Consider the following 53,989-nt stretch of genomic DNA (forward strand, 5'->3'; position numbering starts at 1 on the left):
TGGCCAGCGTCAACCGGCCGTCACGCCAGCGGAACGCCGAGCGGGTGTACTCCGCCGACGCCCGGGACTTCTTCCGGGACTTGAACGTGGGGTACTTGGCGCGCTTGGCGAAGAAGTTCGCGAACGCGGCCTGAAGATGCCGGAGCGCCTGCTGAAGAGGGACCGACGACACCTCGGACAGGAAGTCGTGGTCGCCGCTGCGCTTCCATTCCGTCAGGCGCGCGGAGGACTCCACGTAGGAGACGCGGCGGCCTTCCATGGTGTAGGCGCGGGTGCGCTCTTCGAGTGCCTTGTTGTAGACGAGGCGGACGCAGCCGAACGTCCGGTCAAGCTCGGAGGCTTGCTCGGGGGTCGGGTAGAAGCGGTACTTGTAGGCCCGCTTCACGATCTGCGCCACGCCTCACATGCTACCCCACGATCAGCTAAGGGACGCGCGTGTGTTCGATACGCCGGTTCGCCTGACGGCGAATCGGCTGCCCCTGTCCTGCTCCGCAGGGGTCCGATTCCTCCCCCGCCTGAAGGCGGGGGTTTCCACGGAGGTATCTGATGAACGGTTTCGTCCACACCCTCACGGCGATGCCGACGGCGCGTCAGGCCGGCTGCCTGACGCGCGCTGCGCCTCGCCGTACCCACCGAGGCGTCGCGCGGGTGTGTCCAGGTTGTTTTCGGTGCATGAACGTCATGGGGTGAAGCGGTAGCCCATGCCGGGTTCGGTGATCAGGTGAACCGGGTGGGCGGGGTCGCGTTCGAGCTTCTTGCGAAGCTGGGCCATGTACTGGCGCAGGTAATGGGTTTCCTTGACGTGTTTGCTGCCCCATACTTCGGCCAGCAGGTAGCGCTGGGGGATGAGCTTTCCGGGGTTGCGGAGCAGGATTTCCAGGATGTGCCATTCCGTGGGGGTGAGCCGTATGCCCGGCGAGACGGTCTTGCGGGTCAGGTCCACGGTGTGGTCGCCTATTTCGATGCTGGCCAGTTCGGCCTCGTGGACGGTGGCTCGGCGGGCGACGGCTCGGATGCGGGCGAGGAATTCGTCGATGCCGAACGGCTTGGTGACGTAGTCGTCGGCTCCCGCGTCCAGGGCTTCGATCTTGTCGGCGCTGCCGGCCCGGCCCGACAGGACGACGATAGGGATCTTGGTCCAGCCGCGCAGGCCGTGGATGACGTCGATGCCGTCCATGTCGGGCAACCCGAGGTCGAGGACGACGAGATCGGGATGCCACTCGGCGGCTTCACGCAGGCCGGAGCCGCCGTCGGCGGCGACCGCCACCTCATAGTGGCGGGCGGCCAGGTTGATGCGCAGTGCGCGCAGGATCTGCGGCTCGTCGTCGACGACGAGGATCTTGGTCATGGAGTCACCGCCCGGAGTCGATCGGCATTCTGATGATCATCGTGAGTCCGCCTCCTGGCGTCTCTTCGGGGATGAGGGCACCGCCCATGGCCTCGGTGAGGCCGCGTGACAGCGCGAGGCCGAGGCCGACGCCGGTGCCGTTGTCGCGGTCGCCGAGCCGCTGAAACGGCAGGAAGACCCGCTCGTACGCCTCGGGCGGGATGCCGGGGCCGCGGTCGATGACGCGGATCTCCACCTGGTCGTCGTGCCAGCTGGCGGTGACCAGGACCAGCTGCGCGGGCGGGCTGTAGCGGACGGCGTTGCTCATCAGGTTGACCAGCACTCGTTCGAGCAGGGCCGGGTCGGCGACGATCTCGGGCAGGTCGACGGGGATGTCGCCCTCGACCCGGTCGCGCAGCGGCCCGAGGTCGTCGATGGCGTGGGGGACGACCTCTTCCGGGGCGAGTGGCTGGAGGGAGATCCCGAGTGCGCCCGCCTGCAGGCGGCTCATGTCGAGCAGGTTCTCCACCAGCCGGTCCAGCCTGGCCAGGGACTCGTCGGCGGTGGCCAGCAGCTCGTCGCGGTCCTCCGGAGTCCAGTCGACCTCGTGGCTGCGCAGGCTCTCGACGGCGGCTTTGGCCGCCGACAGCGGGGTGCGCAGGTCATGGCTGACGGCCGCCAGCAGCGCGGTGCGCATCCGGTCGGCCTCGGCCAGCGGCTTGGCCTGTTCCGCCTCCCGTTGCAGGCGTTCCTGGCGCAGCGCGACGGCCGCCTCGGCGGCGAACGCCTCCAGCACCCGCCGGTCGCTGGCATCCAGCAGCCGTCCCCGCGCGGCGAGCACCAGTTGGTCACTGATGGTCACGTCGGTGTCGGCCGCGGCGGGGGTGGTGCAGGGCGCGGAGCCGGAGGTGGCGATGATGCGCCAGGCGCCGGCTTCGAACTGATCGTCCGGCGTGGGCTCGCCGACGCGTTCGAGCAGAGTGACCGAGTCCAGGGCGAACGTCTCGCGCAGTCGCCCGAGCAAGGAGGACAGTGCCGCCTCGCCGCGCAGTACGTGCCCGGCGAGGGTGGACAGCGTCGCGGCGTCGGCGCGGGCGCGGGCCATCTCCCGGGAACGCCGGGCGGCCAGGTCGACGATCGCGCTGACGGCGGTCGCCATCAGAACGAACACCACCAGGGCGAGAAGGTTCTCCGGGTCCTCAATGGTCCAGGTGTACAGGGGAGGGGTGAAGAACCGGTTGAGCAGGAGGAAGCCTCCGATCGCCGCAGTGATCGCCGGCCAGGTTCCACCGATCAGCGCGATCCCGATGACCAGGCTCAGGAACAGCAGGATCTCGGTGGGCAGCGAGAGCACACCGCGAAGCGGGGCGAGCGCGGCGGTCAGCAGCGGCAGGCCCGCCACCGCGACCGCCCAGCCGGCCAGCCTGCGCTTCCTGGTGAGCGCGGCCCGGGAGCGCTCGGGGTGGCGGCGGCCCTTCTTGGCCTCCTCGTGGGTGACCAGGTGGACATCGATGGAGCCGGACAGGGCCGTGGTCTCGACCCCGACGCCACGGGAGAAGATCTGGGCGAAGCGCCCCCTTCTCGACGCTCCCAGTACGAGCTGGGTGGCGTTGACGCCGCCGGCGAAGTCGAGCAGGGCGCGCGGGATGTCGTCGCCGACGACCTGGTGGTAGGTGCCGCCCATGCTTTCGACCAGGGCGCGCTGGCGGGCCAGGTTAGCCGGGTCGCCGCCGTCCAGCCCGTCGGCGCTGGTGACGTGGACGGCCAGCAGGTCGGCGCCCTTCGTGCGGGCGGCGATGCGCGCGGCCCGGCGTACCAGCGTGTCGCCTTCCGGGCCGCCGGTAAGCGCAACCACCACGCGCTCGCGCGCCTCCCAGGTGCTGTCGATGCCGTGGTCGGCGCGGTAACGGTCGAGCTGCTCGTCGACCTTGCCGGCGACCCAGAGCAGGGCGAGTTCGCGCAGCGCGGTCAGGTTGCCCACCCTGAAGTAGTTGGACAGCGCGGCGTCCACCTTCTCCGGGGCGTAGACGTTGCCGTGCGCCAGGCGGCGGCGCAGCGCCTCAGGGGACATGTCGACCAGCTCGATCTGGTCGGCTCGCCGCACCACCTCGTCGGGCACGGTCTCGCGCTGCGGGATGCCGGTGATCTCCCGCACGACGTCGTTGACCGACTCCAGGTGCTGGATGTTCACCGTGGAGATGACGTCGATACCGGCGTCGAGGATGTCGTCGATGTCCTGCCAGCGCTTGACGTTCTTCGAGCCGGGCACGTTGGTGTGGGCCAGCTCGTCGATCAGGGCCGCCTTCGGCGCGCGGGCGATGACGGCGTCCACGTCCAACTCGGTGAAGGTGGCCCCTCGGTAGACCAGCGTCTTGCGGGGGATCGCCTCCAGGCCCTCCAACAGGGCGGCCGTGCGGGAGCGGCCGTGGGTCTCGACGAACCCCACGACCACGTCCCGGCCGCGCTCACAGGCCCGGCGGCCCTCGCCGAGCATCGCGTACGTCTTGCCCACCCCGGGGGCCGCCCCCAGGTAGACCCGTAGGCGACCCCTTTTCATGAGCGGTCGAGTGCGAGGTTGAGTTCGAGCACGTTCACCGCCGGCTCGCCCATGAAGCCGAGCGCCCGACCGGCGGTGTGCTCCTTGATGAGCTGCTCGACCCTGGTCTGGTGGAGACCGCGTTCCTTGGCCACGCGCGGCGCCTGCAACTCGGCATACGCCAGCGAGATGTGCGGGTCGAGGCCGGAGGCGCTGGCCGTGGCCGCGTCGGAGGGCACGGCCGGGGTTCCCGCTTTCCCTCTGACCGGCACGGTCTTTCCGGCCGCGTAGTCCTCGCCCGGCCTGGCGCACTCCACCTTCAGGCCCTGGTACGCGGTCACGAACGGGGTGGCCGGGCAGGCCTGGTTGACGCTCACGGCACGGTCGGGGAACACCTTGAGCACCGCGCCCACCCCGTCCGGGGTGCAGTACGGCCGGGCGCCGCTGACGCCCTCCAGCTCGCCGACCGCCTTGGAGCGAGCGCACACCTGGGTGAGCAGCGACCGCTTACCCTCGTCCTTCGTGCCGGGCACCGGCAGGACGTCCACGACATCCTCGGGGCCCAGATTGCTGGCGCTGGTCGAGGTGGGATCGTAGCCGTCCCCGGCGGCCGACGGGCGGGACTGGAAGTACGTCCTGACCGGTTTGCCGCCGGCGTCAGTGAAGGACTGGCCGATCAGCGCGCTACCGATGACCTTGCCGTCCTTCTCGACGAGCGAGCCGTTGGCGTTCCCGTTGAACAGCGCCTGGGCCAGGCCGGTGGCGGCCAGGGGGTAGATGAGGCCGGTGACCGCCGTGAGCACGAGCAGCGCGCGCAGCGCGGCGAGGTGCTGGCGGACCCAGCTGGGCATGCGGTCCATTTATGACATCCCCGGAAGGAACTGAATCAGAAGATCGATGAGTTTGATGCCCATGAACGGCACCACGATGCCACCCAGGCCGTAGACGTACAGGTTGCGCGACAGCAGTTTGGAGGCGCTGGTGGGCCGGTAGCGGACCCCACGCAGCGCCAGCGGGATCAACGCGATGATCACGAGGGCGTTGAAGACGACCGCCGACAGAATCGCCGACTGAGGGCTGGCCAGGCGCATGATGTTGAGCGCGTCCAGGCCCGGGTAGACCGCCGCGAACATCGCCGGGATGATGGCGAAGTACTTGGCGATGTCGTTGGCGATCGAGAACGTCGTCAGCGCGCCCCGCGTGATGAGCAGTTGCTTGCCGATCTCGACGATCTCGATGAGCTTGGTCGGGTTGGAGTCCAGGTCGACCATGTTCCCCGCCTCCTTGGCGGCGGACGTGCCGGTGTTCATGGCCACGCCGACGTCGGACTGAGCCAGGGCGGGGGCGTCGTTGGTGCCGTCACCGGTCATGGCGACCAGGCGGCCTCCCTCCTGCTCCCGCCTGATCAGTGCCAGCTTGTCCTCGGGGGTGGCCTCGGCCAGGAAGTCGTCCACCCCGGCCTCGTCGGCGATGGCCTTGGCGGTCAGCGGGTTGTCGCCGGTGATCATGACGGTGCGGATGCCCACGCGGCGCATCTCGTCGAAGCGTTCCCGCATGCCGGCCTTCACCACGTCCTTGAGATGCACGACGCCCAGCACCCGGCCCTTCTCGGCGACGACCAGCGGGGTGCCGCCGGAGCCGGAGATGCCGTCCACGATGTGCCCGACCTCGTCCGTGGGGTGGCCGCCGGCGTCGCGCACCCACTTCATGACCGCGGTGGCCGCGCCCTTGCGGACCTCGCGGCCGTCCACATTCACCCCGGACATGCGGGTCTGTGCGGTGAACGGCACCCACTCGGCGTGGGCCAGCGCGCCCGGCCGGCGCTCGCGCAGCCCGTAGGCCTGCTTGGCGTAGACCACGATGGAGCGGCCCTCGGGGGTCTCGTCGGCCAGGCTCGACAGCTGTGCGGCCTCGGCCAGCTCGGCCTCGCTCACCCCGTCCACCACCACGAACTCCGACGCCTGCCGGTTGCCCAGGGTGATGGTGCCGGTCTTGTCCAGCAGCAGCGTGGACACATCCCCTGCCGCCTCGACCGCGCGGCCGGACATGGCGAGCACGTTGCGCTGCACCAGGCGGTCCATGCCGGCGATGCCGATGGCCGACAGCAGCGCGCCGATCGTGGTGGGGATCAGGCAGACGATCAGCGACACCAGCACGATGCCGCTCACCCCGTCGCCGGTCAGGGCGAGCGAGTCCGGCACGCCGGGGTTGATGGACTTGGAGTAGATGGCCAATGGCTGCATCGTGGCGGCGGCGACCAGGAAAATGATCGTCAGGGCGGCGAGCAGGATGTTGAGCGCGATCTCGTTCGGCGTCTTCTGCCGGTTCGCGCCCTCCACCAGCGCGATCATGCGGTCGACGAAACTCTCGCCGGGTTTCTGCGTGATCCGCACGATGATCCGGTCGGACAGCACCTTCGTGCCACCGGTCACCGCCGAGCGGTCGCCGCCGGACTCGCGGATCACCGGCGCGGACTCGCCGGTGATGGCCGACTCATCGACCGACGCGATGCCCTCCACCACATCGCCGTCGCCGGGGATGATCTCCCCGGCCTCAACGACCACGAAGTCGCCCTGCCTGAGTTCGGGCGCGCCGACCACGTCCCACTCGGCCGAGGTGCGGCTCTTGAGCCGGCGGGCGGTGGTGTCGCGCTTGGTTGCCCGCAACGTGGCGGCCTGCGCCTTGCCTCGCCCCTCGGCCACCGCCTCGGCCAGGTTGGCGAAGACGACGGTCAGCCACAGCCACACCACGATCGCCCAGGCGAACCAGGAGGGATCGCCGATCGCCAGGACGGTGGTGAAGACCGCGCCGATCTCGACGATGAACATCACCGGGTTGCGCCACATGGTGGCCGGGTTGAGCTTCTTCACCGCGTCCGGCAGCGATCGGATCATCTGCTTGGGATCGAGCAGCCCGCCGCCCACCTTTCCACCCTTGGGTGCGGGGGTACGGCCCGGAGCCTGCACTGTCGACGTGGACATGGCTAGCGAATTCCTTCCGCGAGCGGCCCGAGCGCCAGCGCGGGCAGGAAGGTGAGGGCCACCAGGATGATCGTCACGCCGACGACCATGCCGACGAACTGCGGCCGGTGGGTGGGCAGCGTGCCCACGCCCGCCGGAACGGGCGCCTGCTGGGCCAGGGAGCCGGCCAGCGCCAGGGTCAGCACGATGGGCAGGAATCGGCCGAGAGCCATGCACGCTCCGAGTGTGGTGTTGTGGAACGGGGTGTTCACGCTGACCCCGGCGAAGGCGGAGCCGTTGTTGTTGGACGCCGAGGTGTAGGCGTACAGGATCTCCGACAGGCCGTGCGGGCCGCTGTTCAGCATCGCTGCCCGTCCCGTCGCGGTGGCCATCGCCACCGCCGTGCCGACCAGCACCAACGCCGGGGTGACGAGGAAGTACAGCGAGGCGAGCTTGATCTCGCGGGCGCCGATCTTCTTGCCCAGGTATTCAGGGGTGCGGCCGACCATCAGCCCGGCCACGAAAACGGTGATCACGGCGAGGATCAGCATGCCGTACAGGCCCGCGCCGACGCCGCCGGGAGCGACCTCGCCGAGCAGCATGTTGACGATCAGCATGCCGCCGCCGAGCGCGGTGTAGGAGTCGTGGAAGGAATCGACCGAGCCGGTACTGGTCAGGGTGGTGGAGGAGGCGAACATGGCCGAGTTCGACACGCCGAAGCGCGCCTCGCGGCCCTCCATCGCCGTCCCCACGGCCTGCGGCACTGTGCCGCTCGCGCTCATTTCGGCCCAGTTGGTCAGTGTCACGCTGATCAAGAAGATGCTCGCCATCACCGCGACGATGGCGTAGCCCTGCCGGTTGTCGCCGACCATCCGGCCGAAGGTGCGCGGCAGCGAGAACGAGATCACCAACAGAAGGAAGATCGTCAGCCAGTTGGTCCACGATGTCGGGTTCTCGAACGGGTGGGCCGAGTTGACGTTGAAGATGCCGCCGCCGTTGGTGCCCAGATCCTTTATCGCCTCCTGTGAGGCGGCCGCGGCCGGGGTGAACGTCTGCTCCCCGCCTGTCAGCGTCGTCCACGTGCTGTGATCGGCGAACGTCTGGATCGTGCCACCGGCCACCAGTGCCAGCGCCGCGACGAAGGCGATCGGCAGCAGGATGCGGATCGTGCCGCGGACCAGGTCCGTCCAGAAGTTGCCCAGCGTGTCGCTCTTCGTGCGGGCGAACCCGCGCACCAGCGCGATCGCCACCGCCATGCCGACCGCGGCGGAGACGAAGTTCTGCACCGCCAGGCCCGCGGTCTGCACCACGTGGCCCATCGTGGACTCGCCGGAATAGGCCTGCCAGTTGGTGTTGGTGACGAAGCTGACCGCGGTGTTCCAAGCCGGCGCCGGCTGCACCGGCTCCATGCCCAGGGACAGGAACAGGTGGTTCTGCAGCCGCTGCAGGCCGTACAGGAACAGGATCGACACCACCGAGAACGCCAGCACGCTACGCGCGTAGACGCCCCAGCGTTGCTCGCTGCCGGGTCGTACGCCTGTCAGCCGGTAGATCACCCGCTCGACCCGCGCGTGCCTGGTGCCGGTGTAGACGCGGTACATGTAGTCGCCCAGCGGCCGGTAGCACAGCGCGAGAGCGAGCAGCAGGGACGCGATGAACAAGATCCCGGCCAGGGTCGAGGACATCAGAACCGCTCCGGGAACAGCAGGGCCGCGACCACGAAGACCACCAGGCCGACAATCACGACCAGGCCTGCGGCGTTGACGGCGTTCACAGCCGCTCCGCCGCCTTCACGACCAGCCCGAGGATCACGAAGACCGCGATCGTCAGGCCGACGAAGATGACGTCTGTCATCCTCACTCCTCCACTGGGTGATAGGTGTTTCGCCCGCCGGAGCGGGCGGCGTTAAGGCAAGCAAATCCCGGAATTTCAGACGTCTTGCTGTTCTTGACGGCTTTTATACGACTAGAGCCTGATAATTGACGCCATCGCTACGCCCGGGCGTGCGCCGGGCGATCAGCGAATCCCGCGATGATCTCGGAACCGGCGCCCGTGCGGCTGGGCAAGGTCAGACGTGCGGCAGCCGGACGGCGCTGTCCTTGGCGACCACGGTCCGCATCTCGTGGTGCTGAGCCGGTGGCAGCAGGCCGCCGGTCGCGATCGCCTGGAGAAGGTGGGCGAGGTCCTTGGTGGTGGAGACGATGCCGCCGGCCGCCCAGCCCTATGAGGTGTTGAGCGCGGTGACGTCGATGGGCGGCTTGGGGCCAGGGCGGGCTCAGGCGTAGCGCCAGAATCCGGTCCGAGCCTCCCGAAGGACTGTCCCGCCCGTCAGGCGATCAGCCGATGACGAAGGGGAGGCGCGCGGCCAGGTCTCCCAGCTCGGCCTTCTCCGCGCCGGCAGGGGCACGTCGTCCGGTGCCGACCAGCAGTGCGTCCTTGTCGGAGAACGACGGGGGGAACGCGGTCCCGGCGATCTGCTCCAGCATCTCCCTGGACCGGGCGAGCCCTTCCGCGGGCGGATCCTCCGCGTCGGGCAGGTGCGCGATCAGGTCGAGGTGGTGCAGCGTCCACTCCAGGACGTACGCCGACAGGTAGTCGCCCGCGGTGAGGACCATGTCCTGGGTGGCGACCCGCCGGCGCGGGTCGGCGAGTTCGGCTGCGCGGCCGGCGGCGGAGCCGACGTCGTCGAGGTGGAATTTGAGCAGCCGCGGCTCTTCGTACGCGGCGGCCAGCCGGACGATCAGCGCGTCGAGCGGGTCGTCACCGGTCGGGGGCGTCGAGCCGACCTTCCAGTAGGTCACCGCGTCGCAGGTCGGGTCCTTCTCCGCAGGGGTCACGAGCGTGATCAGAACGTCCTGGGCGTCGATGATCAGATGACACGCGAGGTCCCGCACGAGCCAGCCGGCGCAGCCGGACGGCCGGGCGAAGTTCTCGTCCGGCAGGTCGGCGACCGCCGTGCGCAACGCCGTCCAAGAGCGCGAGAAGAGATCCATGCCGCCACCGTAGTGCGGCGCCGCGAAAGCCAACAAACGCCCCGTGAAGGGCGGCGCGCCCACCCGGCCGGCCGGGCGCTCACGGCTTGTCCTGCATCGAGGCCAGGACCTCCAGGTAGTGCGGGTCGCCCAAAAGTGCTCATCAACTGACTACTTTGTTCTCCCTTCGCGTAAGGGGACCTGCGCACCGACGGGCAGCAGTTCCGGGCGTTTGGCGGTGCGGTGGTCACCGGAGGAACGGCCACGCAGGCGCCGGCCGGCCCAGGGGCCGAGGAAGCCGGCGACCCAGCGCAGCTCCGCGCCCGCGGCGCGCCACCAGGGCAGGGCGGGCTCGGGCGGCAGGGGATGCGTCCATGCGTCGCTGCTCCCGGGCAACTCCAGCGCGTGGGCGACCGCCGCGGCGATGCGTTCGTGCCCGAGCGGGCCGGCGTGCAGCCGGTCGGGGCTCCACAACCGGGCGTCCGTGACGACCGGGTGGTGGGCGGTCTCGGCGACGACGACCCCGTGGCGGCGGGCCGCGGCGCGGATGCGCTGGTTGAGCGCGGCGGCCCGGGGACTGAAGGGGCGGGCGAGCGGGGTGATCCGCGCCAGGTCGGGGAAGGTGACGGTGGCCACACGGGCGCCCTGGGCGGTGAGCGCGGCGAACATCGCCTCCAGGTGGCCGCCCACCTCGTCGGCGTCGAACCGGGGCCGGAGCAGGTCGTTGACCCCGGCGACGACGGTGGCCAGGTCGGGGCGCAGGGCGAGGGCCGGCCGGAGTTGTTCGGCGTGGACCTGGGCGGCCACGCGCCCGCGCACGGCCAGGTTGGCGTACTGGAGGCCGGGAACGGCGGAGGCGAGCTGCTCGGCGAGCCGGTCGGCCCACCCGCGCAGGCCGTTGGCGTCGTCGCCGTCGCCGAGCCCTTCGGTCTGGCTGTCACCCAGCGCGACGTAACGCAGGTAGTCACCCTCGCGCATGCGCCGTCCGCCTCTCTTCCAGGATCGCCGCGCTCCGGCGGCACCAGTCACGGTTGCCCTGCTCGAACGCGATGCCGCGCAGGCACGTCAGGTAGGGGCCGACGCGCTCGCCGTGGCGCAGGAACTCCTCCTCGCTCATGCCGCCGCGCAGCTTCCGCAGCAGGCCGCCGAGCAGCTCGATCTTGGCGTCGGCGAACGCGGCCCGCTCCGTGAGCTGCTCGATGAGCGCGCCGGCGGCGACGTGGTCGGCGGCCTGGACCTTCACGAGCAGGTCGTCGCGGATGAACGAGGGTTTGTCGGCGGTCGCCGCGAACCGCTCCAGCTCGGCCAGGCCGGCGTCGGTCACGGTGAACAGGCGCTTGTTGGGCCGGGTGTCCTGCACCACCTCCCGGCCGCTGACCAGCCCGTCGCGCTCCAGCCGGGCGAGCTCGGCGTAGAGCTGCTGGGGAAGGGCGTGCCAGAAGTTGGCCACGCCCAGGCCGAACGCCTTGGCCAGCTGGTATCCGCTGAGCTCCTCGTCCAGCAGTGCCGCCAGCACGGCGTGCCGCAACGCCATCGCGACGTCCTCCTCTTCCCGTACGAACACCGCCATGATAGTCAAGAAACTGACTATTCGCTTTTTTTACCAGGAAGGACGGCCATGACCGCCACCGACCGTTTCAGGGCCGCCGTCGAGCGGCGCGATCTCGCCGCGCTGGACGAGCTGTTCACCGACGACGTCCGCCTCTACAGCCCGGTGACGTTCACCCCCTTCGAGGGCAAGCCCGCCGTCCTGGGGCTGTTCGGCGTGCTGCTGCGCGTCTTCGAGGACTTCCGGTACGTCGGCCGCCTCGACGGCGCCGCCCAGACCGGCGCCGACGGCGCCGAGACCCCGTCGATCGTCCTGGTCTTCCGGGCCACCGTGCGTGGCAGGCAGATCCACGGCATCGACCTCATCTACCTGGACGAGGCCGGCCTGATCAAGGAGTTCACGGTGATGGTGCGCCCGAAGTCCGCGGTCGAAGCGCTGGGCGAGGCGGTCCTCGACGGCCTCGTCGCCGACGGCCTCGTACCGGCGCGCTGAGCTCCCGGGAGCTACCCGGGCGTCGCGGACGTGCCGGCGTCCTTCCCCGCGCGCTGACCAGGCGTGCCGGCGTGCTTCGCGGTCCCGCCCGCTGTCTCGCCGGCGATGATCCCGATCGCCTGGCGCACGGCCTCGGCCTGCGCCGGAGCCAGCCCGTCGAGGATCGGCTCGAGCAGCGCCCGATCCCACCCGTGCGCGCCCAGCCCGGAATCGGCCAGCAGGTGCTCCATGCTGTAGTCGGCGAGCGAGCGGGCCAGCGGCGCAATCCTGGGGTCGCCGGGCTCGGCGTCGGCCAGTTCGTCCAGCCTGCGGTAGAACTCGTGCCCGATGGCCGTCACCTCCGGATCGGCGGCCAGCGTTTCCAGCTGCGCGAAGGCGCGGCTCCTGCCGGGCTCGCCGGCCACGCTGTCCATCAGCACCAGCAGCTCGCGGTCCCAGGCCGCCGCCTTCGACTCGGGCAGGCCCACCACGCGCAGGAACGCCACCAGGTCGGGCGAGGCGATGTCGTCGGGGTCCAGCGACCCCGTCCCGGCCTGCCTGAGCACCTCCGCCAGCTTCGCCCGCCGCTCCCGGATCTCCCCTTCCTGCCTGGCCAGATCCGCGTCGATCTCGGCCAGGATCTCGGTCAGCTCCCTCGCCCGGTCGTCGGCGATCACGTCTCGTGCCTCGTCCAGGCTCAGCCCGAGCTGGACCAGGCGGCGTACGCGGGCCAGGGCGACGGCGTCGCGCATGCCGTAGTGGCGGTAGCCGTTGGCCCGGCGCGGCGGCTCCGGCAGGACGCCCTGTTGGTGGTAGTGGCGCACCGTCCGGGTCGACACCCCGAGCAGCGCGGCCAGCTCTCCGATCCGCATGCCCCTAGTAAAGCCGGTGACGCCGGGCCCCGGCCCACCGGCCACGGCGAAACCATATCGGCGGCCGGTACGTCCGAATAAATGAGTGGCACCCGCCGGCGACCGCCGGTTAATGTTTACTCCGTCGAGATCGGAAACGTCAGGAAAGGCCAGTCATGCGATACGCGGTCACCACCCTGGAGCGGGGACGGCGCGGCTGCCGCCGACTTGTGGTGCTCGGCTGCGGCCTGGCCGGGCAGGCTTCTGGATAAATTCTCGCCACGTGCATCCAGAGGCCGCCGGATCCCATCGGGCGGCCTTTTCTCTTGTCCATGCCCGCATACGGGCCGACGCCTTTTGACAATTCCATGAGCGCATCACGCCGCAGAGGCCGAACGGGTAAGGCAGCTGGCTTCCACCCAGCAGGACGGGGTTCGAGCCCCCGCTGCGGCTCCACGCGTCCGTAGCCCAACGGGAGAGGCGCCGGCCTCAGGAGCCGGGTGTTGCGGGTTCGAATCCCGCCGGACGTACGAACCTCGACGCATGTCGAGGCAGGCCCCGTTGGTCTAGCGGTCAGGACGCCCGGCTTTCACCCGGGAGAACACCGGTTCAAATCCGGTACGGGGTGCTACCACTATGTTTTTTCCGGCCCTATAGCTCAATGGAGAGAGCGCCGGCCTACGAAGCCGGGTCCGTTGCAGGTTCGAATCCTGCTGGGGCCACTTAACCAAACCACGGCCTGTAGCTCAGGTGGTCAGAGCGCCGGTCTTACGAACCGGGCGTCGCAGGTTCGACTCCTGCCGGGCCGACCACTATTTTCCCCGCGCGCGAGCTGGGCACAGGTGAGCCCACCCGGCTGTAAACCGGGCGCTTCGGCTGTGGCGGTTCGACTCCGTCCTCGCGCACGATCCGCCTCGACGTGATGGGGGCCGAGGCGGGCCCGGCGCAGTCCGCGGGTGCGGAGGTAGGCCTGCAAAGCCGTCCGTGCGAGTTCGACTCTCGCCTGCGTCTCCACTGGTCGCCGCCGTGCGGCTTGACAGTGTCATGAGCATATGGGCGTAATGATGGCCGCGTCGCGTGTCGCCCGCCCGAGGACGCAGGGCGGCATGGAGGCGCCGGATCCAAGGGGATGACGCCGTGACCAGCCACGACATCGGTGCTGCCTGAGCACACCGCCCCCGTGCGTCGTCCCATGCCCCAGGTGGTGTCCTGACCCGCCCGTGCCGGCATGCCGTGCGGGGTTCCTCCCTGCCCTCACCACACCCGACTGGAGCGAGAACCCAGCATGCCCATCGACTTCAACCAGCAGATCATCGACGAGTTCCGTGCCAACCAGGGCCAGGTCGGCGGCCCTTTCGAAGGAGCCAGGCTGCTCCTGCTGACCACCGTCGGCGCGAAGTCGGGCGCACGGCGTACGACGCCGCTCGGCTACCTGCCCGACGGTGACCGTGTGCTCGTCATCGCCTCGGCCGGCGGCTCGCCCAGGCACCCGGCCTGGTACCACAACCTGCTCGCCGACCCCGAGGTCACCGTCGAGGACGGCGTCTTCACCTATCCCGCGACGGCGGTCGTGCTGGAGGGAGAGGAACGCGACCACATGTTCGCGCGAGCCGTGGAGGCCGACCCCGGGTGGGGGGCGTACCAGGACAGGGCGGGAAGGATCCTGCCGGTGGTCGCGCTCGTCGCGCGCGACGCCGGGCCGCCCGCCGGCCCGCTGGGTGATGCGCTCAAGAAGGTGCACGACGCCTTCCGCAGGGAGCTGGCGCTGATCCGCGGGGAGGTCGCCGCCTCGGGCTCTCGCCTGGGCGCGCAGCTGCGGGTCAACTGCCTGACGCTGTGCCAGGGCCTGCACGTGCACCATGCGCGCGAGGACGGGTTCATGTTCCCGGCGCTTGGGGGCCGCCATCCGGAGCTGGCCCCCGCGCTGGAACGGCTGCGCGCCGAGCACGAGGTCGTTCAGGAGTTGCTGGACCGGCTGCGGGCGGTGCTGGCGGACGGCGACCTCGCGCCGCAGATGCTGCTGGCCGAGGTGAACCGCCTCACCGAGGAGCTGGAGGCGCACCTCGACTACGAGGAAGAGCAGCTCATGCCGCTGCTCGGCTGACCGGAACCGCCGTGAACGCTCGTGCCGTGTTCCCAGGCTGGCCGGGACGGCCGTGAACGGAACCGGGCTGAGCGCGCCATCCACCGATCGGTGGATTCCGCGCTCAGCCCGATCCGCCGCCGAGCATGGCCGGCGGGTCGATCCCCGTCGTGAGCTGCGAAACCATGATGGACGCATGGCAGTCATCGACGTCGCCGGCCTCACCAAGAGGTACGGCGGCCACACGGTTCTGAACGGCGTCTCCTTCTCCGTCGAGCAGGGCGAGATCTTCGGCCTGCTCGGTCCCAACGGCGCCGGCAAGACCACCACCGTCGAGTGCGTGGAGGGACTGCGGCGGCCCGACGGCGGCACGATTCGGGTGCTCGGGCTCGACCCGATCGGCGACGGCCGCGCGCTGCGCGAGCGCATCGGGGTGCAGCTCCAGCACACCCAGCTGCCGGAGAACATCAAGGTGTGGGAGGCACTCGACCTGTACGCCTCCTTCTACGCGGAGCCGCGCGACTGGCGCGAGCTGCTGGAACAATGGGGGCTGGCCGGCAAGCGGGACGCCCGTTTCAGCAAGTTGTCGGGTGGCCAGAAGCAGCGGCTGTTCATCGCCCTGGCCCTGGTGGGCAACCCGAAGGTGGCCTTCCTCGACGAGCTCACCAGTGGGCTCGACCCGCAGGCCCGCCGCGCCACCTGGGAGCTGATCAAGCAGGTGCGGGCGTCGGGTGTCACCGTGGTCCTGGTCAGCCACTTCATGGACGAGGTGGAGGAGCTCTGCGACCGCGTCGCGGTCTTCGACAGGGGCGGCATCGTCGCGACCGGCAGCCCGGCGGAGCTGATCGACGGGGTCGACGCCGAGCACCAGATGCGGTTCACGCTGATGGCCGGCGACGCCAGCGACCCGGTCGCCCTGCTGAGCGGCCTTCCCGGCGTCTCGGGCGTGACCCGCGACGGCGACGGGGTGAGCGTGACGGGCCGGGGCGACTTCGCCACGGCCGTCACCTCGGCACTCGCCCGCAACCTCATCCCCGTCGCGGACCTGCGCATCGACAAGCGCACGCTCGACGACGCGTTCACCGCCCTGACCGGCCGCTCGTTCCACCCGTGAGGAAGATCCCCATGACCGTCATCGCCAAGCTCACCACCGTCGAGCTCAAGCTGCTGGCCCGCGAGCCCGGCTCGATCTTCTCGGTGCTCATCCCGCTGTTCATCCTTTTCGTCTTCGGCAGCTCGATCCCACCCGGCGACACGGTGCTGCTGCCGATGACGCTGGTGATCGCCGTCGGGCTCGTCGGCCTGTACCAGCTGCCGACCACGTTGGCCACCTACCGCGAGCGCGGCATCCTGCGCCGGCTGTCCACCACCCCGGTACGGCCGGGGAGCATGCTGGCGGTGCAGCTCATCCTGCAGTTCGTGCTGGCGCTGACCGCCTGCGCGCTGCTGATCACGGTCGCGGGCACCATCCTGGGCGCGCACGTTCCCTCCCAGGCGCTGCGGATCGCCGCCGTGTTCCTGCTCGGCACGGCCGCGATGTTCGCCATCGGCCTGCTGATCGCGGCGTTGGCGGCGAACGGGCGCACCGCCAACGGGGTGGGCGTGCTGCTGTACTTTCCGCTGGCCTACCTCGCCGGGCTCATGCAACCGGTGGATCAGATGCCGGATATCCTGGCGCGCGTCGGCGCGTTCACCCCTATGGGCGCGTTCCGGCAGGCCCTTCATGATGTCTGGGCCGGGTTGTCGCCGGACCCGCTGGTGCTGGGCGTCATGGCCGCGTACGCGGTGATCGTCAGTCTCGCCGCGGCCAGGTTCTTCCGCTGGGAGTGAGTGATGACGACAGGGGACGGCGCGCGTCTTGACCGGTGGGAGCGGCTGCTGCAGCGGCTGCTCACCGCCGTCCCGTACGTCCTGCTGGCCATCTCGATGGCACTGTCATGGCTGGCCGACGACCGGCCGGGGACGTACCATCTCGTCACGCTCGGCCTCTCCGCGCTCGCCGCGGCGTGGATCTGGTTCATGCCCGGGCGCCAACCGGTCGTCTATGTCACGGGCCTGGTGATCCTGATCGCGGTGCTCTGCTCGCGTGGACTGTGGTTCGGCAGTTTCTTCGCCTTCACCGGATACCTCCACTCCTGGCACCTGTTGAAGGGGAAGTGGAGGTTCGCCGGGGTGACGGCTACGGCGGCCATCTCCATCACGGCCTACACCGGAGGGCTGCCCGAGCCCACCCCGCCCGCGATCGCCACCCACCTGCTCTTCACCGTCGCCATCGTGGCCGTGGTCAGCCTGTTCAGCTTCGTCGGCGAGGTCACGGCCGAGCGCAGCGCCGAACGCAAGCGCATGGTGACGCGGCTGGAGGAGGCGATGCGGGAGAATGCCGGCCTGCACGCCCAGCTCCTCGTCCAGGCCCGCGAGGCCGGCGTGCTCGACGAGCGCCAGCGCATGGCCAGGGAGATCCACGACACGCTCGCCCAGGGCCTGACCGGCATCATCACCCAGCTCCAGGCGGCCGTGCAGACCGAGGCCGACCCGCAGGCGTGGCGGCGGCACCTCGACCACGCGGTGGGGCTGGCCCGCGACAACCTGGCCGAGGCCCGCAGATCCGTGCACGCCGTCCAGCCGGGCCCGCTGGAGTCCGCCCCGCTGCCGGCGGCGCTGGCGGAGATCGCCGCCCGGTGGTCGGAGCTGAACGCCGTGCGCGTGGAGGTCGCCACGACAGGCACGGCGCGTCCCCTGCATCCCGAGGTGGAGGCGACCCTGCTCCGCATCGCCCAGGAGGCGCTGGCCAACATCGCCAAGCACGCCGGCGCGTCGCGGGCCGGGCTCACGCTGTCCTACATGGAGGACGTGGTCAGCCTCGACGTGCGCGACGACGGCGCGGGCTTCGACCGGGCGCGCGCGCTCGACGGCGGCGGCTTCGGCCTGGCGTCGATGCGCGACCGGGTGACCCGCCTGGCGGGCGCCTTCGAGATCGAGTCCGAGCCCGGGGCCGGCACCGCCGTCTCCGCCGTCGTGCCCGCCATCACCGCGCTCGCCGCCACCCCTGAGGAGTCCCGGAGTGCCTGAGGCCCCCGTCCGGCTGCTGATAGCCGACGACCACCCCATCGTCCGCGACGGCATCCGCGGCATGTTCGCCGGCGATCCCGGTTTCGAGGTGGTCGCCGAGGCCGGCGACGGCGCCCAGGCCGTCGACCTGGCGCGGGCGCTCGACCCCGACGTGATCCTCATGGACCTGCGGATGCCCAGGATGGACGGCGTGACGGCCATCAGGGAGCTCGCCCGGCTGGGCCTCAAGGCGCGGGTGCTGGTGCTGACCACGTACGACACCGACAGCGACGTGCTGCCCGCGATCGAGGCGGGCGCGACCGGCTACCTCCTCAAAGACGCGCTGAGGGAGGAGCTGGCGCGCGCGGTCGCCGCGGCGGCGCGGGGGGAGGCGGCGCTCTCCCCGTCGGTGGCCACCCGCCTGCTCGGTCAGGTCCGCGCCCCCGCCGACCCGCTGAGCGGGCGGGAGCTGGAGATCCTCGACCTGATCGCGCAGGGCACCACCAACCGGGAGGCGGCCGCCCGCCTGTTCATCAGCGAGGCCACGGTCAAGACGCACCTGCTGCACATCTACGCCAAGCTGGGCGTCAACGACCGGGCGGCGGCGGTGGCCGCCGCCTTCCAGCGGGGTCTCCTCCCCAGGGGATGAGCCCGCCTCGCCGACGCCGGGCGACGCCGACGACTTGGTTGGAGATCCACTACGCCACCGCCGTGGTCGTCCTCATCAGCTCGGCGTTGCTGCCGCCCTCTGGTTGTGCTTGTCGCCGTGGTGATCGACCAGGCGGGTGAGCAGGTCGATCAGGTTCTGCCGGTCAGCCGCGGACAACGGGGCGAGGTATTCGTCCTGGGCGGCGGCGAGCAGCCGGTCGAGGTTGGCGAGTTGCCTTCGGCCTGCAGGGGTGATGGTGATGATGTTGCGGCGGCGGTCTTCTGAGTCGGGTGCGCGCTCGAGAAGTCGCCGTTCGGCGAGATCGTTGACGGTCGTCACCATGTCGCTGCGATCGATGCCGGTGCGGCGACCAAGGGCGGCCTGGCTGGCCGGGCCGTACTCCTCCAGGGTGGCAAGCAAGGCGTAGTGGTAGCGCCGGACGCCGGCCTGCGCGAGCGCCTGATCCACGATCCGGTTGGCGATCAATGCCGCACCGTTGGTCAACCTGCTCGGCAGCGCGCGCAGCCGCTCCGGCGGCGGCCCTTCGGGAGTGTCCACGAGGCGAATCTAGCAAATCGTTGGCAAGACCCACGACTAGCTGTAGTGTTGGTCGAGCCAACGTTGGTCATGCCAATGTTGGAGCAACCAACGACCAACCGAAATCCTTCGATCAGGCATATAAGCGACATACCCGAAAGGCGGATGATGGACATGCTGCATGCGGACTCAACGGTCGACTGGCGCGACCTGGCGGGCCTGCGCGAGCGGATCCGGGGGCGCACGCTCCACCCCGGTGACGAGGGCTTCGAGGAGGCCTGCTCCGGCTGGCTGCTGACGGTCGTGCACCGGCCCGCGGCCGTCGTGGTCGCCGCCGATGCCGCCGACGTGGTCACCGCCGTCCGGTTCGCGGCGGAGGTGGGACGCCCGGTCGCGGTGCAGTCGACCGGGCACGGCAAGTCGGTGCCCGCGGACGGAGCCGTGTTCATCGCCACCGAACAACTGCGCGAGCTGTCGGTCGACCCCCGGGCCGGCACCGCGAGGATCGGAGCCGGCCTGCGGTGGGACGAGGTGCTCACCGCGGCGGCCGAGCACGGCCTCGCGCCGCTGTGCGGGTCCGCCGGCCAGGTCGGGGTGATGGGCTACCTGACCGGCGGCGGGCTTCCGCTGACCGGGCGCACGTACGGCTTCGCCGCCGACCACGTCCGCTCGCTCGACGTCGTCACCGCCGACGGTCTGCTCCGCCCTGTCTCGCCTGCCCAGGAACCCGACCTGTTCTGGGCGGTGCGGGGCGGCAAGAGCAACTTCGGTGTCGTGGTCGCGGCCGAGATAGACCTGCTGCCGCTGCGCACCGTCTACGGCGGTGAGCTCTGGTACCCGGGCGAGGATCCCGCGCACGCCGCCCACCTGCTCGGCTCCTATCTGGCCTGGGCCAAGGAGCAGCCGGAGGAGATGTCATCGTCGGTGACACTGATGCGCCTGCCCGATGCGCCGCAGCTGCCCGAGGAGTTCCGAGGTCGCTCGTTCGTGCAGATCCGGGTGGTCTGCACCGGGGGCGAGGAGCAAGGCGCGCGGCTGGTGGAGCCGTTGCGCGCGCTCGGCCCGGAGAAGAACACCTGCGCCGCCCTGCCGTACACGCAGATCACCGAGATCTACCAGGACCCCAAGAACCCGGTCTCGGCGCACCTGCGCAGCGCATTGCTGCACGAACTGGACGACGAGGCCGTGCGGGAACTGGTCTCGTTCATCGATCCGTCCAATCCCGCAGGACCCTTCCCCGGCATCGAGCTACGCCACCTGGGCGGGACGCTGAACCGGCCGCCCGGCCGCCCTCACGCGGTCAGCACCCAGGGTGCGGCCTTCCACCTGTGGCTGCGGATGCCGGCGCCCGCCGAGCGGGCCGAGGTGGCGCGCACGGCCGCCGACGAGGTGCTGGAGCGGCTCGGGCGATGGGACACCGGAGCCATGCTTCCGGGGTTCCTGTTCGACCACGACTCCGCTCCCGAGCGGGTCAGGCGCGCCTACACCGAGGCGAGCTACCAGCGGCTGGCCGCGCTGAAGGCGACATACGACCCGAATCAGCTGTTTCGTATCAACCACAACATCCCGCCTTCGGGCCACGGCACTTCCTGACTCGCGGCGTCTCGGGGCGCCGGGCGGCGGCCGCCCACCGCTATGCGCTACGTCGAACCCGGCGCCGAAGCCCTCGCCACTGTCACCGGGCATCTCGCTCCACCCCGGCGCCGGCATTGACGCGGCGACTCCGACGTCATGACGGACGTCGGACGGGTACGGCCCGGCTATGAGTTCACTCGGATGCAGATTTGCAGTCGACTTAATTTTTGCAGTAGGTTCCCGTTTCATGACGGAAGGGCTGCGGGAGCGGAAGAAGCGGCGGACCCGGGAGAGCATCTCCGAGGCGGCCCTCGGCCTGTTCGTGGCGCGCGGCTTCGACAGCGTGACGATCGCCGAGGTCGCGGCGGCCGCCGAGGTGTCGGTCAACACCGTCTACAACTACTTCGAGTCCAAGGAGGACCTGGTCCTGCCGCCGGACGAGGCGTCGCCGCAGCGGCTCGCCGACATCGTGCGGGCACGCGAGCCGGGCGAGTCGGCGGCGGGGGCCGTGCTGGGGCGGCTGCGCCAGGAGGTGCGCGGGCGCGAGCGCCAGGTGGGCCTCAGCCCGGGGTTCGGACGGGTCCTGGAGATGATGCTCGCCGCCCCCACGCTGACCGCCCGGCTGGAAGGTCTGGGCCGCCGGATGACGGACACGCTGGCCGCCGCGCTGGCCGAGGAGACCGGCGCGGCGGCGGACGACCCGCTGCCGCGCGTCATGGCCTGGCACATCGGGTCGCTGCACGCGCTGGTCCTGGGCGACATCGCCCGCCGCACCACCGCGGGGGAGGGGCCGGAGGTGATCGCCGAGCGGGTGCTGGAGCTGCTCGACACCGTGGAGAGCGTGCTCGGCGAGCGGGTTCTCACCTATGCCGTACGAGAGGAACGACCATGTTCAGGGTGACGATCAGGGGCAAGTTCGCGGGGTTGGACGACGCCGGACGGGCCAGGGTGCTGGCGGCGAGCGGCACCGTCTTCACCGAGGCCGGCACGTTCACCCACGACCAGAGCGTCTCGGCGTTCACCTTCCGCTGCCAGGTGCCCGCCGGGCCGGACGACGGCGAGGACGAGGCGGCTCTGGGCGCGATGGCGGCGCTGGAGGCGCACGGGCACCCGTACGAGATCCTGAAGATCGGGGTGACCGACATGCGCGACATCAGGATCCGGCGCGGCGGACGCCGGCCGGGGCTCGCCGGGCCCGCGTGAGAGCGCCGAGGCCGGACAGCCACCATGCCTGGCAGGGCCGGAGGGCCTGAGCGCTGCGGCTCGGATGCCCGGCGGCCACTGCTGGTGGCGGCTACGGCCGGTTAGGTTCGGCGAACAGCTGCGCGACGAGCTCACCGCGGCTGGAGGTCCCCGCCTTGCCGAAGACGGCCTTGAGGTGACCGCGAACGGTGTGGGGAGAGATGAACAGGGCCGAGGCGATCTCGGCGGTGGACAGGCCCCGTGCCACGAGCTGAGCGACCTCGAACTCCCGTGGCGTCAGCCCGTATGCCTGGGCGACGATAACCGCCAGGTCGGCAGGGGGCGCGGGCTCGATGACGAGGGCTGTCGGACCTGGCCGTCCGCCGGGACCGCTCAGGCATGAGGCGCGGCAGGTCAGCCACTGCTGGTCGAGGGTTCGGATGCGCATCCTGGCACTGCCTCGATCGTGGCCTTGGGCGATGGCCCGCGCCTGCAGAGTCGTGCCGATCAGCCAGATGGGCAGCCTCAGCCCGAGCGCCGTGGGCATGGATGGCCCGTCCGGCAGGAGCGCGAGATAGCGCCGAGCCTCCTCATTGATCGACGTGGCCTCGCCGTGCTCGTCGAACAGCAGCAGGCCGGGTGCGGAGGCGCCGGGCTCGCCCTCCGATCCGGACGGACGAGCGAACCGGCGCAGCCGGTCGGCGAGTGGTCCGGACAGATCGGCGAGCAACGCGATCTCGTGCGTGGCGAACGCCGGGCCTCCCCGCATGCGGAACAGGCTCACCGCGCCCCACGGCCGGTCGCCGATCCGCAGCACGGCCCGCAGTTCGTCGTCCACGCCCTGATCGCCGAGCAGGCGGCGGTATCGGGCGCTGCGCGCGGGCACGTCGCCCGTGGCCGCGCGCAGACCGGCCACGGGGACGGCCGCGCGGGCGAGGTCACGGAACGGTAGGACGTTCTCCTCCAGGAGTTCGCTTTCCCAGTAGGCGGCGCATCCTTCGCCGGAGCCGAGGTTCTCCACCAGCATGGGTGCGGTGACCAGGCCCGTTTCCGGGTCGGTGGCCGTCCACACGGAGGCGTCGAATGGCATGTGCCGCCGCAGCCTGGCCGAGGCATAGCTGAAGAGCTCCAGCGCGTTGGCGGCCCGCTCGGCAGCCGAGAGGATCTCGGCGTGGCGGTGCGGGTGGGTCATCGAGCTTCCTTCTGGCGGTGGGTCACTTGCGAGGGTTGGACGCGGGTCAGCTTGCCTTTTCTCCCTTCCTTCGCCAACCCCCCATCTGAGGGGGTCGTCTCTTGACGATCCCCCGCAAGCGGGGGATGGAGCGGGGTCATGGCGTCCACGAGGCTCGGAAGGACCTTCTGGGACGAACAGGGAGAAATGTCGTGCGTATCGCGATCATCGGAGCCGGGGCCGCCGCGGTCGGCCTGCTGGACTCGCTGGCCGTCAGCGGGACGGGGATGGGGGAGGTCACCGTGTTCGAGCCGTCCGCGTACCTGTGGCGGGGACGCCCATACGGGCCCGATCTGGACAGTGTTCTGGTCAACGCCCCGCCCGCCATCATGTCGATCCGTCATCTGGATTCGGGGCACTATGCCTCCTGGCTGGGTCCGGAGCGTGCCGCCGCCCACCGGGACGACCTGCTGGGACAGCCGCTGGTGCCGCGCGCGCTCTACGGGGCGTACCTGGCCGACACCGCCGAGGCCGCGCTGGCCGCGCTGCGCGAGCGCGGGTGGCGGACGCGGGTCGTCGCCTCCCGGGTCGTCGCGGTGGCCGGCTCCGGCGGGGGCCTCCGGCCGGCGCTGCGCACCGAGGACGGCCACGACCATCCGGCTGACCGGGTGGTTCTGTGCGTGGGCGGGGGGATGCCGCAGGACCACTACGGTCTGGGAGGCTCTCCGGGGTTCGTGGGTGATCCTTATCCGCTGGCGTACACGCTCGGCCAAGTCCCGCCGGCAGCCGACGTCGCGGTGATCGGCAGCGGGCTGACCGCCGTGGACGTGGTGGTGTCGCTCGCCGCGCGCGGCCATGCCGGCCGGATCATGCTGGTGTCGCGGAGCGGCATGCTGCCCCACGTCTGGCAGCGTCCCCTCGGCCACCGGCCCGTGCACGTGACCGTCGAGCGGGTGGAGGCGCTGTGCCGCGGGCACGGCGGCGTCACCCTCGACGACCTCGCCGGGCTGCTCCGCACCGAACTGGCCGAGACGGGCGAGGACTTCGCGGACCTCACGGCCGAGTTGCTTGCGGCGGGGTCGGAGGAGCCCGTACGGCGGTTGCGGCGGCAACTGGCCGCCGTCGACGACCCGCGGATCGGGCGGCGGGTGCTGCAGGAGACCGCCCACACCGTCGGCCCGTACGCCTGGCGGCTGCTGCCCGAGCCCGACCGTGAACGGCTGCGCAGGCACTTCCGTCTGGCCACCAGCACGGCCTCGCCCATGGTGCCGGTGAACGCCGCAACCCTGCTGCGGCTGTTCGAGTCCGGGCACCTCACCATGGTGGCAGGCGTACGCAAGATCGAGCCTGCGAAGGGAGGGTTCCGGGTCCGGGGCGACGGTGGCGACCTGCACGCCGACGTCGTCGTCAACGCCGTGAACCCGCCGCCCCAGGCGGTGCCCCGCGCCGCCGAGCCGCTGGTCACGTCCCTGCTCACCGATGGGCTGGCCGCCCTTCACCCGTCGGGAGGGCTGGTCCCCGCCGACCCGCGCCTGAACGTGGTGGGCGACCTGGCCGGCGGCGGTCCGTTCATCACCTCGGGCATCCCCGGAGTCGCCGCAGCGGGCGCCCGTACCGTCCGCGGACTGCTGGCCGCACATACCGGCTGATCAGTCGAGGGCGGGAGACGGCGTTCGCCGGGGACGTTCGGGACCGCTACCGTGGATGATATGACAGAAGCGTAAGATGACTCGCTGTTGCGGTGGAATACGGATATTCAGGCTGGCACATGCAAGAGATAGGGTAAAGGGTTGTGACGACGTTCCGGATCAGCGAGGCCGCGGCGCTGCTCGGGGTCAGTTCCGACACGGTCCGCCGCTGGGTGGACGCGGGCAAACTGGCGGCGGAGCGGGACGAGCACGGCCACCGGCAGGTGAGCGGCGCCGATCTGGCCGCCTTCGCCCGCGCGCAGGTCGAGGCGGTCGACGGCGGCCGTTCCTCGGCGCGTAACCGCTTTCGCGGGATCGTCACCGAGGTGATCCGCGATGCGGTGATGGCGCAGGTGGAGATCGCGGCCGGGCCGTTCCGGGTGGTGTCGCTGATGAGCCGCCAGGCAGCCGACGAGCTGGGCCTGGAGCCGGGGGTGGTGGCGGACGCCGTGATCAAGTCCACCAACGTCGTCGTGGAGATCCCCGGTCACGAACGCGTGGCCAGCCATGTGTGAGGAGCCCGCCGTGGTGTTCAGGCGCCTCTTCCGAAGGGCGATCGCCCTGCCGGCCGCGCTCGCGCTCGTGTGCCTGTCCGGATGCGGCTCCGGTGGGCCGGCCTCGTCCGCGACCACCGCCGGCGGGGACGCGAAGGAGGTGACGGTGTTCGCGGCGGCGTCGCTGACCGGCACGTTCACCGAGCTCGGCGAGGCCTTCGAAGCCGCGCATCCGGGCACCACGGTGAGGCTCAACTTCGGCTCCAGCGCCACCCTGGCCCAGCAGATCGTCCAGGGTGCGCCGGCGGACGTGTTCGCCTCCGCCAGCCCGGCCACGATGAAGACCGTCACCGACGCGTCCCTGGCGAGCTCGCCGACCACGTTCGTACGCAACAAGCTGCAGATCGCCGTACCGGAGGACAACCCGGCCAAGGTGGACGAGCTGAAGGACCTCACCGACGCCAAGGTGAAGGTGGCGCTCTGCGCCGAGCAGGTGCCGTGCGGCGCCGCCGCGGTCAAGGCGCTGGACGCGGCCGGGCTGAAGGTCACCCCGGTCACCCTGGAGCAGGACGTCAAGGCCACGCTGACCAAGGTCGAACTGGGTGAGGTGGACGCGGCGCTGGTCTACACGACCGACGTGACCGCCTCGGCGGGCAAGGTCCAGGGCATCGCCTTCCCCGAGGCCGACCAGGCCATCAACGACTACCCGATCGCCACCCTGGCCGAAGCGCCCGCCGGTGAGACGGCCAAGCAGTTCGTCGACCTGGTGCTGTCGCATCAGGGCAAGGACGTGCTGACCAAGGCCGGCTTCGACGCTCCCTGATCTCCGATGAGCTCTTCCGCGCCGCAGCAGCCGCACCCGGTGGACCCGCCCGCCGGGCGGCCGGCCGCGGGCCGCAAGGTCTCAGGGCGGCTGCCGTGGATGCTGGTCGTGCCCGCGCTGGCGGGGCTGGCGTTCCTGGTGCTGCCGCTGGCCGGGCTGCTGATCCGGGCGCCCTGGTCCACGCTGCCGCAGCGGCTGGCCGAGCCGCACGTGCTGGAGGCGCTGCGCCTGTCGCTGGTGGCCGCCACCATCGCCACCGCCTTCTGCCTGCTGTTCGGGGTGCCGCTGGCCTGGCTGCTGGCCCGGGTGGAGTTCCCGGGCCGGCGGCTGGTGCGGGCGCTGGTCACGGTGCCGCTGGTGCTGCCTCCGGTGGTCGGCGGCGTCGCGCTGCTGCTGGTGCTGGGGCGGCGCGGGCTGGCCGGGCAGTGGCTGGAGGCCACGTTCGGCATCACGCTGCCGTTCACCACCGCCGGGGTGGTCGTGGCCGAGGCGTTCGTGGCGATGCCGTTCCTGGTGATCAGCGTGGAGGGCGCGCTGCGCGCCGCTGACCAGCGCTTCGAAGAGGCCGCCGCGACGCTCGGCGCCTCGCGCTGGACGGTGTTCCGCCGGGTGACGCTGCCGATGGTGATGCCGGGCGTGGTGGCGGGGGCGGTGTTGTGCTGGGCGCGGGCGCTGGGCGAGTTCGGGGCGACGATCACCTTCGCGGGCAACTTCCCCGGCACCACCCGCACCATGCCGCTGGCCGTCTACCTGGCTCTGGAGACCGAGCCGGAGGCGGCGATCGTGCTCAGCCTGGTGCTGCTGGCCGTCTCCGTCGTCATCCTGGCCAGCCTGCGCGATCGGTGGGTGAGCGCGGCATGACCCTGCACGCTCGTCTCGTGGTCGAACGGGCCGCGTTCACCCTCGACATCGAGGTCGAGGTCGAACCGGGTGAGGTGGTGGCGCTGCTCGGCCCCAACGGCGCGGGCAAGACCACCGCGCTGCGCGCGCTGGCGGGGCTGACCGCCATGACCGGCGGGCGGATCCTGCTGGACGGCGGCTCCATCGACGGCCTGGCCGCCGAGCAGCGGCCGATCGGCATGGTCTTCCAGGACTACCTGCTCTTCCCGCACCTTTCGGCCCTCGACAACGTCGCGTTCGGGCCACGCTGCCAGGGGGTGGCCAAGGCTGAGGCCCGTCGTCTGGCCGCGCGGCTGCTGGAGCGCGTCGGCCTGGCGGACCGGGCCTCAGCCAGGCCGCGCCAGTTGTCCGGCGGGCAGGCCCAGCGGGTGGCGCTGGCCCGCGCGCTGGCCGTGCGGCCGCGCCTGCTCCTGCTGGACGAGCCGCTGGCCGCCCTCGACGCCCACACCCGGCTGGAGGTCCGTTCCCAGCTGCGCCGCCACCTGGCCGGTTTCGACGGCGCGACCGTCCTGGTCACCCACGACACGCTCGACGCGATGGTGCTGGCCGACCGGCTGATCGTCATCGAGCACGGCGCCGTCGTCCAGCAGGGCGCCCCGGCCGAGGTGGCCCGCCGCCCGCGCACCGACTACGTGGCCCGCCTGGTCGGGCTCAACCTGCACCGGGGGGTTGCCGACGGGGCCCGGGTCAAGGTCGGCGAACTGGTGTTGACCACCTCACAACACCTGGAGGGAGCGGTGTTCGTGGCCTTCCCGCCGGCGGCCGTCGCGCTCTACCGCTCCCGGCCCGACGGCAGCCCGCGCAACCTGTGGCAGGGCCGCATCGACGGCATCGAACGCCACGGCGACAACGTCCGCGTGCACCTCGACGGCCCCGTCGCCGCCTTCGCCGACATCACCCCCGCCGCCGTCGCCGACCTCGACCTGACCCTGGGCCGGCAGGTCTGGGTGTCGGTGAAGGCGACCGAAACCCACGTCTATCCGGCATGAACCGCACCGCGATCCGCGATCGCTTCGACGCCGCGACCGCCGGCCGGCTGATGTTCGGCGGCCGCCAGCCAGGCTGGTAGCGGCGAGCCGTCCAGAGCGGCTCGCCGCTACCACATGTTCTCCGGGTAGGGCGGGAGACCGGCCCCTCGATCAGATGCGGGTCGAGGTGGAGGCGTACCCGCCGCCGCCGGGGTAGACCCACTCACCGGTGAGCGTGGTGTCGTCGGCGTCGAAGGTGCCCTCGAAGTAGGCCGGGCCGCCCCTGGCCCCGGCCCAGATGGTGAGCCTGTCGCCCTCCAGTTCGTAGACGTAGTCGAAGGTGTTGCCCGCCGAGTCGTAGAACCGCGACACCACGTCCGCCCCGGTCGGCTCACCGAACGGACGCAGGTTGCCGATGATCTCCATGCCGGTGACCGGCTCGCCGAACTGGGTGAGCTCGACATGCTGGACCAGGAAGAACCGGCCCGGCATCCACTCGTAGCGCACGGTGCCCTCCGCACCGCCGGCGACCCTCCAGGTACCGACCAGGCGGTCCAGGGCCTTCAACTCGGGGCTGGGCTGCTGGGTCTCGATCATGTTGTCCTCCTCTGTGGTTGCTCGCCGGTACCTCGGAGACCTCTGCCGGGCCTTGACACGGAATCAGTGTGGTCTGAATCACATTCGACCGCCGTCAAGAGAGCCGATGCGGGTCCGAGGTAACGAGCGAGAACCCACTGACAAGGGAGGACGTCATGACCGCCACCACCACTGCCACCGGCGTTCCCGTCCGCAGGACCGCTCGGACATCCGGACGCCTGCTGCTGGCGGGAGCGCTGGCCGGGCCGCTCTTCTTCGCCTCGGCGATCACGCAGATGCTCACCCGTGAGGGCTTCGACATCACCCGGCACCCCATCAGCCAGCTGTCCACCGGCGACCTGGGGTGGATCCAGATCCTCTCCTTCGTCCTCGCGGGGACGGGGGCGCTGGCGCTGGCCGCCGGCGCCAGGCGCACGCTCACCGAAGGGGTCGGGCGTCGGGCGCTGCCGATCCTGGTGGGCATCTTCGGCGCCGGGCTGGTGGCGGCCGGGATCTTCACCATGGACCCCGAGAAGGGCTTCCCGGTCGGCACCCCTGAGGGACCGGTCGCGCAGATGTCCTGGCACAGCATCGTGCACTCGGCCGCCGCCGCTGTGGCCTTCACCGCGCTGGCCATCGCGGCCATCGTGATGACCGTCCGGTGCGCCCGCCGCCGGGCGACGCCGCCCGCCATGCTGAGCGCCCTCGCCGCGCTGGTGCTGCTGGTGCCGATGTCGCCCGGCTACATGAGCATCCAGATCGCCCTGAACGGCCTGGTCGCCTTCACCTGGACGACCGTGCTCGCGACGTCGCTGCGGCGCGCCGCCTGAGACGCACCTAACATAGCCTGCGACGATCCATCAAGGGACTCACCATGAAATACCTGCTGCTCGCCTACACTCCGGCCGCCGAGTGGGACGCCGCCACCGCCGACGTCCCGTCCGAGGAGGCGCTGGCCGCCTTCGCGACCTACCAAAAGCTGGAGCGGGAGCTGATCGCCTCCGGCGAGTTCGTCACCAGCGAGGGCCTGGGGCACCCCGCGGTCAGCACCACCGTCCACCGCAAAGGTGACAAGGTGGTCGCCACCGACGGTCCCTTCGCCGAGCTCAAGGGGGGCCAGACCAAGTACGAGAGAAAGGGGCAGTGAGCCGCTGAGCCGCTGGTCAGACGCCGCGATCGTCAGCCTGAGGTGACCCTCTGCGTGGGTTTGGTTGCGGTTTGATGAACAAGGTCGTTCGGCGGGGTTGATCGCCGCTACGGTTTCGGCGTCTGGACGCCGGGATCGAGGCGAGGGACGGCCTGGGATGACGTGGATCGAGCGGACCGCCTACCCGCAGTTCAAGCGGCTGACCTCGGCGCGGGTGCTGCACGTGTTCTTCACGCCGTCGTCGGAAGAGGTGGCCTGGGCCGAACAGCGCACCGGCAGCCCGGAGTCGCGCTTCGCGCTGGTGCTGGCGTTGAAGTGCTTTCAGAAGATGGCGCGTTTCCCGTCCCCGGACGAGATCCCCGATGTGGTGATCGCCACGTCCGGCGCTGCCTGGAGCTGCCCGAGGACGTCTGGCCGGACCATGGCGCCTCCCGCAGCGCGAAGGCGCATCGCAAGCTGGTGCGCCAACGTCAGGGCGTGAAGTACGACGCGGGCCGGGCGAAGGTCGAGTCCTACAACGGGTTCTCCAAGTGGCTCGGCTTCGGCGGGGTACTGGCCGACAACGACCCCGAAGAACAGGAGAAACTGATCAAGTTCAACACCCTGCTGGCCAACCTGGTCGTCTTCCACAACGCCCTGGACATCTCCGACATCGTGCGGCAGCTGGTCGCCGAAGGCCGGAGCATCACCGCCGACCAGCTCGGCCAGATCGCCCCCTACCTGCGCGCCCACATCAGCCGCTTCGGCGCGTACGCCACCGACGAGCTACGTCATCGGCCAGATCCGTTCGACCCCCTGCTGAAGGAGGTCGACTTCGCCGACGTCGAGCTGGCCGCTTGATCACCCGTCGCGCTCGATGGCCATGGTGATCAATGCGGTGATCATGTGATGGTCATTCCTTCGCGGGAGTGAGGCCCGCGGCGACGATGTCGATCAGCAGGTCGAGAATCTTCTCCCGCACGGCGGGCTCGCCCAGCCGGTCGGCGAACATCGGCACCAGCAGCACGCACTGCAGCACACCGATGATCACGGCCGGATCGGCGGCGATCAGTTCTCCTTCGTCCTTCCTGACTGCGACGAACTCGCTCAGCGCCGTCACCGGGTTGTCGGTCATGACGGTGACCCGGGCGGGATCCAGTTTGCGGGCCACGGCCTGCATCTCCTCGGGATGGGTCATCAGGCGCCGCCACAGCGGGTTGGCCGACAACTCGGCGAGGGTGGCGCGCAGGAAACGGCGCAGCCCTTCGCGGGTGTCTGCGGTGCTGTGCAGCCCGTCGTCGATGACCCGGCGTTTCACCTCACCGGTCTGGCGCAGCATCAGCTCCAGATACAGGGCTTCCTTGGAGTCGAAGAACACATAGAAGCTGCTCTTGGCCACTCCGGTGGGGGTCATCAGTTCTTCCAGCGAGGTCTTGCGCAGGCCCTGGCTGGTGAACAGGCGCTGCCCGGTCTCCAGCAGGAGGGCGGTGATGCGAGCCTTTTCCTCGGCGGAGAACGCGGGCGGCATGGTCAACCTTCCTTCATCTGAACGTCAGGTGCATATGGTTTCACGGCAGCGGCGGCCGAACGGCGAGCCCGCTCGCCCCGTGCTCCTGAGGGATGGTGCCGTCGGCGGCGTCGAGAGTTAGTCGTTCGCTGATGTTCGCCGGTCCTCGGCAGCGCGCACGGTGGCGGGCTCGGTGGCGGGCTCGGTGGCGGTTTCGGCCGGTGTGGTGCGGCGGGGGCGGAGCAGGGTGAAGGCCACCACGGCGGCGCCTGCCGCGAGCACGGCACCGACGAGCATGACGAACGACATGGAACCGGCGAACGCCTGCCGGGCCAAGCCCATGATCGCCTGCTGGCCGGTGGCCAGAGCACCGGCCAGGGACTCCTGGACGGCGGCGGGTAGTCCGCCGGGGAGCCGGGACTGGTAGCCGGCGGTCAGGGCGCTGCCCAGCACGGCGATGCCCAGGGCGCTGCCAGCCTGGGAGATGGTGCTGTTCATCGCCGACCCGGCGCCGGCGTCCTTCGGCGGGATCGCGCCCATCAGCGCGGTGACCGCTGCGGGGGTGGCCAGCCCGGCGCCCATGCCCAGGATCATCAGGGCGACGGCCAGCAGCGGATAGCCGTCGGCCTGGGTCAGCGTGGCCAGCAGCAGGAATCCTGCGGCGGTGACGAGCATGCCGGTGGTGACCATGGCCCGGTTGCTGAAGCGGCGGCCGAGCGTGGCGCCGGCCAGGTTGAACGCGGCGGAGGAGGCGGCGAAGGGCAGCATCGCCATCCCGGCCTGAAGCACGCCGTAGCCGGCGACGAGCTGGATGTACTGGGTGAGCGCGAGCATCATGCCGGCCGCGGCGAACGCGAGCAGCATCACCGCCAGCGTGCCGCCGGTGAAGGTGCGGTCGCGGAAGACCCGCAGCGGGAGCATCGGCGTGGCTGTGCGCAACTCCCAGGCCACGAAGCCGGCCATGACCACCAGCCCGAAAGCCAGTACTCCGGTGGTGACAGGGCTGTCCCAGCCGTGCTCGGGAGCGCCGATGACGGCGTACACCACGGCGACCATCCCGGTGGTGCACAGCAGCGCGCCCACGCCGTCGCTGCGCCCGGCTCCGCCGGTGGACTCCGGCATCAGCAACATCGCGGCGGCGATCGCGACGACGGCGACGGGCACGTTGATCAGGAACACCGACCCCCACCAGAAGTGATCCAGCAGGAAGCCGCCCAGCGAGGGCCCGGCCAGCACGCCGGCCAGGGACACGGTGCTCCAGGCGGCGATGGCCTTGCGCCGCTCGGTCTCGTCGAACACGGTGATGAGGATGGACATGGTGGCGGGCATGACCAGCGCGGCGCCGACGCCCATCAACCCCCGCCCGGCGATCAGGATCTCGGGTGAGCCGGCGTAGGTGGCCAGCAGGGAGGCCAGCGCGAACACTGTCAGGCCGGCGGTCAGCATGCGCCTGCGGCCGTAGCGGTCCGACAGCCCGCCGGCGGTCAGCAGCAGCCCGGCGAAGGCCAGCGTGTACGCGCTGATGATCCATTGGATGTCCTGCGGGGACGCGCCGAGCTCGCGCATGAGTGAGGGGATGGCGAGGTTGAGGATGGTGTTGTCGATCACCAGGACGAGCAGGCTCAGGCAGAGCGCTCCCAGGATCCACCAGCGGCGCGGGTGCGCCGTTCCGGGGGTGTGCATGACAGGGTTTCTCACCTTCAAGGGGTTCGAGGGCTCCCGTGGCCGGGACGCGGTCGCCGGCCACGGGCAGGGTCAGTTGCTGTCGGGGGAGGTGCGGCGCAGGCCCTCTTCGTAGATGGCGACGAAGCGGTCGATCTGCCACAGCTGGGAGATGAAGATCAGTGTCAGGCCGAACACCGACGGCCAGGCCTCGATCGTGACGAGCCCGTACACCATGATCCCGAGCCCGGCGGCGGCCAGGGCGATCAGCCAGCGGATCGCCGGGCGGTGCGCCTCGGCGGCCAGCGAGTGGTCGGCGGCGTACATCTTCTCGCCGTAGATGCCCTTCTCCGCCCAGCGGCGCGGCTCATAGACGGGCTTGAAGGCGTGCGGGTTGATCCACATCCAGATCACCCCGGCGGCGATCGGGGCCAGTGCCCACCAGCCGAGCTCCTCCCGGAAGTAGATCGGCGCCAGGATCGGCAGCACGCCCGCCATCCGGGTCCACACGCTCCACGCGTTCGCGTGGCGCTTCCACGACTCCTCGTTGAGACCGAACGTCGCGGCGGCGGCCTGGGTCAGCTTCATGATGCTCCTCATCGGGAAAGGGGCGGAGCAGGAGGCGCTCCAACCGATGCATCCATAAAACCAGTTTCTACAAATGTTTTCAAGGTGGCGAACGGCCAACGGTCCCGACCATGGAACCTCGTCGCCCACTCCAGTCCGTCACACCATGTACGTGATAATGATGAGCGCCGCGCCGAAGATCACCGCCCTGCGTGGCGGAGACGTCAGCCTCGCCGCGGCCGCCGACGCCTTCCTGGCCACCCAGCGCACGGCCAACCCCAACACACATCGCGCCTACGCCTCGGCCATCGACCGGGTCATCGCGCTGGTCGGCCGGGACCGGCCGCTCGCCGAAGTCGCCGACGCCGAGATCGGCACCGCGCTCACCGAGCTGTGGGGAGCAAGCGCGCCGGCCACCTGGAACCGCAACCGCGCCGCCGTCACCTCCTGGCTCACCTGGTGCCAGACCAAGAAGCACTGGGCCGCGCCCTCGGTCCCGGCGGACGCCGAACGCCGCAAGGAAACCGCCGACGAGACCCGCGCCGTGGCCAAGACCACCGTCCACCGGCTGCTGTCCCGCCGCGATATCCCCCTTCGCGAGCGGGCGCTCTGGCGGATGCTCTATGAAACGGCGGCCAGAGCGGCCGAGATCCTCGCGCTCAACGTCGAGGACCTCGACCTGGAGCACCGGCGCGCCCCCGTCCGGTCCAAGGGCGGCGCCGTGGAGTGGGTGTACTGGGACAGTGGCACCGCCCACCTGCTGCCCCGCCTGCTCCGACTCCCGGACGGCAGCACGCGCACGCACGGTCCGCTGTTCCTGTCCGAACGCCGCCCCGTCCCGGCCCGCCGCCCGGCCGCCGCCGACATCTGCCCGCACACCGGCCGCGCCCGCCTCGGCTACGACCGCGCCCGCGTCCTGCTGGACAAGTACGCCGGCCTCGATCTGCACCAGCTGCGCCACAGCGCCGCCACCCACCTCGGCGAGGCCGAAGTCCCGCTGCAGCTCATCATGGGCAAGACCCGGCACAAGAACCCCCGGACCGCCATGCGGTACGTCAAGCCCGGCGCCGAAGCCATCGCCAAGGTCACCGAGGTCCTGGCACCCCGCCGCCGTACCCACTGATCAGCGATCTCTCAGGTAGAGCAGGACACTGCCCCTTTCTCTCGTACTTGGTCTGGCCCCTTCAAGGAGGTCCTGGCCAGCTTCGCCGTGATCGACGTAGCCGGCAAGGAGCGCGCCGTCGAGATCGCCGCACGCATCGTCGAGGTGCTCGGCGAACCGATCGAGATCCGCCCGATCATGGGTGAGGACTTCGCGGCGTGAACCACGAGCACGAGCACCTGCTGCGCACCGAGGCGCCGCAGGTGCTCGGCGCGCTGGTCCGCCGCTTCGGCCGGTTCGACATCGCCGAGGACGCAGTGCAGGAGGCGCTGCTGACCGCCAGCCAGGTCTGGCCGGCCGAGGGCGTCCCGGAGAACCCGCGCAGCTGGCTCATCCGCGTTGGATACCGGCGCATGGTCGACCTGATCCGCTCCGACCAGGCCCGCCACCGCCGCGAGCAGCAGGCCGGAGTGGCCGAGCTGGCCATGCAAGGACCCGAGCGACGGGCACATCCCGCACGCGAGACCGACGACAGCCTGACCCTGCTGCTGCTGTGCTGCCATCCCGCGCTGGACCCCACCTCCCAGGTGGCGCTCACGCTGCGCGCGGTCGGCGGCCTGACCACCGCCGAGATCGCACACGCCCACGGTACGACCGCGCCCACCATGGGCGCCCGGATCAGCCGCGCCAAACAGCAGTTGGCCCGCGCCGGAGCCCGCTTCACACCGCCCACCGACGCCGACCGCGACAACCGTGTGGCCGCCGTGATGCGGGTGCTCTACCTGATCTTCAATGAGGGCTACACCGCCACCGCCGGCAACCGGCTCGCCCGCGTCGACCTGACTCGCGCATCCATCCGGCTGACCCGCATGCTTCACGCCACGCTCGGCGACGACGCCGAGGTGACCGGCCTGCTGGCGCTGATGCTGCTCACCGAGTCCAGGCGCGCCGCCCGCACCGATGGCGGTGACCTGGTCCCCCTGGACGAGCAGGACCGCGCCCGGTGGGACCACGACCTGATCGACGAGGGCACCGCTCTCATCGACGGCGTCCGGAACCGCAACCAGACGGGGCCCTACCAGCTTCAGGCCGCGATCGCCGCCGTGCACTCCGCTGCCTCCTCACCCGACCAGACCGACTGGGCTCAGATCGCCATGCTGTACCTGTGGCTCGAACGGCTCACCCCCACCGCACCGGTCCAGCTCAGCCGCGTGGTGGCGGTGGCCCACGCCCACGGACCGGCCCGCGGCCTGGCGCTCCTGGACGACCTCAACCAGCGCCACCACCTGGACCGGCTCCCGCTCACCAGGCAGCGGGAGCACGCGGTCCGCGCCCACCTGCTCCAGATGACCGGCAACACCACGCGGGCAGCCGCGCTCTACCGTCAGGCGGCCGACCTGACCGCGAACCAGGTCGAGCAGCGCTACCTGCTCTAGGCCGGCGATCTCATCTGAGCGACGTGGGGACCGACACGGAGGGACCTCACGGACCCGCGGTGATGGTGATCTGGGCGGGCAACGCGTCCAGCAGGATGAGGACTCCCGCTATCCCGACGATCCAGCGCAGGGTGGTGCGGGAGCCGGAGTCGAGCCTGCCCTGCCACCGTTCGAACCGTTCGCGGGTCCGCTCGCCCAGGGCGGCCCATGCGGCGAAGAGCAGGACGCCGGGGATCACCATGATGGTCACGTAGACGCCGAGGAGCGGCGACCATTGGGCGGCGGGCAGGCCGGCGAGGGTCATGACGCCGATCGCGCCGAAGTAGGGCACGGCGGTGGCGAACTCGAACAGCCAGGTCGCCAGCCCCAGCAGCAACATCGAGCGCATGGTGAAGGACCGTGCCCTGACGGACGCGCGTCCGGGGTCCCGATCCGGGATGAAGTAGCTGCCCACCACGAGGGCCGCGCCGAAGACGGCCTGCCCCCAGGCCCACACGGTGTCGTCGACGCGGGGCACGACAGCGCCCAGGCCGAGCATGAGCAGCACGCCCAGGGTGAAGTACGCGATCGCGACCGTGCCGAGATAGCCGCCGAGCAGCAGGCCCACGCGGTGCGGCCTGGCCAGCAGCAGATAGAGGGTGATCCCGATCACCGCGGGGCTCAGCGTATCGAGCAGGGCCAGCCCCAGCACCGCCACGATCATCTCGATCGGCACACGTCTCCTACAGGGGTCAACGAACCTTAATAACACACCCGTGTCAGTACGGTAGCACAGGCGTGTTAGCACGTGCGTACTACCATGTGGACGTGCCACGACTCGTTGACCACGACCAGCGACGGGCCGAGCTCGGCGAGGCGGCCATCCGGATCATCCTGCGCGAAGGGCTGGCCGGCGTGACCGTCCGCGGCGTCGCCGCCGAAGCCGGCTGGTCCACCGGGTCCCTGCGGCACTACTTCAGCAATCAGCACGCGTTGCAGGCCTACGTCGTGCAGGCCACCACCGACGCCCTGCGCCGCCGGGTCCTCCCGCGCGTCCAGCGGCCCCGTACCGAAGGTTCGGTGGTCGAGCAGGTCGCCACCATCGTGGAGGAGATGCTGCCGCTCGACGACGAGCGGCGCGAGGAGTACGCGCTGTGGTCGGCGGTCGTGGAATGGGAGCGTCACCACCCTCAGGAAGGGGGCTCGGTGACGTGGAACGACCAGCGGGCGCTACACCGCCAGTGCGTCGCCGCCCTGCGCGGACACGAGCCGGTCCGCGACCCGGGCCAGGCCACGGCCGCGCACCCCGATGCCGAGGTCGAGCTCTGGGCGGCTCTCCTGCACACGTTCGTCGACGGGCTCGCCTCCCAGATCGTCAACACCCCCGGCCAGGTGTCCGCCGGCACCGCCGGACACCTGCTGCGTGCCCTGCTGCGTGCCGTGCCCCGGCCGGATCCTCCCGCGCACCACCCGCAGAACCGCTGATCTCCGCAGACCGGGACGGCGCTCTGGCCGGCGTCACGTATCCCGGCGGCAGATGATCGAGTTGAATGTTGTGGGATACCTCCATGACTGAAGCGTGCCGTTCTGGTGTGAGATCGACCCCATGAAGGATGAAGGGAAGCAGCACAGGTTCCCCACGGGCGACCTGGCGAGAGTGGCCGTGTTCGCCGCGCTGATCGCCGTGCTCGGGTTGCCGGGCACCATCAACGTCTTCGGCAACGCGGTCCCGATCACCCTGCAGACCGCGGGCGTGATGCTGGCGGGCGCGATCCTCGGCTCCTGGCGGGCGGCGCTGGCCGTCGCCGTGCTGCTCGTGCTGGTCGCGGCCGGCCTGCCGCTGCTGGCGGGCGGGCGCGGCGGGCTGGGCGCCTTCACCGCGCCGTCGGCGGGATTCCTGCTGGGCTGGCTGCCCGGCGCGGCCGTCACCGGCTGGCTGGTCGAGCGGGCGGGCCGCCGGCCGAACTGGATCCAGCTGTTCGTGGCGAGCCTGGTGGGCGGCGTCGGCGTGGTCTACCTGGTCGGGATCCCCGTCCAGGCGATGGTCTCCGGCGTGTCGCTGGGCGCGGCGGCGCTGCTCACGGCCGCGTTCCTGCCCGGCGACGTGATCAAGGCGGTCGTGACGGCCTACGTCGCCAGGGGCGTGCAGGCGTCCTACCCCGACGCGGTGCCCGCCGTGCACCGCGAGCGGCTGCGCACCGGGGAGCGTTGACCCCGCGATGCCGGTAGCAGAACACGTGCTGCGGCACGCCGCCGAACGTCCCGCGCGGACGGCGGTGTGCGGCCAGGACGGCGAGCTCTCCTACGCCGAGCTCGCCGCGAACCTCCAGGGCGCCGCCCGGCACCTGCGCGGCCGGGGGATCGGCCCGGGCGCGCTGGTCGCGATCGGGCTGGCCGGTCCGGCCGCGCTGCTGACCGCCGTGCTCGCCGCCGACCTGGCCGGCGCCACGCCGCTGGTGGGCGACCCCGCCTGGGGGCGCGAGCGCTGGGCGCGCCTCACCGGCGCGGTCACACCCGACCTCCTGGTCGCCGAGCCGCTGCCGTACGCGCCCGGCCTGGCCATGACCCCGCACGCGGCCCCCGCCGACCTGGCGTGGGCCTGCTTCAGCTCCGGCAGCACGGGCCGGCCGCGCGCCGTCGTACGCCGCCGCGCGTCGTGGACGGACTCGTTCGCGCACCTCAGCGACCTGGCCGGGATCGGCGCCGGCGACGTGGTCCTGGTGCCGGGGCCGCTGACCTCCAGCCTGTACGCCTTCGCCGCCGTGCACGCGCTGGCCGCCGGCGCGACCGCCGTCGTGCCCGGCCGCCGCCCCGGCAGGGCGCTGCAGGCCCGGGCGGAGGCGGCCACCGTCGTGCACCTGGTGCCGCACCTGCTGGACGACGTCCTGCGCCGTTTCGGGGCGCTGCGCACGGCCGTGGTCGGCGGCGCGCGCCTCGCCCCGGGGGCGCGCGCGGCCGCGGCGCGGGCCGGGGTCAAGGTCGTGGCGTACTACGGCGCGACCGAGCTGTCGTTCGTGGCCGTCGACGCCGACGGAGGCGGGCTGCGCCCGTTCCCCGGCGTGGAGATCGAGGTCAGGGCCGAGCCGGGGGCAACGCTGGGCGAGGTGTGGGTGCGCTCGCCGTGGCTGGCCGACGGCTATCTGGCCGACGTGCCCGGCCCGTTGCGGCGCGACGCGGGCCACTGGGCCAGTGTGGGCGACGTGGCGCGGCCCTACCAGGAGGGTGAGGTGCTGCGGTTGCGCGGCCGGGGTGAGGGCGCGATCCAGACGGGCGGCGCGACCGTCGTGGCCGAGGACGTCGAAGAGGTGCTCAGGACGGTGCCGGGTGTGGGCGACGTCGTGGTGGTCGGCTCGCCGCACCCGTCCCTGGGTTCGGTGGTCACGGCGATTCTCGAGGCGGAGGGCGCCTCGCCGCCGTCGCGGGAGCTGCTGGAGGCGATGGCCAGGGGCGGGCTGGACGCGGTTCAGCGGCCGCGCCGCTGGTACGCGGTGCCGAGCCTGCCGCGTACGCCGTCGGGCAAACCCGCCCGCGCCCTGGTGGCGGCCCGGCTGGCCGGCGGCGATCCCGACATCCGGCGGCTGGTCTGGTGACTCCTCCGCCCCCTAAGAAGGGCGGCTTCTCGCTAGGCCGCTGCGGCTTCGCGAAGGGCAAGCCCTGCCCCGAGAATGTTGATCGCCGCGTTGACGTCGGCGTGCGCGGTGTGACCGCACGCCGTACAGGCGAACTCGGCTTGGATGGCGCGGTTCTCTTTCGCCATGTGCCCGCATCGGGCGCACGTGCGGGAGGTGTTGCGGGGGTCCACGGAGATCAGCTCTCGACCGGCGCTTTCAGCCTTGTGCGCGAGGATGCCCAGGAACACCCCCCAACCCGCGTCCAGGATGCTCTTGTTCAGTCCGGCCTTGGCCGCCGCGCGGTTGGGCAGGTAGCCGCCTTCTCCGTCCGGTTTCGGGGCTGGGCTCTTGGTCATGTTCGCGATCAGCAGGTCCTCGTGCACGATCATGTCGTAGTCGCGGATCAGGGCGTTCGCGGCCTTGTGCGCGCCGTCGAGCCGTTGACGCCGGACCTTGCCGTGCAGGGCTGCGACGCGGGCGACCGCCTTACGGCGGCGCTTGGACCCGCGCTTCTTACGGGCGAGGTCCTGCTGAGCGGCTGCCAGCTTCCCAGCGGACGCCGCGAGGTGTCGCGGGTTGCCGACCTGCTCACCGTCCGAGGTGGTCAGGAACGACGCCACGCCCATGTCCACGCCGACGACCGCACCCGTGGCGGGCAGGATCTCGGCGGGTACGTCGTCGCACGACAGGACGACGTACCAGCGGGGGCCTTCCCGCTTTACGCTGATCGTCTTCACCCGGCCCCGCACCGGGCGGTGCTGGCACACGCGGACATGCCCGACGCCTTGAAGGCGGACGAACGTGGCGGACGGGTGCTCGGGTTGGGAGTCCCACCGGCAGCCGTCGCCGTCCTTGGGCCACTCAACCGTGCCGAACCAGCCCCGGCCCTTGAAACGCGGGAAGCCCGGAGCGCGACCGGCCTTGACGCGGTCGAAGAACGCGCGGAACGCCTTGTCCAGGCGGCGCAGGGTGGCCTGCTGGGAGGAGAACGACCAGCGCGCCTGATCGGGGTCGTAGGCGCGGATCTCCTTGAGCTGGGCGGACTGGTCGCCGTACCGGATCGACACCTTGGACCGCTTGTACGCCTCGCGCCGCTCCTCAAGCGCCGCGTTGTACAGGGCACGGTGGTCATCCAGGCACGCGGTGAGCGCGGCCTGCTGATGCGCGGTCGGACGCATGAGGAACTTGAACGACCTCCGCACACCCACCTCCCACGTTCGGTAACGGCACGACCACGATATCTGCTGGCACCGACAAAATCCGGAAGGACATCCCTGATGCGCAAACCTGACAGGTCACTGCACGCTCGGGCCTTGGCCGCCCTCCCGCTCCCGATTCCCCCGACGGCTGAAGCCGCCGGTCCCCTCGGGAGGTACTGATGGCCGTCGTGGTGGCGGCGCGGCGCACGCCCATCGGCACGGCCGGGCACGCGTACAAGGAGCTGACCGTCGACCGGCTGGCCGCCCCCGTGATCGCCGCGGTGGTGAACGACGTGACGGGTGCCGGGGCTGGTGTCGGGGCCGGGGCCGGGCGGGCGGTGGAGGACGTGGTGCTGGGCAACTGCATGGGTCCTGGCGGGAACGTGGCGCGGGTGTCCGCGCTGGCCGCCGGTCTCGGGCACGCGGTGCCGGGGGTCACGGTCGACCGGCAGTGCGGCAGCGGCCTGGCCGCGATCCTGCTCGCCGCGCAGGCGGTGCGCTCCGGTGACGCGGACCTGGTGATCGCGGGAGGCGTCGAGAGCGCGTCGACCGCGCCGCTGCGCACCCGCCGGGGGGAGGCGGAGCCGTACGCCAGGGCGCCTTTCACCCCCATAGGGCACGCCGACCCGGACATGGGTCCGGCTGCGGAGGCGCTGGCGGCCTCGTGCGGCGTCGTCAGGGAGCGCCAGGACGCCTACGCCTGCCGTAGCCATGCGGCGGCGCTGGCCGCCCGCGCGGCGGGGCGCTTCGAGGAGGAGATCGTGCCGGTCGGCGGGCGGGCCGACGATCAGCGGCCGCGGCCGCTGCGGGCGTCGTCGCTGGCCCGGCTGCCCGCGGCGTTCGTGGCCGGGGGTACAGTGACGGCCGGCAACGCGTCCCCGGTGAGCGACGGCGCGGCGGCCGTGGCCATCGTGCCCGACCACCTGCGCGCGGGCCTTCCGGGGATGCGGCTGGTGGCCGGGTCCGTCGTCGGGTGCGACCCCGGGCTGCCGGGGTGGGGGCCGGTGCCCGCCGTGCGGCGGGTGCTCGCGCGTGCGGGGGTCGAGGTGGAACGGGTGGCGGCGGTGGAGATCGTGGAGGCGTTCGCGGCGCAGGTGCTGGCCGTCACCGACGCGCTCGGGCTCGACCCGCTCGGGGCCGACGGGGAGCGGGTGTGCCCCGACGGGGGCGCGCTGGCGCTGGGGCATCCGTGGGGCGCCTCCGGGGCGGTCGTGGTGGCCAGGCTGTTCACCCGGCTCGTCCGTGCCGGCGCCCCGCCGGGCACGCTCGGCTTGGCGACGGCCGCGGTCGGCGGCGGCCTGGGCGTGGCCGCGCTGTTCGAGGTGGTGTGAGGTGATCGAGTTCGCGGACGTGCACGTCCGGCTGGGCGGCCGTGACGTGCTGCGCGGCGTCACCGCCCGCCTTCCCGAGCGGCGCGTCGGCGTGGTCGGCGCCAACGGCTCGGGCAAGAGCACGCTGGCCAGGCTGATCAACGGCCTGGCCGTGCCCACCTCGGGCAGCGTCACCGTGCTCGGCCTCGACACCCGACGGCAGGCGGCGAAGATCCGGCGCGGCGTCGGGTTCCTGTTCACCGATCCCGACGCGCAGATCGTGATGCCGACGGTGGCCGAGGACGTCGCCTTCTCCCTGCGCCGCAAGGGCCTGGAGCGGGAGGAGGCTGAGCGGCGGGTGCACGAGGCGCTGGCCGCGTACGGGCTGGCCGGGCACGCCGACCATCCCGCGCACCATCTGTCCGGCGGCCAGAAGCAGCTCCTCGCCCTGTGCTCGGTGATGGTGCTGCAGCCGGACATCCTGGTGATGGACGAGCCGACCACGCTGCTGGACCTGCGCCATTCCCGTCAGGTCGCCGAGGTGCTGCGCGGGCTGCCGCAGCAGGTGGTGGCGGTCAGTCACGACCTGCCGCTGCTGGCGGACTTCGACCGGGTGCTGGTGCTCGACCAGGGCCGGATCGTGGCCGACGGCAGCCCGCAGGAGGCCATCGGCCACTACAGGAAGATGATGGCGTGAACGGCCTGACCGGCGCCTACGTGCCGGGTTCCTCGCCGCTGCACCGCCTGCCGGCCGGGGCGAAGCTGGCCGGGCTGGCCGTGGCCTGCACGGTGCTGGTGCTGCTGTCCTCGCCGGCGGCGCTGGGCGGCGCGGCGGCCGTCGTGGCCGGGCTCTACGCGGTGTCGCGGGTGGGGCCGGCGGCGGCGTGGGCGCAGGTGCGGCCGGTGCGTTATTTCGTGGTGGCGCTGTTCGGGCTGCAGTGGGTGTTCGTCGGCCTGGAGGGGGCGGCGGTCACCACGCTGCGGGTGGTGCTGGCCGTCGCGATGGCGGGGCTGATCACGCTGACCACCCGCACGTCGGCCATGATGGCGGCGCTGGAACGGTGTCTGGGGCCGGCGAGGCTGGTCGGGCTCGACCCGTTCCGGCTGTCGTTGCTGCTGTCGCTGACCGTACGCAGTGTGCCCGTCATCGCGGCGCTGGCCGTGCGCGTCCGGGAGGCGCAGCGGGCCAGAGGGGTCGAGCGCAGCCTGCGCGCCTTCGCCGTGCCGCTGGTGGTGAGCTCGCTGCGGCACGCCGACGCGCTGGGGGAGGCGCTCAGCGCACGCGGGCTGGACGACTGACTATCCCCATGTTGACTTATATAATCTCACCCTGAAATAGTGGGCGGCGTGCACGCATTCGACGTCCTCGGAGATCCGGTGCGACGCCGGATCCTGGAGCTGCTCGCCGAGGGCGAGCGCAGCTCCGGCGAGGTGACCGCGGTCATCCAGCAGGAGTTCGGCATCTCCCAGCCGGCGGTCTCCCAGCACCTGCGGGTGTTGCGCGACAACGGGTTCGCCAGCGTGCGTGCCCAGGGCACCCGGCGGCTCTACGCCGTCGAGGCGGAGCCGCTGCGGGAGGTCGACCTCTGGCTGGAACGATTTCGCGGTTTCTGGAACCAGCGGCTCGACGCGCTGGCCACCGAGCTGGCACGGGGCAAGCGCGAACGCCGTGTCAAAGACGACAAGAAGGACACTTGATGACTTTTATCGACGAGCTCAACCGAGCGCACCGCGAGGTGGTCAACGGCGAGCGCAAGACCGTCGCGCTGCGGCGCCACTACGACGCGGACGTGGAGGACGTCTGGGAGGCCTGCACCGACGCCGAGCGGCTGAGCCGATGGTTCCTGCCGGTCACCGGGGACCTCCGGCTGGGGGGCACGTACCAGCTCAAGGGCAACGCCGGCGGCGAGATCCTGCGCTGCGAGCCGCCGCGCCTGCTCAGGGTCACCTGGCTCTTCGGCCCCGACCCCGGCTTCTCCGAGGTGGAGGTGCGCCTGTCGGCCGAGGACGGCGGCACCCTGTTCGAGCTCGAGCACACCGCCGAGGTGCCGGCGGAGATGTGGTCGCAGTACGGGCCCGGCGCGACCGGCGTGGGCTGGGACCTGGCCCTGCTGGGTCTGGGCCTGCACCTGTCGGGCGGCGCGCAGGTGGACGAGGAGACCTTCCACCTGACCGCCGAGGGCCGGAGCTTCATCATCGCGACCAGCCAGGCATGGGGTGAGGCGTTCCAGGCCGCGGGCGCCCCTGCCGACCAGGCCGCCGCCGCCGTGGCCGCCACCACCGCTTTCTACGCTCCCGAGGAGGAGTCCCCCGCATGACCCAGAAGATCCACACGTTCCTCATGTTCCAGAAGGGCGAGGCCGAGGAGGCGATGACGTTCTACGTGTCGCTGTTCGACGACGCCAAGGTCACCCACCTGGAGCGCTTCGGCCCGGGCGAGCCCGGCGCGGAGGGCACGATCAAGCGCGCCACGTTCACGCTGGCCGGCCAGGAATACATGTGCCTGGACAGCCCCACGCCGCACGGCTTCGACTTCACGCCCTCGATGTCGCTGTTCGTCGGGTGCGACACCGAGGAGGAGCTCGACCGCCTGTACGCGGCACTGGCCGAAGGCGGGGGTGAGCTGATGCCGCTGGGCTCGTACGGGTTCAGCACGAAGTTCGGCTGGGTCAACGACCGTTACGGCGTCTCGTGGCAGCTCAACCTGGACTGAACGTCATCGGTCCTGACAGCGTTGATCGTGGCCGGCCGCGGCCGACGGGTCGTGTTCGGGCGGGCCGGCCGGCCACCAGCCGCCGTCGCGTTCGGTGAAGGGATACCACCGCCCGTCGCGCCCGTAACGTAGCTGCAGCGGGCCGAGCGTCCAGCGGTTGCGCCACGCCTCGACGGGCGGCGGGCCCGCGCCCTCCCAGCCGGCCTCCAGCCGGGCCCGTGCCCTGGCCAGGTCCTGGCGGGGCGGCGTCCAGGGGGTTTCGAGCACGTCGAGGCCGTCGGCGCCGCCGTACCTCCAGGCCTGGACGGCGGCCTCGAGCCCGCGGCCGAGCCCGAGGCCGTGCTCGGCGGCCAGCCGTACGCGGTCCTGGTGTTCGGTGAGGCGGGGCAGCCGCCCGCGCAGCAGCAGCTCGCGCGCCCGGGAGGCGGCGGAGGCGGCCAGCACGCCCAGCGCGGCGACGTCGATGCCGATGTCGATGTCGCCGCCGGGGCCGGGCTCGAGCGCGGGCGGGGTGAAGGTGACGTCGTCCGGCGGCGGGCCGGGCAGCGGCGGTGTCCCCAGCGCGAACGCCTCGGCGGCCGGCACGCCCTCGGGCTCACGGGCGGGCTCACTGGCAGGGGTGTCGCGCTGCTGGAGCGCCTCGATCAGCTCGTCCTGGCCGCGCCCGCGCATGAGCAGCAGCACGAACGGGTCGGCGTCCAGCAGCCACGAGGCCTGGTAGCACAGGGCGGCGGCGTGCTTGCACGGGTGGCCCCAGTCGGGGCAGGAACATTCGGGCTCCAGGTCGCCGACGGCGGGCAGCAGCGGCACGGCGGCGTCCTGGGCGGCCTCGACCAGGTCGTGCGGCATGTCGCCGTCGAGGAGCGCGGCGATGTGCCCGGCCTTGGCGGCCACCTGGCCGAGGAAACGTTCCCATGCGGCGCCGGTGAGCTGCTCGACGCGTACGACGGTGTCGTACTCGTTCTCGGCGACGGCGGCGATGCGGCCGGGGCTGACGGTGATGGGGCCGAGCTGCCCGGTCTTGGCGTACGCTCGGCCCTTGCGCAGCAGGACGTGGTCGAGGGAGGTGTCCTCCATGGCCTTGACCCAGGCGCGGCCCCACCAGGAGGTGGCGAAGCGGGCGCCGGCGCGCTGGGGGGCGAAGGCGGGGAACCCGCGGGCGGCGTTCACCTCAGCTCCACGAGCGCGGCGAGGTCGGCGTCGGTCAGTTCGGTGAAGGCGGCCTCGCCGGAGGCGAGCACGGCGTCGGCGAGCGAACGTTTGGCGGCGAGCATGCCGGCGATGCGGTCCTCGATCGTGCCCTCGGCGATCAGGCGGTGCACCTGGACGGGACGGGTCTGGCCGATGCGGTAGGCGCGGTCGGTGGCCTGGTCCTCGACGGCGGGGTTCCACCAGCGGTCGTAGTGGATGACGTGCTCGGCGCGGGTGAGGTTGAGGCCGGTGCCGGCCGCCTTGAGCGACAGCAGGAACACCGGCGCCCGGCCGTCCTGAAAGCGGCGGACCATCTCCTCGCGGCGGGCGACGGGGGTGCCGCCGTGCAGCAACTGGGTGCCCACGCCCCTGGCGGTGAGGTGGCGTTCCAGGAGACGGGCCATGGCGACGTACTGGGTGAAGACCAGCGCCGCGCCGTCCTCGGCGGTGATGGTGTCGATGAGTTCGTCCAGCAGTTCGAGCTTGCCGGAGCGGCCGGGCAGGCGCGGGTCTGCCTCATGCAGGTAGTGGGCGGGATGGTTGCAGATCTGCTTGAGCCCGGTGAGCAGCTTGACGATGAGGCCGCGCCTGGCCATGCCCTGGGCGTCCCTGATCTGGCCCATGATCTCGCGTACGGCGGCTTCGTACAGGCCGGCCTGCTCCGTGGTGAGCGCGACGGGACGGTCGGTCTCGGTCTTGGGCGGCAGCTCGGGCGCGATGCCGGGGTCGCTCTTGCGGCGGCGCAGCAGGAACGGGCCGACCAGCCGCGCCAGGCGTTCGGCCGCCTGGCGGTCGCCGGACTCGACGGGTTTGGCCCATCGCGCCCTGAACCTGCTGAGCGGACCGAGCAGTCCGGGCGTGGTCCAGTCGAGGATGGCCCACAGCTCCGACAGGTTGTTCTCCACGGGTGTGCCGGTCAGCGCGACGCGGGCGGCGGCGGGGATCTCGCGCAGGGCCTTGGCGGTCCCGGACGCGGGGTTCTTGACGTGCTGGGCCTCGTCGGCCACGAGCAGGCCCCACGAGTGGCCGGCCAGGCGGTCCGCGTCGAGGCGCATGGTGCCGTACGTGGTCAGCACGAACCCCTCGTCGGCGAGTGTGCGGGCGGGGCCGTGGTAGCGGCGCACGGGCACGCCGGGCGCGAACCTGGTGATCTCGCGCTCCCAGTTGCCCAGCAGCGAGGCCGGGCACACCACGAGCGTCGGGCCGGTGCCTGTGCGGTGCAGGTGGAGGGCGATCACGGTGATCGTCTTGCCGAGGCCCATGTCGTCGGCCAGGCAGCCGCCGAGGCCGAGGGAGGTCATCCTGGCCAGCCAGCGCAGCCCGGCCAGCTGGTAGTCGCGCAGGGTGGCGGCCAGCCCGGGCGGCGGGCCGGCGTCGGCGGGCTCGGCGAGGCGTTCGCGCAGCTCGCGCAGCCAGGCGGTGGGCTCGGCCTCGATCTGCTCGCCGTCGACCTCGACCGTCCCGGTCAGGGCGGCGCCGAGCGCTTCGAGCCCGGTCAGGGGCTTCAGCTCTCGCCGGCGGGCCTTGCGGGCCAGGTCGGGGTCGATGAGCACCCACTGCTCGCGCAGCCGTACGACGGGGCGGTGGGCCTCGGCGAGCAGGTCCATCTCGGCGGGGGTCAGGCGTTCGCCGCCGAGGGCGAGCTGCCAGTCGAAGCTGGTCAGCTGGTGCCCGCCGAGGAACGAGGGCATGTCGGAGGGCGCGCTGTCGCGCTCGCCGATCACGGCGCGGGCGCTCAGGCCGCGCACGAGGGACCTGGGCCAGTGCACCTCGACGCCGATGGCGGCCAGGCGATCCGCGGCGGCGGCGAGGAGGTCGTTGATGTCGCCGTCGGAGAGGGTGAGCTCGTCGGGGACGGCGTTGTCGAGCAGTCGTTCGAGGCGGGGCCAGGCGCGGGCGGCGCGGCGGACGGCCAGGGTGGTCTCGATCCTGGCGCGGGCGCCGAGGCCGTGCCCGCCGCTGTGCCCGCCGCTGTGCCCGCCGCTGTGCCCGCCGCCCTGCCACAGGGCGGCGGCGTCGACGACGAGCGAGGGGTCGGCCAGGCTGTGCACCTGGACGACGGCGCGGAACTCACCGGCCAGCTCACCGGCCAGCTCACCGGCAGGGTCGCCGGAAAGGTCGCCGGCCTCCAGCCGCAGCGACAGGCGCACGCCGGCGTCGAGCCCGGCCGACACCTCCTCGGCCCATCCGCGCAGGTGCGGCACCTTGACGGGTTTCATGGCGGCGTAGGCGGTGGTGCCGGTGGCCCTGACGGCGCCGGGGGAGCGGGGCATGGTGTCGGCGACCGCGTCCAGGAAGGCGCGTACGAGCGGCTCGGCGTCGGGCAGCCTGATCCCGGCGTCCCGCCGGTTTGCCAGGGGCACGGCGCGGGCAGAGGCGGGCATGGCATCGGCCAGGTCGCGTACGCGCCTGACGTCGGCGGCGTCCAGCGGCCCCGCCCGCCAGGAGTCGTGCTCGCCCGCCGTCACCCCGGGCAGCACGCGGCCCCGCGTGAGGAGTTGGAGCGCCACGAGGGCCACCGCGCCCCAGAATCGTGTGGCAGGGTGGACGCCGGGGCCGGTGCGGGCCCGGGCCAGCGTGGCCACCGCTTCGTGCACCGGCACGACGGTCGCCGCGACCTGCCGGGTGCACACCTCGCCACCGTTCTGCTCGGCCACCGTCATGGTGGACTCACCGTCCGGATCGAGAAAGGCGACCACCCCCGACCTGGGGGGATCGCCGGGTTGGAAGACTGCCGCGTGTCGTACCAGATCCGTCAAGGGGCTCACGGCCGTACAGTGTACGGTACGCCGGGGCTGTGGTTTACCACAGTCCGGGACGGCCACCTGCCGCATTACCGTCATGTCCGATCTTGCCTAGCGTTGGTGCCATGACTGACTGGTTGGTTGGACTGATGGAGAGCCTCGGGGCGCCCGGGGCGGGCCTCGCGATCGCGCTGGAGAACCTCTTCCCGCCCCTGCCGAGCGAGGTGATCTTGCCGCTGTCGGGCTTCACCGCCAGCAGGGGCGAGCTGGGCCTGATCGAGGTGCTGGTGTTCACGACGCTCGGCTCGGTGCTGGGGGCTCTGGCACTCTACTGGGTGGGCGCGGCGCTGGGCCGCGACCGCACCCTGGCGCTGGCCGCCAAGCTGCCCCTGGTGAAGACGTCCGACATCGAGAAGACCGAGGCCTGGTTCGGGCGCCACGGCCGCAAGACCGTCTTCTTCGGCCGGATGATCCCCGTCTTCCGCAGCCTGATCTCCATCCCCGCCGGCGTGGAGCGCATGCCGCTGCCGACGTTCACGGCGCTGACCACGGCCGGCAGCCTCATCTGGAACACGATCTTCGTGATGGCCGGCTATCTCCTGGGCGAGCAGTGGTCGGTCGTCGAGACGTACGTCGGGGCCGGCACCTACGTGGTGGTCGGCCTGGTCCTGCTGGCGATCCTGGTGTTCATCGGTGTCCGGCTGGCCGAGCGGCGCAAGGGCAAGCATGCGTCTGGCCGCTGAGGGCCTGCGGTTGCTCGGCGCCGTGACGCTCGGCGCCCTGACCGCGCTGTGCGAGCTGGTGTTCCTGCTGGTGGCTCTGCCGTTCCTGGCCAACCCCAACGTCGTCGCCGCCTCCCGGCGCCTGGCCCGGCTCGAAGCGCGCCGCCTGCGCCTGGACACCACCGGCCTGACCGCGCTCACCGAGGACGACCTGCGGGCCTCGCGCTACCTCGCCGCCCGCGCCCCGCTCGGGCTGCTGGGCGGGATGGTGATCGCCCTGCTCGTCTACGGCGCGGGCGCGGCGGTGTTCATCGTCGTGCTGTGGGGGCAGGGCAAGCCGTTCGACGGCATGCTGCCGTCGGTGCCCCTGCTGGCCTACACCGCCGTGGCCGGGTGCGTGCTGCTGTTCCTCGACCTGTCGGGCATCGTGGGGGTGCACGCGCTGGAGCGCATGCTGATCGTGCGGATGCTGGGCCCCGACCGTACCGAAGCGCTGGAACGCAGGATCGCCGAGCTGGCCGAGAGCCGGGCCGGCATCGTGGCCGCGGTCGACTCCGAGCGGCGCAGGATCGAGCGTGACCTGCACGACGGGCTGCAGCAGCGGCTGGTGGCGCTGTCGATGCTGATCGGACGCTCGAAACGGGGCCGCACGGAGCTGCTGGAGCAGGCGCACCAGGAGGCGCAGGAGGCGCTCGCGGAGCTGCGCGAGGTGGCCTGGCGGGCCTATCCGAGCGGCCTGGACTCCCTCGGCCTGGGCGAGGCGCTGGCGGGCGTGGCCGAGCGGTCCGACGTTCCCGTCAAGGTAGCCTGCGAGCTGCGGCGACGGCCGCCGATGGCGGTGGAGACGGCGGCCTACTTCGTGGTCAGCGAGGCGGTGACCAACGCCGCCAAGCACGCCGCCGCCACGCTCATCACGGTCGAGGTGCACGAGGAGGACTCCCAGGTGGTCGTGCGGGTCCGCGACGACGGCCGCGGCGGCGCCAGCCCGGCGGGCGGCGGCCTGTCCGGGCTGGCCAGGCGGGTAGCGGCGCTGGACGGCACGTTCGAGCTGACCAGCCCCCCGGGCGGGCCGACGTCGATCACGGCGGTGCTGCCGTGCGGGTGATCCTGGCCGAGGACTCCACGCTGCTGCGCGAGGGCCTGGTCCGGCTGCTGGTCGAGGAGGGCCACGAGGTCGCCGCGGCGGTGGCCGACGCCGAGTCGCTGGTGTCGGCGGTGGCGGCGTACGAGCCGGACATCGCGGTGGTGGACGTGCGCATGCCGCCGACCCACACCGACGAAGGGCTGCGGGCCGCCCTGAAGATCAGGACGCGCTGGCCGACGGTGAAGGTGCTGGTGTTGTCGCAGTACGTCGAGAAGAGGTACGCCGCCGAGCTGATGAGCGCGGACGTCGAAGGGGTCGGCTACCTGCTGAAGGACCGGGTGGCGCAGGTCGGCGACTTCCTGGACGCGCTGGAGCGGGTGGGGGCCGGGGGAGCGGCGTTCGACCCCGAGGTGGTGCGCCAGCTGCTGGCCCGCACCACCCAGGTCGATCCCCTGGCCCGGCTCACCGCACGCGAGCGCGAGGTGCTGGAGCGGATGGCGCAGGGGCTGACCAACGCCTCGATCGCACAGGCGCTGCACGTGTCGCAGAGCGCGGTGGAGAAGCACGTCAACTCGCTGTTCGACAAGCTCGGCCTGTCGCACACCACCGGCTACAGCCGCCGGGTGCTGGCCGTGCTGCACTTCCTGGAGTCCTGACCGCCCGGCCACCGCTTCAGCAGTCCCACGGAGTTCCTCCGGTGGCGGGTCAGGGGCGGAGCAGGGTCTTGATGGCGCGGCGTTCGTCCATCGCCCGGTAGCCCTCGGAGGCCTCCTCCAGCGGGAGGTCGAGGTCGAAGACCCTGCCGGGATCGATCTTCCGGTCCCAGATCAGGCCGATGAGCTCGGGCAGGAAGCGCCGGACCGGAGCCGGGCCGCCGTGCAGGTGCACGGCGGAGAAGAACAGCTCCTCGCCCGGCAGCGCGACGTCGTGGCTGACGCCGACGTACCCGACGTGGCCGCCGGGCCGGGTGGAGCGGATGGCCTGCATCATCGACTCCTGCGTGCCGACGGCCTCGATGACCGAGTGCGCGCCCAGACCTCCGGTGAGCTCCTTGAGCCGGGCGACGCCCTGGTCGCCGCGTTCGGTGATGATGCCGGTGGCGCCGAACTCGACGGCGAGCTCCTGCCGGTCGGCGTGGCGGCTGAAGACGATGATGCGTTCGGCGCCGAGCTGCCTGGCGGCCAGGACGCCGAGCAGCCCGACCGCCCCGTCGCCCACGACGGCGACCGTCCTGCCGGGCCCGGCTTCCGCGGCGACGGCGGCGAACCAGCCGGTGCCGAGCACGTCGGAGGCGGTCAGCAGACTGGGGACGAGGCCGGCGTCCGGCTGGCCGGGAGTGGCGACGAGGGTGCCGTCGGCCAGCGGGATCCGGGCGTGCTGGGCCTGGGTGCCGATCGCGCCGATCAGCTCGGCGTGCACGCACCGGGACTGGTAGCCCGCCCGGCAGATCTCGCAGGTGTTGTCGGAGGCGAAGAACGAGCCGACGACGAAGTCCCCGACCTTGATCGTTTCAACCTGGTCGCCGGTCTGCTCGACGACGCCCACGTACTCGTGCCCCATCGGTGCCGGGCCGTCACCCAGGTCGATGCCGCGGTAGGGCCACAGGTCCGAGCCGCAGACGCACGCCGCGGTGACGCGGATGATCGCGTCGGTGGGCTGGACGATCCGCGGGTCGGCGCGGTCCTCGACGCGTACGTCGCCTGGGCCGTGCAGAACTACTCCACGCATGACAGGTGTCTCCTTCGACAGTGTCGTTGTGATGACGGCGGACGCCCGTGGACGGTCACGTTCCGGCGCTCTGCAGTGGGCGGTCGTCGGGCTGCTTCCTGCGGGTGCAGGGTGGCCGTTCCGTCAGGTGCCCGTCGGTGAGGGCTCCGTGGGCGCCGGCTGGCCGGGTGATCCCGGAAAGGGCCCTGGCGTCATCCCGGGCATGCCGGGCACTTGCGGGATGCAGGGCATGCTCTGCTGTCCGAACCACTGGGCCAGGTACTGCCGCATCGTGCGGGCCTCCGCCCACTGGTCCTCGCGCACCGTGCGGGCGAAGTCGGAGACCTCGGCATGCTGCGCCTCACCGTGCATGAGGAGCTGCTGCGACATCATGACCGCCATCATGTGGTGCGGGATCATGTGCTGCAGGAACGTCCTGTCGAGCTGATCTCCCGACAGCCCCGACAGGTCGGGCATCGTGGTCCCGCTCGGGCTCGGCGCCGGGCTCTGCCGGTACCACTGCTCCAGCCAGCCCTTCATCCTGGCGACCTCGGCGGTCTGCGTCGTGACGATGGACTGCCCGAGCTGCCGCATCTCGGGCCTGTTGGACCGCTGCAGCTGCCGGGCCGCGGTGATGGCGTCCTCGTGGTGCGGCACCATCTGCGACAGGTAGTCGTACTCACTGGCGACGGGATGCATCTGCCCCATGCCTGGGCAGGTTGGCTGCGAACCCGTGGGAGAAGGACTCATCGGTGGAGAGCCCATGGCCGCCGCGGCGGCCGCCGAACCCGTAGTGGTCGCGGCCAGGAATGCCCCAGCGGCGATCGCGGTCTTCACAGAGCGTCGCTTCATGCGTCGGCCCCCTAACGCCGCACCTACTCCTACGGTATTCCCGCTGTTCTGACCGGCCGACGTCAGGTCCGCCGTCCCCTGATCGGACTGCTTCGACGGAGCGAGCGGCGGCACAAGAGGGCTCTCGTATCTGCCCGGAACGTTCGATGCTTAGCTGCGTCGGCGCCGGGAGAGGTAGGTACTTGCGGATCTTGCCGGGCACGTGCGGCCGCTGGTCGCCGAGCGAGATGCCCAGCGTCGGGAACTGGTCGGCGATCTCCAGCGCGGTGGGAGGGTCCGGCTCTGTAGCTGTGTGACCTGGCGTTTGCGAGGGTGCAGTCGAGATCCGGTCGGTGGTGCTCGAGCCCGCCGAGTACGCCGTGCCGAGTCCGGACGCGAGGACTGCCTGCGGAGGCATATCGCGCACCGATGAGGTTTCCGGGCCGTGCCCGTCTGTATGTGTGAGATCGACTCACGGGAGGCTGGCACGATGCGGAAACTTATCTTCGGTATGAACGTGACGCTGGACGGCTACATCGCCGCGTCCGGCGACGACATCGGCTGGAGTGGGGGAGAGGGGCCGGACTCGTCGCCGAGCAACGAGCTGTTCCAGTGGTGGTCCGACCGGGTGGACGCGACGGGCCTGGCGCTGTACGGGCGCAAGCTGTGGGAGTCGATGAGCTCCCACTGGCCGACCGCCGACAAGCAGCCGGGTGCCACACCGGCGGCGATCGAGTTCGCCGGCCGCTGGCGGAACATGCCGAAGGTGGTGTTCTCCTCGACGACCAGCACGGTCGACTGGAACACCCGTCTGGTCACGGGCGACGCGGTCACCGAGATCACCAGGCTCAAGGCCGACGACGGCGGGCCCATGGACATCGGCGGCGCAACGCTCGCCGCGGCGGCCATGCGGGCCGGACTGATCGACGAGTACGCGATCGTCACCCATCCGGTCCTGGTGGGCGGCGGCACGCCGTTCTTCACAGCCCTGGACAACTGGGTGAACCTGAGCCTGGTGGAGACGCGGACGTTTCCCGGCGGCGTGGTGCTGAGCAGGTACGAGACAAGGCGATGAGCATGGGCCAGATGTTCGGCTCGTGAGGCCAGGTCGAAGTCCTTGCCGGCGTGCTCACCGTAA

General features: G+C 71.4%; 56 protein-coding genes and 7 tRNA genes. 40 read left to right on the plus strand and 23 right to left on the minus strand.

The genetic code is table 11. The features are described 5' to 3' along the window. The 10 genes from ABGB01_RS31180 to ABGB01_RS31225 form a co-directional block, all read right to left on the minus strand. Window positions 1-397 (minus strand): transposase (locus ABGB01_RS31180; protein WP_347777081.1); only part of this gene is annotated, 397 nt, incomplete at its 3' end. A 282-nt stretch (window positions 398-679) separates the two neighbouring features. Further along, entirely contained in the window at window positions 680-1,348 is a 669-nt protein-coding gene (locus ABGB01_RS31185; RefSeq protein ID WP_347777082.1) for a response regulator, read from the minus strand. A gap of 4 nt (window positions 1,349-1,352) precedes the next feature. Beyond that, entirely contained in the window at window positions 1,353-3,884 is a 2,532-nt protein-coding gene (locus ABGB01_RS31190) for a sensor histidine kinase KdpD (protein WP_347777083.1), read from the minus strand. Then, window positions 3,881-4,723 (minus strand): potassium-transporting ATPase subunit C, encoded by an 843-nt coding sequence (locus tag ABGB01_RS31195; RefSeq protein ID WP_347777084.1) that lies wholly within the window; start codon window positions 4,721-4,723, stop codon window positions 3,881-3,883. Before ABGB01_RS31195 ends, ABGB01_RS31190 begins: the two co-directional genes overlap by 4 nt. After that, entirely contained in the window at window positions 4,724-6,757 is a 2,034-nt protein-coding gene (kdpB, locus tag ABGB01_RS31200; protein ID WP_347777250.1) for a potassium-transporting ATPase subunit KdpB, read from the minus strand. It lies immediately after the preceding gene. Window positions 6,758-6,846: 89 nt separating this feature from the next. Further along, entirely contained in the window at window positions 6,847-8,508 is a 1,662-nt protein-coding gene (kdpA, locus tag ABGB01_RS31205) for a potassium-transporting ATPase subunit KdpA (RefSeq protein WP_347777085.1), read from the minus strand. Further along, a complete protein-coding gene (gene kdpF / locus ABGB01_RS31210; RefSeq protein WP_347777086.1) occupies window positions 8,508-8,597 on the minus strand; it encodes a K(+)-transporting ATPase subunit F in 90 nt (29 codons plus the stop codon). The genes kdpA and kdpF overlap by 1 nt, the downstream gene beginning before the upstream one ends. 562 nt (window positions 8,598-9,159) lie before the next feature. Then, window positions 9,160-9,816, minus strand: coding sequence for a maleylpyruvate isomerase N-terminal domain-containing protein (locus tag ABGB01_RS31215; RefSeq protein ID WP_347777087.1), 657 nt, complete (start codon window positions 9,814-9,816; stop codon window positions 9,160-9,162). A 150-nt stretch (window positions 9,817-9,966) separates the two neighbouring features. After that, entirely contained in the window at window positions 9,967-10,773 is an 807-nt protein-coding gene (locus ABGB01_RS31220) for an SGNH/GDSL hydrolase family protein (RefSeq protein ID WP_347777088.1), read from the minus strand. Next, on the minus strand, window positions 10,760-11,365 hold the full coding sequence (locus ABGB01_RS31225) for a PadR family transcriptional regulator (RefSeq protein WP_347777251.1): 606 nt from the start codon (window positions 11,363-11,365) through the stop codon (window positions 10,760-10,762). The genes ABGB01_RS31220 and ABGB01_RS31225 overlap by 14 nt, the downstream gene beginning before the upstream one ends. A gap of 48 nt (window positions 11,366-11,413) precedes the next feature. On the opposite strand from ABGB01_RS31225, the gene ABGB01_RS31230 reads away from it, so the two are divergent. Then, window positions 11,414-11,836, plus strand: a complete 423-nt coding sequence (locus tag ABGB01_RS31230) for a nuclear transport factor 2 family protein (RefSeq protein WP_347777089.1) — start codon at window positions 11,414-11,416, stop codon at window positions 11,834-11,836. Between the two features lie 11 nt (window positions 11,837-11,847). On the opposite strand, the gene ABGB01_RS31235 is transcribed toward ABGB01_RS31230, so the two are convergent. After that, window positions 11,848-12,687, minus strand: a complete 840-nt coding sequence (locus tag ABGB01_RS31235) for a MerR family transcriptional regulator (protein WP_347777090.1) — start codon at window positions 12,685-12,687, stop codon at window positions 11,848-11,850. A gap of 360 nt (window positions 12,688-13,047) precedes the next feature. Here ABGB01_RS31235 and ABGB01_RS31240 point away from each other — a divergent pair. The 12 genes from ABGB01_RS31240 to ABGB01_RS31295 all read left to right on the plus strand — a co-directional run bounded on the left by ABGB01_RS31240 (window position 13,048) and on the right by ABGB01_RS31295 (window position 18,446). Further along, window positions 13,048-13,122, plus strand: a tRNA-Gly gene (locus ABGB01_RS31240). 1 nt (window position 13,123) lies between these two features. Beyond that, window positions 13,124-13,196, plus strand: a tRNA-Leu gene (locus ABGB01_RS31245). A gap of 25 nt (window positions 13,197-13,221) precedes the next feature. Beyond that, window positions 13,222-13,294, plus strand: a tRNA-Glu gene (locus ABGB01_RS31250). A gap of 19 nt (window positions 13,295-13,313) precedes the next feature. Further along, window positions 13,314-13,388 (plus strand) — tRNA-Arg (locus ABGB01_RS31255). A 13-nt stretch (window positions 13,389-13,401) separates the two neighbouring features. Then, window positions 13,402-13,478, plus strand: a tRNA-Val gene (locus tag ABGB01_RS31260). A gap of 13 nt (window positions 13,479-13,491) precedes the next feature. Next, a tRNA-Tyr gene (locus ABGB01_RS31265) sits at window positions 13,492-13,571 on the plus strand. A gap of 37 nt (window positions 13,572-13,608) precedes the next feature. After that, a tRNA-OTHER gene (locus ABGB01_RS31270) sits at window positions 13,609-13,680 on the plus strand. A gap of 271 nt (window positions 13,681-13,951) precedes the next feature. After that, window positions 13,952-14,770: a nitroreductase/quinone reductase family protein gene (locus ABGB01_RS31275; protein WP_347777091.1), complete on the plus strand. Its 819-nt coding sequence runs from the start codon at window positions 13,952-13,954 to the stop codon at window positions 14,768-14,770. Between the two features lie 175 nt (window positions 14,771-14,945). Further along, window positions 14,946-15,863 (plus strand): ABC transporter ATP-binding protein, encoded by a 918-nt coding sequence (locus ABGB01_RS31280; RefSeq protein WP_347777092.1) that lies wholly within the window; start codon window positions 14,946-14,948, stop codon window positions 15,861-15,863. A gap of 11 nt (window positions 15,864-15,874) precedes the next feature. Continuing rightward, entirely contained in the window at window positions 15,875-16,579 is a 705-nt protein-coding gene (locus ABGB01_RS31285) for an ABC transporter permease (RefSeq protein ID WP_347777093.1), read from the plus strand. A gap of 3 nt (window positions 16,580-16,582) precedes the next feature. Next, entirely contained in the window at window positions 16,583-17,818 is a 1,236-nt protein-coding gene (locus tag ABGB01_RS31290; protein ID WP_347777094.1) for a sensor histidine kinase, read from the plus strand. Next, window positions 17,811-18,446, plus strand: a complete 636-nt coding sequence (locus ABGB01_RS31295; protein WP_347777095.1) for a response regulator transcription factor — start codon at window positions 17,811-17,813, stop codon at window positions 18,444-18,446. The genes ABGB01_RS31290 and ABGB01_RS31295 overlap by 8 nt, the downstream gene beginning before the upstream one ends. 75 nt (window positions 18,447-18,521) lie before the next feature. Here ABGB01_RS31295 and ABGB01_RS31300 read toward each other — a convergent pair whose 3' ends face one another. After that, on the minus strand, window positions 18,522-19,004 hold the full coding sequence (locus ABGB01_RS31300; protein ID WP_347777096.1) for a MarR family winged helix-turn-helix transcriptional regulator: 483 nt from the start codon (window positions 19,002-19,004) through the stop codon (window positions 18,522-18,524). Window positions 19,005-19,151: 147 nt separating this feature from the next. On the opposite strand from ABGB01_RS31300, the gene ABGB01_RS31305 reads away from it, so the two are divergent. The 3 genes from ABGB01_RS31305 (at window position 19,152) to ABGB01_RS31315 (ending at window position 21,761) form a co-directional block, all read left to right on the plus strand. Then, the gene (locus ABGB01_RS31305; RefSeq protein WP_347777097.1) at window positions 19,152-20,576 is read left to right on the plus strand and encodes an FAD-binding oxidoreductase; all 1,425 of its coding nucleotides are present in this window, start codon (window positions 19,152-19,154) and stop codon (window positions 20,574-20,576) included. Window positions 20,577-20,805: 229 nt separating this feature from the next. Continuing rightward, window positions 20,806-21,459: a TetR/AcrR family transcriptional regulator gene (locus ABGB01_RS31310; RefSeq protein WP_347777098.1), complete on the plus strand. Its 654-nt coding sequence runs from the start codon at window positions 20,806-20,808 to the stop codon at window positions 21,457-21,459. Next, window positions 21,447-21,761 (plus strand): DUF6204 family protein, encoded by a 315-nt coding sequence (locus ABGB01_RS31315; RefSeq protein ID WP_347777099.1) that lies wholly within the window; start codon window positions 21,447-21,449, stop codon window positions 21,759-21,761. The genes ABGB01_RS31310 and ABGB01_RS31315 overlap by 13 nt, the downstream gene beginning before the upstream one ends. Before the next feature lie 91 nt (window positions 21,762-21,852). Here ABGB01_RS31315 and ABGB01_RS31320 read toward each other — a convergent pair whose 3' ends face one another. Next, the gene (locus ABGB01_RS31320; RefSeq protein WP_347777100.1) at window positions 21,853-22,932 is read right to left on the minus strand and encodes a helix-turn-helix transcriptional regulator; all 1,080 of its coding nucleotides are present in this window, start codon (window positions 22,930-22,932) and stop codon (window positions 21,853-21,855) included. A gap of 191 nt (window positions 22,933-23,123) precedes the next feature. On the opposite strand from ABGB01_RS31320, the gene ABGB01_RS31325 reads away from it, so the two are divergent. From ABGB01_RS31325 to ABGB01_RS31345, 5 genes are all read left to right on the plus strand, one after another. After that, entirely contained in the window at window positions 23,124-24,560 is a 1,437-nt protein-coding gene (locus tag ABGB01_RS31325) for an FAD/NAD(P)-binding protein (protein ID WP_347777101.1), read from the plus strand. A 143-nt stretch (window positions 24,561-24,703) separates the two neighbouring features. After that, window positions 24,704-25,114, plus strand: coding sequence for a helix-turn-helix transcriptional regulator (locus tag ABGB01_RS31330; protein ID WP_347777102.1), 411 nt, complete (start codon window positions 24,704-24,706; stop codon window positions 25,112-25,114). 10 nt (window positions 25,115-25,124) lie between these two features. Then, window positions 25,125-25,916 (plus strand): molybdate ABC transporter substrate-binding protein, encoded by a 792-nt coding sequence (gene modA, locus ABGB01_RS31335; RefSeq protein ID WP_347777103.1) that lies wholly within the window; start codon window positions 25,125-25,127, stop codon window positions 25,914-25,916. 99 nt (window positions 25,917-26,015) lie between these two features. After that, window positions 26,016-26,777 carry an ABC transporter permease gene (locus ABGB01_RS31340; RefSeq protein ID WP_347777252.1) on the plus strand — a complete coding sequence of 254 codons (762 nt, stop codon included), beginning with the start codon at window positions 26,016-26,018 and terminating at the stop codon, window positions 26,775-26,777. Beyond that, window positions 26,774-27,805 (plus strand): ABC transporter ATP-binding protein, encoded by a 1,032-nt coding sequence (locus ABGB01_RS31345; RefSeq protein ID WP_347777104.1) that lies wholly within the window; start codon window positions 26,774-26,776, stop codon window positions 27,803-27,805. Before ABGB01_RS31340 ends, ABGB01_RS31345 begins: the two co-directional genes overlap by 4 nt. A 150-nt stretch (window positions 27,806-27,955) precedes the next feature. On the opposite strand, the gene ABGB01_RS31350 is transcribed toward ABGB01_RS31345, so the two are convergent. Continuing rightward, window positions 27,956-28,381 (minus strand): hypothetical protein, encoded by a 426-nt coding sequence (locus ABGB01_RS31350; protein ID WP_347777105.1) that lies wholly within the window; start codon window positions 28,379-28,381, stop codon window positions 27,956-27,958. Between the two features lie 155 nt (window positions 28,382-28,536). Between ABGB01_RS31350 and ABGB01_RS31355 the strand changes: the two genes are divergently transcribed. From ABGB01_RS31355 to ABGB01_RS31370, 4 genes are all read left to right on the plus strand, one after another. Next, window positions 28,537-29,190, plus strand: coding sequence for a DUF998 domain-containing protein (locus tag ABGB01_RS31355; RefSeq protein WP_347777106.1), 654 nt, complete (start codon window positions 28,537-28,539; stop codon window positions 29,188-29,190). Window positions 29,191-29,234: 44 nt separating this feature from the next. Continuing rightward, a complete protein-coding gene (locus tag ABGB01_RS31360; protein ID WP_347777107.1) occupies window positions 29,235-29,507 on the plus strand; it encodes a hypothetical protein in 273 nt (90 codons plus the stop codon). Between the two features lie 157 nt (window positions 29,508-29,664). Next, a complete protein-coding gene (locus ABGB01_RS31365) occupies window positions 29,665-29,988 on the plus strand; it encodes a DUF4158 domain-containing protein (protein ID WP_347777108.1) in 324 nt (107 codons plus the stop codon). Continuing rightward, window positions 29,985-30,347: a Tn3 family transposase gene (locus ABGB01_RS31370; protein ID WP_347777109.1), complete on the plus strand. Its 363-nt coding sequence runs from the start codon at window positions 29,985-29,987 to the stop codon at window positions 30,345-30,347. The genes ABGB01_RS31365 and ABGB01_RS31370 overlap by 4 nt, the downstream gene beginning before the upstream one ends. Before the next feature lie 52 nt (window positions 30,348-30,399). On the opposite strand, the gene ABGB01_RS31375 is transcribed toward ABGB01_RS31370, so the two are convergent. From ABGB01_RS31375 to ABGB01_RS31385, 3 genes are all read right to left on the minus strand, one after another. After that, window positions 30,400-31,014, minus strand: a complete 615-nt coding sequence (locus ABGB01_RS31375) for a TetR/AcrR family transcriptional regulator (RefSeq protein ID WP_347777110.1) — start codon at window positions 31,012-31,014, stop codon at window positions 30,400-30,402. A 117-nt stretch (window positions 31,015-31,131) separates the two neighbouring features. Further along, window positions 31,132-32,676 carry an MFS transporter gene (locus ABGB01_RS31380; RefSeq protein WP_347777111.1) on the minus strand — a complete coding sequence of 515 codons (1,545 nt, stop codon included), beginning with the start codon at window positions 32,674-32,676 and terminating at the stop codon, window positions 31,132-31,134. Window positions 32,677-32,748: 72 nt separating this feature from the next. Continuing rightward, window positions 32,749-33,243 (minus strand): DUF6653 family protein, encoded by a 495-nt coding sequence (locus ABGB01_RS31385; RefSeq protein ID WP_347777112.1) that lies wholly within the window; start codon window positions 33,241-33,243, stop codon window positions 32,749-32,751. Between the two features lie 160 nt (window positions 33,244-33,403). Here ABGB01_RS31385 and ABGB01_RS31390 point away from each other — a divergent pair, with 160 nt between their 5' ends. Further along, on the plus strand, window positions 33,404-34,345 hold the full coding sequence (locus ABGB01_RS31390) for a site-specific integrase (protein ID WP_347777113.1): 942 nt from the start codon (window positions 33,404-33,406) through the stop codon (window positions 34,343-34,345). A 197-nt stretch (window positions 34,346-34,542) separates the two neighbouring features. Then, window positions 34,543-35,760: a DUF6596 domain-containing protein gene (locus ABGB01_RS31395; RefSeq protein WP_347777114.1), complete on the plus strand. Its 1,218-nt coding sequence runs from the start codon at window positions 34,543-34,545 to the stop codon at window positions 35,758-35,760. Window positions 35,761-35,806: 46 nt separating this feature from the next. On the opposite strand, the gene ABGB01_RS31400 is transcribed toward ABGB01_RS31395, so the two are convergent. Then, on the minus strand, window positions 35,807-36,475 hold the full coding sequence (locus ABGB01_RS31400; RefSeq protein ID WP_347777115.1) for a GAP family protein: 669 nt from the start codon (window positions 36,473-36,475) through the stop codon (window positions 35,807-35,809). 92 nt (window positions 36,476-36,567) lie between these two features. Here ABGB01_RS31400 and ABGB01_RS31405 point away from each other — a divergent pair, with 92 nt between their 5' ends. The 3 genes from ABGB01_RS31405 to ABGB01_RS31415 all read left to right on the plus strand — a co-directional run bounded on the left by ABGB01_RS31405 (window position 36,568) and on the right by ABGB01_RS31415 (window position 39,329). Then, window positions 36,568-37,224: a TetR family transcriptional regulator C-terminal domain-containing protein gene (locus tag ABGB01_RS31405; RefSeq protein ID WP_347777116.1), complete on the plus strand. Its 657-nt coding sequence runs from the start codon at window positions 36,568-36,570 to the stop codon at window positions 37,222-37,224. Between the two features lie 121 nt (window positions 37,225-37,345). Beyond that, window positions 37,346-37,951, plus strand: coding sequence for a biotin transporter BioY (locus ABGB01_RS31410; protein ID WP_347777117.1), 606 nt, complete (start codon window positions 37,346-37,348; stop codon window positions 37,949-37,951). Between the two features lie 7 nt (window positions 37,952-37,958). Then, a complete protein-coding gene (locus ABGB01_RS31415; protein ID WP_347777118.1) occupies window positions 37,959-39,329 on the plus strand; it encodes an AMP-binding protein in 1,371 nt (456 codons plus the stop codon). Between the two features lie 32 nt (window positions 39,330-39,361). On the opposite strand, the gene ABGB01_RS31420 is transcribed toward ABGB01_RS31415, so the two are convergent. Then, window positions 39,362-40,552, minus strand: a complete 1,191-nt coding sequence (locus ABGB01_RS31420; protein ID WP_347777119.1) for a transposase — start codon at window positions 40,550-40,552, stop codon at window positions 39,362-39,364. A 176-nt stretch (window positions 40,553-40,728) separates the two neighbouring features. On the opposite strand from ABGB01_RS31420, the gene ABGB01_RS31425 reads away from it, so the two are divergent. From ABGB01_RS31425 to ABGB01_RS31450, 6 genes are read left to right on the plus strand one after another with little or no spacing between them, the layout of a single operon-like run. Next, window positions 40,729-41,880, plus strand: coding sequence for a thiolase family protein (locus tag ABGB01_RS31425; protein WP_347777120.1), 1,152 nt, complete (start codon window positions 40,729-40,731; stop codon window positions 41,878-41,880). A 1-nt stretch (window position 41,881) separates the two neighbouring features. Further along, window positions 41,882-42,556 carry an ABC transporter ATP-binding protein gene (locus tag ABGB01_RS31430; protein WP_347777121.1) on the plus strand — a complete coding sequence of 225 codons (675 nt, stop codon included), beginning with the start codon at window positions 41,882-41,884 and terminating at the stop codon, window positions 42,554-42,556. After that, complete coding sequence (locus tag ABGB01_RS31435; protein ID WP_347777122.1) at window positions 42,553-43,158, plus strand: energy-coupling factor transporter transmembrane protein EcfT; 606 nt, start codon at window positions 42,553-42,555, stop codon at window positions 43,156-43,158. The genes ABGB01_RS31430 and ABGB01_RS31435 overlap by 4 nt, the downstream gene beginning before the upstream one ends. Before the next feature lie 48 nt (window positions 43,159-43,206). Beyond that, window positions 43,207-43,557: a metalloregulator ArsR/SmtB family transcription factor gene (locus tag ABGB01_RS31440; protein ID WP_347777123.1), complete on the plus strand. Its 351-nt coding sequence runs from the start codon at window positions 43,207-43,209 to the stop codon at window positions 43,555-43,557. Beyond that, entirely contained in the window at window positions 43,557-44,177 is a 621-nt protein-coding gene (locus tag ABGB01_RS31445) for an SRPBCC family protein (RefSeq protein ID WP_347777124.1), read from the plus strand. The genes ABGB01_RS31440 and ABGB01_RS31445 overlap by 1 nt, the downstream gene beginning before the upstream one ends. After that, on the plus strand, window positions 44,174-44,572 hold the full coding sequence (locus ABGB01_RS31450; protein WP_347777125.1) for a VOC family protein: 399 nt from the start codon (window positions 44,174-44,176) through the stop codon (window positions 44,570-44,572). Before ABGB01_RS31445 ends, ABGB01_RS31450 begins: the two co-directional genes overlap by 4 nt. A gap of 3 nt (window positions 44,573-44,575) precedes the next feature. On the opposite strand, the gene ABGB01_RS31455 is transcribed toward ABGB01_RS31450, so the two are convergent. Further along, window positions 44,576-45,742: an SWIM zinc finger family protein gene (locus tag ABGB01_RS31455; RefSeq protein WP_347777126.1), complete on the minus strand. Its 1,167-nt coding sequence runs from the start codon at window positions 45,740-45,742 to the stop codon at window positions 44,576-44,578. After that, entirely contained in the window at window positions 45,739-48,531 is a 2,793-nt protein-coding gene (locus ABGB01_RS31460) for a DEAD/DEAH box helicase (RefSeq protein ID WP_347777127.1), read from the minus strand. Before ABGB01_RS31460 ends, ABGB01_RS31455 begins: the two co-directional genes overlap by 4 nt. A gap of 101 nt (window positions 48,532-48,632) precedes the next feature. On the opposite strand from ABGB01_RS31460, the gene ABGB01_RS31465 reads away from it, so the two are divergent. From ABGB01_RS31465 to ABGB01_RS31475, 3 genes are read left to right on the plus strand one after another with little or no spacing between them, the layout of a single operon-like run. Continuing rightward, complete coding sequence (locus ABGB01_RS31465) at window positions 48,633-49,250, plus strand: DedA family protein (RefSeq protein ID WP_347777128.1); 618 nt, start codon at window positions 48,633-48,635, stop codon at window positions 49,248-49,250. After that, a complete protein-coding gene (locus ABGB01_RS31470) occupies window positions 49,234-50,334 on the plus strand; it encodes a histidine kinase (RefSeq protein ID WP_347777129.1) in 1,101 nt (366 codons plus the stop codon). The genes ABGB01_RS31465 and ABGB01_RS31470 overlap by 17 nt, the downstream gene beginning before the upstream one ends. Further along, window positions 50,325-50,969 (plus strand): response regulator transcription factor, encoded by a 645-nt coding sequence (locus tag ABGB01_RS31475; RefSeq protein WP_347777130.1) that lies wholly within the window; start codon window positions 50,325-50,327, stop codon window positions 50,967-50,969. Before ABGB01_RS31470 ends, ABGB01_RS31475 begins: the two co-directional genes overlap by 10 nt. Window positions 50,970-51,018: 49 nt before the next feature. Here the strand turns inward: ABGB01_RS31475 and ABGB01_RS31480 are convergent, their stop codons facing one another. Beyond that, complete coding sequence (locus ABGB01_RS31480; protein ID WP_347777131.1) at window positions 51,019-52,041, minus strand: zinc-dependent alcohol dehydrogenase family protein; 1,023 nt, start codon at window positions 52,039-52,041, stop codon at window positions 51,019-51,021. Between the two features lie 123 nt (window positions 52,042-52,164). Then, the gene (locus tag ABGB01_RS31485) at window positions 52,165-52,728 is read right to left on the minus strand and encodes a DUF305 domain-containing protein (RefSeq protein ID WP_347777132.1); all 564 of its coding nucleotides are present in this window, start codon (window positions 52,726-52,728) and stop codon (window positions 52,165-52,167) included. Between the two features lie 613 nt (window positions 52,729-53,341). On the opposite strand from ABGB01_RS31485, the gene ABGB01_RS31490 reads away from it, so the two are divergent. After that, complete coding sequence (locus ABGB01_RS31490; RefSeq protein WP_347777133.1) at window positions 53,342-53,926, plus strand: dihydrofolate reductase family protein; 585 nt, start codon at window positions 53,342-53,344, stop codon at window positions 53,924-53,926. Window positions 53,927-53,989 lie beyond the last annotated feature (63 nt).

Origin of the sequence: Nonomuraea sp. B5E05 (assembly GCF_039880665.1) — a bacterium.
Classification (GTDB): Bacteria; Actinomycetota; Actinomycetes; order Streptosporangiales; family Streptosporangiaceae; genus Nonomuraea.

Bases quoted from the DNA above. Each gene is read 5' to 3' on its own strand.
- ABGB01_RS31185 (WP_347777082.1), bottom strand. From the start codon at position 1,348: ATGACCAAGATCCTCGTCGTCGACGACGAGCCGCAGATCCTGCGCGCA.
- ABGB01_RS31190 (WP_347777083.1), bottom strand. From the start codon at position 3,884: ATGAAAAGGGGTCGCCTACGGGTCTACCTGGGGGCGGCCCCCGGGGTG.
- ABGB01_RS31195 (WP_347777084.1), bottom strand. From the start codon at position 4,723: ATGGACCGCATGCCCAGCTGGGTCCGCCAGCACCTCGCCGCGCTGCGC.
- kdpB (WP_347777250.1), bottom strand. From the start codon at position 6,757: ATGATCCGATCGCTGCCGGACGCGGTGAAGAAGCTCAACCCGGCCACC.
- kdpA (WP_347777085.1), bottom strand. From the start codon at position 8,508: ATGTCCTCGACCCTGGCCGGGATCTTGTTCATCGCGTCCCTGCTGCTC.
- ABGB01_RS31215 (WP_347777087.1), bottom strand. From the start codon at position 9,816: ATGGATCTCTTCTCGCGCTCTTGGACGGCGTTGCGCACGGCGGTCGCC.
- ABGB01_RS31220 (WP_347777088.1), bottom strand. From the start codon at position 10,773: ATGCGCGAGGGTGACTACCTGCGTTACGTCGCGCTGGGTGACAGCCAG.
- ABGB01_RS31225 (WP_347777251.1), bottom strand. From the start codon at position 11,365: ATGGCGGTGTTCGTACGGGAAGAGGAGGACGTCGCGATGGCGTTGCGG.
- ABGB01_RS31230 (WP_347777089.1), top strand. From the start codon at position 11,414: ATGACCGCCACCGACCGTTTCAGGGCCGCCGTCGAGCGGCGCGATCTC.
- ABGB01_RS31235 (WP_347777090.1), bottom strand. From the start codon at position 12,687: ATGCGGATCGGAGAGCTGGCCGCGCTGCTCGGGGTGTCGACCCGGACG.
- ABGB01_RS31275 (WP_347777091.1), top strand. From the start codon at position 13,952: ATGCCCATCGACTTCAACCAGCAGATCATCGACGAGTTCCGTGCCAAC.
- ABGB01_RS31280 (WP_347777092.1), top strand. From the start codon at position 14,946: ATGGCAGTCATCGACGTCGCCGGCCTCACCAAGAGGTACGGCGGCCAC.
- ABGB01_RS31285 (WP_347777093.1), top strand. From the start codon at position 15,875: ATGACCGTCATCGCCAAGCTCACCACCGTCGAGCTCAAGCTGCTGGCC.
- ABGB01_RS31290 (WP_347777094.1), top strand. From the start codon at position 16,583: ATGACGACAGGGGACGGCGCGCGTCTTGACCGGTGGGAGCGGCTGCTG.
- ABGB01_RS31305 (WP_347777097.1), top strand. From the start codon at position 19,152: ATGGACATGCTGCATGCGGACTCAACGGTCGACTGGCGCGACCTGGCG.
- ABGB01_RS31310 (WP_347777098.1), top strand. From the start codon at position 20,806: ATGACGGAAGGGCTGCGGGAGCGGAAGAAGCGGCGGACCCGGGAGAGC.
- ABGB01_RS31315 (WP_347777099.1), top strand. From the start codon at position 21,447: ATGTTCAGGGTGACGATCAGGGGCAAGTTCGCGGGGTTGGACGACGCC.
- ABGB01_RS31320 (WP_347777100.1), bottom strand. From the start codon at position 22,932: ATGACCCACCCGCACCGCCACGCCGAGATCCTCTCGGCTGCCGAGCGG.
- ABGB01_RS31340 (WP_347777252.1), top strand. From the start codon at position 26,016: ATGCTGGTCGTGCCCGCGCTGGCGGGGCTGGCGTTCCTGGTGCTGCCG.
- ABGB01_RS31345 (WP_347777104.1), top strand. From the start codon at position 26,774: ATGACCCTGCACGCTCGTCTCGTGGTCGAACGGGCCGCGTTCACCCTC.
- ABGB01_RS31350 (WP_347777105.1), bottom strand. From the start codon at position 28,381: ATGATCGAGACCCAGCAGCCCAGCCCCGAGTTGAAGGCCCTGGACCGC.
- ABGB01_RS31355 (WP_347777106.1), top strand. From the start codon at position 28,537: ATGACCGCCACCACCACTGCCACCGGCGTTCCCGTCCGCAGGACCGCT.
- ABGB01_RS31360 (WP_347777107.1), top strand. From the start codon at position 29,235: ATGAAATACCTGCTGCTCGCCTACACTCCGGCCGCCGAGTGGGACGCC.
- ABGB01_RS31365 (WP_347777108.1), top strand. From the start codon at position 29,665: ATGACGTGGATCGAGCGGACCGCCTACCCGCAGTTCAAGCGGCTGACC.
- ABGB01_RS31375 (WP_347777110.1), bottom strand. From the start codon at position 31,014: ATGCCGCCCGCGTTCTCCGCCGAGGAAAAGGCTCGCATCACCGCCCTC.
- ABGB01_RS31380 (WP_347777111.1), bottom strand. From the start codon at position 32,676: ATGCACACCCCCGGAACGGCGCACCCGCGCCGCTGGTGGATCCTGGGA.
- ABGB01_RS31385 (WP_347777112.1), bottom strand. From the start codon at position 33,243: ATGAAGCTGACCCAGGCCGCCGCCGCGACGTTCGGTCTCAACGAGGAG.
- ABGB01_RS31390 (WP_347777113.1), top strand. From the start codon at position 33,404: ATGAGCGCCGCGCCGAAGATCACCGCCCTGCGTGGCGGAGACGTCAGC.
- ABGB01_RS31410 (WP_347777117.1), top strand. From the start codon at position 37,346: ATGAAGGATGAAGGGAAGCAGCACAGGTTCCCCACGGGCGACCTGGCG.
- ABGB01_RS31415 (WP_347777118.1), top strand. From the start codon at position 37,959: ATGCCGGTAGCAGAACACGTGCTGCGGCACGCCGCCGAACGTCCCGCG.
- ABGB01_RS31425 (WP_347777120.1), top strand. From the start codon at position 40,729: ATGGCCGTCGTGGTGGCGGCGCGGCGCACGCCCATCGGCACGGCCGGG.
- ABGB01_RS31445 (WP_347777124.1), top strand. From the start codon at position 43,557: ATGACTTTTATCGACGAGCTCAACCGAGCGCACCGCGAGGTGGTCAAC.
- ABGB01_RS31450 (WP_347777125.1), top strand. From the start codon at position 44,174: ATGACCCAGAAGATCCACACGTTCCTCATGTTCCAGAAGGGCGAGGCC.
- ABGB01_RS31465 (WP_347777128.1), top strand. From the start codon at position 48,633: ATGACTGACTGGTTGGTTGGACTGATGGAGAGCCTCGGGGCGCCCGGG.
- ABGB01_RS31470 (WP_347777129.1), top strand. From the start codon at position 49,234: ATGCGTCTGGCCGCTGAGGGCCTGCGGTTGCTCGGCGCCGTGACGCTC.
- ABGB01_RS31480 (WP_347777131.1), bottom strand. From the start codon at position 52,041: ATGCGTGGAGTAGTTCTGCACGGCCCAGGCGACGTACGCGTCGAGGAC.
- ABGB01_RS31485 (WP_347777132.1), bottom strand. From the start codon at position 52,728: ATGGGGCAGATGCATCCCGTCGCCAGTGAGTACGACTACCTGTCGCAG.
- ABGB01_RS31490 (WP_347777133.1), top strand. From the start codon at position 53,342: ATGCGGAAACTTATCTTCGGTATGAACGTGACGCTGGACGGCTACATC.